Below are 47,118 nucleotides of genomic sequence, written 5' to 3' on the forward strand. Positions count from 1 at the left end.
GGCCGGGAACTCGACGGGCCGGTCACCGGAGGCGATGCCGAGGACCAGGCGGTTGCCCGACAGCCGGTCGATCGATGCCACGCCCTTCGCGGTATGCAGGGGGTGGCGGAGGGTGAGGACCAGGGCGCCGGTGGCCAGCGCGATGTCGTGGGTCTGCGCCGCGATCCAGCCCAGATAGACCCACGGATCGTACACCTGGCCCACGTCGCCGAAGCTGGGATCGCGCAGCGGCACGTCGCGGCACCAGAGCGCAGCATATCCCAGCTCTTCGGCGCGGCGCGCCAGGCGCTCCTGGCCGAGCATGGTCGGCCGGTCGCCGGCGAACGCCTCGATCGGGAAGAACACGCCGAGCGTCAGGCGGTTCGGCGCAAACATGCGCTGAAAGCCTTTGCAATCGCCTGGCTTGGCGCTCCGGTTCACTGTCAGCATGTCTGCCATGATCTCGTCCTGTCGATCTCCCACCGGATATATCGAGCGCGGGACATCGCCGGTCGGCGGCCGGCCCCAGCACGCCCGGAACCCGACGTCGCGCGATCGCCGGGCAGGCCGCCGTATGCAGCCGGCCGATGCCGCCCGGCGCCGGGTGAGGTGGTACGCGCTACCTCTTCTGGTACACGAACGGGGGCATCGCCTTGAGCGCCTCCTTCGTCGCCCCAGGCAAGGTCATCTGCTTATTCTGGAGCTTCAACTGCTCCATCGGGATGGCCACGTCGCGCTTGCCGATCCCGAGGAATCCACCCACGCCGATGATCGCAAACGAGGCCGCGGGGAGCTTGCCATCCTTGCTTGGGGAGATGATCAGGTCGTCGATCTTGCCGACCTTTTCGCTCTTGTCGTTGACGACTGTCTTGCCGATCAGATCTTGCTTGGCGCTCCATCCGACGACGACAGCTTCCAGCTCGATCACGGTGACGCCCAACGGCGCCCTGCCCACAACCGGCGCGGCAGGGGCCTGCGCGGTCGACGCCGCCGGCGCCTGGGCCGATGCAACGCCCATGCAGAGCGGTGCCGCAGATATCGCTAAGACTGCAATGATTCGTTTCATGACGCTACCCTCCTGGTTAGCCATCTGGCATCCAACTATAGGAGCGACGGTGGCACGCACGGATCGAAGTCATTGGGAGCTTGATCTACATCTACCCTGAGGTCTCAGAGACTAGTATTTACTTGCGGGTCCGCAGTACGTACCTATACTGAATCCTTCATGCGCGGCGCCGGCGTCACGTCGACTGGCGCATGGACGGTGGCGAACGGCGAAGAGCCTTGCCAGATTCCTAGCTATGGAGCAAGTGGAGGTATGATGAAAACGGATGACGAGATTAAACGAGATGTCGAGGCTGAATTGCGATACGACCCCGACATCGATCCAACGAACATCGCGGTGAGCGTCAAGAGCGGGGTTGTCACCCTGGCAGGGTTTATTCCGAGTTACCTCCAGAAAATCGAGGCGGAAAAGGATGCGAAGCGGGTACAGGGGGTGGTTGGCGTCGCTAACGATCTCGAGGTCCGCCTGCCGAGCGTGGACCAGCGTCCGGATCCGGACATCGCACGCGACGCGGTCGCGGCGCTGAAAGCGCAGCTGCCTTATTCTTACCAGAACTTCAAGGTGATCGTCAGGGACGGCTGGATCACGCTGGAGGGCGAGGCCGAGTGGCACTACCAGAAAGAAAAGGCCGAGATGTCGGCACGTGGCGTGAAAGGTTGCAAAGGGGTGATCAACTCGATCAAGATCACGCCCAAGGTTGCTGCACAAGAAATCAAACGCAAGATCGAGGAAGCGTTCATGCGCAGTGCCGAGGTCGATGCGAAAAATGTCCAGGTCGAGGCCAGCGACGGCGAAGTGGTCCTCAAGGGAACCGTGCACTCTTGGTTTGAGCGCGAGCAGGCCGAACGCGCGGCATGGATGGCGCCGGGCGTCAAGAGGGTCGAGGACCGTATCGTTGTCCAGCCCTGAGACAACGCCGACACAGATCTGGGAGCCATGTACGCCAGACTACAGGAGCACTCCCATGTACCCGGAATGAACCACGCCGGCGGATCGTTGGCTCAGCTCACGCGGCGAGATCCCATCCCCTGGCTGCAGATTCGCATTCCGCATATCCCACCCCGATCCCAGGGGCAAGTCAAGGCATTCGAGGAGAACGCCTTTTATCGTTTGCGACCGGTGCCCGCCAGGGCACTGGCGCAAAGCCGAGGATTGTGTAACGGACTCAATACCTAATTTACAAACTCGACAAACCTCGACAGCGGCTCGCGCTCGGTAACAAGCGAGTTTTCGATCTTCGCGGGATCGGCCCAGCCGAGCGCCATGCCGCAGACCACCATTTCATTCGACGGCAGCTGCAATTGCTCGGCAATGATGCGGTGGTACTGGGTGAAGGCCGCCTGCGGACAGGTGTCGAGACCGCGTGCGCGCGCCGCCACCATGATGTTCTGCAAGAACATGCCGTAGTCGAGCCAGGAGCCCTGCTCCATGATGCGGTCGATGGTGAAGATCAGCCCGACGGGCGCATCGAAGAAGCGGAAATTGCGTGCATGCTGGGCGGCCATGCCGGGCTTGTCCTCGCGCGCCAGGCCAAGCAGGCTGTACAGGTCCCAGCCGACTTTCCTGCGGCGGTCGATGAAGGGCGACACCCATTCGCGCGGGTAGTAGGCGTATTCCTCGGTGTGCTGGCGCGACAATTCCGGAGACGTGTGCGCGGCGAGGATGGCGTCCGACAGGGCCACGCGCGCCTGGCCGGTCAGCACATACACTTTCCATGGCTGGGTATTCGTGCCGGAAGGCGCGCGCGCCGCCACTTCGAGGATGCGCTCGAGGTCGGTCCGCTCGACCTGTTTATCAAGGAAGGCGCGGATCGAACGGCGCGACGTGATGGCGGCATCGACCGCTTCCTGCTGCTGGCTTGAGATCATGAGATTTCCTTTTCCAAGAACGTTTTTACTGCTGCCGCAAGCGCGGCGGGCTGCTCCGAATGGGGAAAGTGGCCGCATCGTTCGAGAACGACACGTGTCGCGTTCCGGGCCAGTCGCGCGATCTGGTCGAGTTGGTCCAACGTCCCATACTGGTCCTCCGCGCCCTGCACAGCCAGCACAGGGCACTGGATCATTGGCACGCATCGTTCGATGTTCCAGTCGCGAAAGCGCTCCGACAGCCACAGTTCGCTCCAGCCGCGGAACACGTCGTCGGGGCAGTCATGTACGGCGGCGAGGTTGCTCCGGAGGGCAGAATTGGCGTAGCGATGCTGCATCCAGCGGATCCGCCCGGACCCCATTTCCTCGGTAAACAAATGGGCAGCGACGACAACGATCGCCCGGACAGCCTGTGGAAATGCCGCTGCGTACTGCAGCGCGATCGACCCGCCGTCGCTGTGCCCGAACAGGATGGGCTGGTCGCGCGCGGCATCGACCCCGAGAGCGTCCAGCAGTGCCGGCAATGCCTCGCGCGCCTCATGACCGAGATAGTCGATGGGCCAAGGTTCACCTGGCGGACGGGGCGTCGAGCTACCGTAACCGTAGCGCGAATAGACCAGGCCCCGACAGCCCGTCGCGCGACACAGTACTGTCGGCCAATCTCCCCACACCGCCGCCGCGCCGAGTCCTTCATGCAGGAACACGATCAGTGGTGCATCAGCACGCTGCGCCGTGATCCATTCGTACTCGAGCTCGATCTGCCTGCCTTGCAGCAGGAGTGCGGTCCGCTTGAGCGCCGTCACGTGCGTTCTGCCCGGTCGCGAATCTTGGGCTGCGCACGACCAACCGCTTGAACACGCGGTCGATCGGCCTCGACCTCGGCAAGGGGCGGCACGGCCCGCATCGTGCGTATCGAGCGTTCGGTCAGTTCGTGGTACTGCATCGTCCCTTTCCGTTTCCATGCTATTTCGTCGTCGCGCAACGGGCGGACTATCCTTGCCGGTAGGCCGACGACAAGGCTGCGTGCGGGCACCTCCATGCCGGCCTTGACGAACGACAAGGCCCCGACGATGCTCGACTCGCCGATCACCGCGTCATCCATGATGACCGCGTGCATGCCCACCATGGCGTCACGCTCGATCCGGCACCCATGCAGCACCGCGCCATGTCCGATGTGACCATCGACGTCGACGACAGTGTCGCTGTCCATAAAGCCGTGCAGCACGCACCCGTCCTGGATGTTGGCGCCCTCGTTGATGATGATGCGGCCGAAATCGCCGCGCAGGCTGGCCAGCGGCCCGATATAGCAGCGCGGACCGATGATCACGTCGCCGATCAGCACGGCGCTCGGATGGACATAGGCACTCGGATGAACGACCGGCGTGACGCCGTCGATGGAATATATCTGGAGCATGCAAGCCTTTCTGTCAGGTGGTCTGGGGCAAAGCGCAGACGGCATCGTCATGGGCGGTGCTCGCCGGCCGGCGCTCATGTGTTTGAAGCACATCCACGCCATTACGCAACGCGGTCATCTCGGCAAGGATGGAAATGGCAATCTCGGGCGGCGTGCGTGCGCCCAGATGGAGACCGACCGGCCCGTGGAGCCGAGCGATTTCCGCGGCGCTGACGTCGAACAGCGCGAGCCGCTCGCGGCGGCGCAGGTTGCTGGAACGCGAACCGATCGCGCCGACGTAGAAGGCGGGCGATTTCAGCGCCTCGAGCAAGGCCATGTCGTCGAGCTTGGGGTCATGCGTCAGCGCCAGAACGGCGCAATGCGAGTCGAGCTGCAGGCGCAATATCAGGTCGTCCGGCATCTCGCGCGACAACTCCACGCCCTCGACATCCCATTCCCCGATGAATTCGTCGCGCGGGTCGCAGACGATCACCTGGTAGTCGAGTGCCCGCGCCATGCCCGCCACATAGCGTGTCAGCTGGCCGGCGCCGATGATCACCAGGCGGTAGCGTGGTCCGTGCACGGTGATCAGGCGGTCGCGCGACAGGGCCAGCGCTCCCACGTGTGCGCCGGCGCGTAGCGTGGCTGCGCCGCTGTCGAGGTCGAGCTCCCGCGTGACCAGGCCCTGGCGGGCTATCGCAGCCAGCAGCGGCGCCAGCTGCGACTGCGGCGTGACGCATTCGACCACGATTTGCAGGGTGCCGCCGCAGGGCAGCCCGAAGCGGTGCGCCTCGTCGGCGGAGAGCCCGTAAGTAAGAACCTGGGGGGTCTGCGCATGGTATTGGCCGGACTGCACCTGGGCGATCAGGTCGTCCTCGATGCAGCCACCTGAAATCGACCCGCGCACGTGACCGTCAGCGCGGATGGTCATCATCGACCCGACCGGGCGCGGTGCCGACCCCCATGTGCGCACGACCGTGGCGAGCAGGGTGTATTCGCCATCGGCGGACCACTTGACCGCGGTCGTCAGCACTTCCAGATCGATACTATCCATCGTTCACTTTTCAAAAATGACGTTTTTAGTCTAGTTATGATTGCTTGAAAAGTAAAGCCAAGTTCGCCTGCGCCAGCGAATATCATGCGCAAAAAATATTGTTACCCCGTACTTGTTTTGCCAAATTGGCTGGTATATAGTCCACTTACGCAAGCGACCAAATGGAGTGAATGTGAACTTCGAATTTCAAACCCCCCGTTCCACCCTGGTGGGCTCCGGTTCCAGCGCGCGGCTGGGCGAGCTGGCCAGGCAGCTGCGCTGCCAAACAATCTTTCTGGTGACTGACAAGGGCGTGGAGCAGGCTGGTTTGCTCACGCCCGCCCTGGCCAGCCTGGCGGCGGCCGGCGTGGCCGTTACCGTGTATTCGGACGTCCAGGCCGATCCACCCGCGGCGATCGTGATGGCGGCGGTCGACGCTGCCGTCTCGGCCAAGGCGGACGGCGTCATTGGCCTGGGCGGCGGAAGTTCACTGGACGTCGCGAAGCTGGTGGCATTGCTGGCTCCCGGACGCGAAACGCTCGAGCAGGTGTACGGAGTCGGCGCAGCCAAGGGGCCGCGCCTGCCGCTGATCCTCGTGCCGACCACGGCCGGCACCGGTTCGGAGGTCACACCGATCTCGATCGTCACAACCGGCGAAGGGCAGAAGAAGGGTGTCGTGACCCCGGTGATCATCCCCGACTGGGCCGTTCTGGACGCCGACCTGACCCTCGGGTTACCGCCGCATGTCACTGCCGCGACCGGTGTCGACGCGATGGTCCATGCGATCGAGGCGTTCACCAGCAAGCGCCTGAAGAATCCCTTGTCCGACGTTTTCGCAAGGGAAGCACTGTCCCTGCTCGTCGCGAATATTCATGAAGCCTGCCGCAACGGAAGCAACCGTGCGGCACGCGAGAACATGCTGCTGGGCGCGATGTTGGCGGGCATGGCGTTCGCCAATTCCCCGGTGGCGGCAGTACACGCGCTGGCCTACCCGATCGGGGCGCGCTTCCATGTGCCGCATGGCTTGTCGAATTCGCTGGTCTTGCCAGCGGTGCTGCGGTTCAACGCCGAGGCGGCGCCTGAACTCTACGCGCAGCTGGCGGACATCGTCGTACCAGGCGCGCGCGGGACAGCATCCGAAAAGACCGCCGCGCTCGTACGCCAACTGGCGGCGCTGCCGGCTGAACTGGGCCTGCCCACCCGCCTGGCCGATGTCGGCATCGTCAAGGCCGATCTGCCCTCGCTGGCGGCGGATGCGATGTTGCAGACGCGCCTGCTCGTGAATAACCCGCGCGAGCTGCTGCTGGCCGATGCGCACGCGATCTACGAGGAGGTCCTGTGAGCACCCGCGAACCTGCCGCCACCCGGGCCGACTTCTTCCACTTCCATGCGATCGAGACGCGCTGGATGGACAACGACGCATATGGCCACGTCAATAACGTCACCTACTACTCGTACTTCGATACTGCGGTGAACCACTATCTGATCGCGCAAGGCGCGCTGGATATCGCGCGGGCCGACGTGATCGGGCTGGTAGTGGAAACCCAGTGCCGCTATTTCAGCCCGGTGGCGTTTCCGGGAACGATCGAGGTTGGCCTGCGGGTCGGCAAGATCGGCACCAGCAGCGTGCGTTACGAACTCGCGATCTTCCGCAAGAGCGACGACGTCGCTGCGGCGCAAGGCCATTTCGTACACGTCTATGTCGACCGCGCGAGCAACCGGCCGGTGGCCTTACCCGATGTATATCGCCGCGCGTTGCAACCCCTGCACGCGGCTGAAAACAGCAACTGATTGGAGCAAGACTATGGAAATGAACGATCGGATCCGGCTCGAGGCTTCACGCGAAGCAGTATGGGCAGCGCTTAACGACCCCGAGGTGTTGAAGGCCAGCATCCCTGGTTGCGAGTCGCTCGAGAAAGTGTCCGACACCGAATTTGTATCGGACGTGGTGGTGAAGGTCGGGCCGATCAGGGCCAGGTTCGCGGGCAAGGTCACGCTGTCGGACATCGTGCCGCTGGTGAGCTATCGTCTGACTGGCGAGGGGCAGGGCGGGGTCGCGGGGTTTGCCAAGGCCGACATCATCGTGCGGCTCGAATCGGAAGGTCCGGCCACGACAGTGCTGCATTACGCCGTGAACGCGAATATCGGTGGCAAGCTGGCCCAGCTCGGGTCGCGCATGATCGACTCCACGGCGAGGAAGCTGGCCGACCAGTTCTTCGCCAGCTTTAACGAGGCAGTGCTCAGCCAGGACAGCGCGCCAGCCGCCGCGCCTGCGGTCGCGACGGCTACGCCGATGGTGGCCGATGCTGCTGTGTCCGTGTCCGAGGCCGGGCCAGCCAGTTCCGGCGCCCGTGCGTCCGGGGACGCCATCGTTGTGACCATGGTGGATGTCGCAGAAGATGCGCAGTTCGACGCGCTGCCGGAAGTCCCCCAGCTCAACCCGGGCATCATTGCGCGCTGGCTGGGTCTGGCTCCTGCCCAGACCACGCCAGCGCCCGCGCCGGCGCCGGCGGCGACCGGTCGCTACAAGGCAGCGCTGGTCACGCTGAACCGCCCGGCCCAGAAGAATGCGATGTCGCTCGCGATGTGGCGCGATCTGGGCCGGATTTTCACCGAGCTTGGCCGCGACCCGGAAGTGCGCGCCATTCTCCTGACCGGCGCCGGCGGGACGTTCAGCGCAGGCGCGGACATTGCCGAGTTCGCCAAGGTGCGGGCAACGGTCGAGCAGGGCGTCGAGTACGAGAAGGAGGTCGACCGCTGCTGCGACGCGATCGCCGCAGTACCCAAGCCCACCCTGGCTGTCATCAACGGCTTTTGCATGGGTGGCGCCTGCAATCTGGCCATGTCATGCGATTTCCGTGTCGCCCACAGCGATGCGCAGTTCGGTATCCCGGCGGCGCGCCTGTCGATCGTCTATGGCGTGCGCGGAACCCGTCGTCTCTTGAACCTGGTCGGCGCCGCCAACGCCAAGCGCGTCCTGTTCGGGGCCAGGAAGTTCGGGGCACGCGAGGCGTTGCGCATGGGCTTTGCCCAGCGCGTCAGCCCGGATCCCATGCGCGCGGCGCGCTCCATGGCGGGCGTCATGGCCGAGAACGCACCGTTGACGATCGCCGGCACCAAGGTGCTGCTTGACGGGCTGACCATGGACATGGGCACGCTTTCCGATGAGCTCGTGGACGCGGTGATCGACCGCGCGGTGGCGAGCGAGGACTACCGCGACGCGCGCCAGGCCTTCGTCGAGAAGCGCCAACCTGTATTCGCTGGGAAGTAGCATGAAACCACCAAAGTTCGATTACATCCGTCCGACGACGGTAGACGAGGCGATCGCCGCCCTCGTGGCCGCAGAAGGCGACGGCAAAATCATCGCCGGGGGCCAGAGCCTGGTGCCGATGCTGAATTTCCGGCTTCTCAACCCGACGATCCTGATCGACATCAACCGGATCGAGGAGCTCAATTATCTCGAAGAACAACCCGATGGCGGCTTGCGCATCGGTTCGCTGACCCGCCATCACGTGCTGGAAACGTCGCCAGTCGTCAAGCGGCTGTTCCCGGTGTTGAACGCGGCCATGGCGCATGTGGCGCACCTTGCCATCCGTAACCGCGGCACCATCGGCGGTTCGATCACGCATGCCGATCCTGCCGCGGAATTGCCGCTGATGATGGTCCTGCTCGAGACCGAGATCGGGATCGTGTCGCCACGCGGCCGCCGGGCCGTCGCGGCCGAGGACTTCTTCCTCGGTTCCCTGACCTCGGCCGTGGAAGAAGGCGAAATCGTCACCGACATCAACGTGCCGGCATTACCGCCGGGCGCCGGCTGGGCGTTCGAGGAAGTTGCGCGGCGCTCGGGCGACTTCGCACTGGCCGCGGTCGGCGTGATCCTGGCCGTGGAAGATGGAAAGATCACCCAGGCGCGGGTGGGCGTGATGGGCGTCGGCGACACGCCCATGCGCATGTTCGACGCGGAGACCGTGCTGTATGACGAAGCCTGCGACGAAGCCATCCTCGGCCAGGTAGTGGCGGCCGTACGTTCGGCCGTCGAGCCGCCGAGCGATTTGCACGCGTCGTCCGACTACCGGCGCCACCTGGTCGGCAACCTGGTGCGACGCGCCGTCACCACCGCATGGCGCCGGGCGCTGGGCGAACAGATTGGAGAGAAACATGAGTGAGACCCACGACATCACCGTTACCGTCAACGGCGTCAACTACCGGCGCCAGGTAGAACCGCGCACCTTGCTGTCGGACTTCCTGCGCCACACGCTGGGGCTGACCGGTACCCATGTCGGCTGTGAACACGGCATCTGCGGCGCCTGCACCATCATGGTCGAGGGAGACAGCGTGCGCGCCTGCCTGATGCTCGCGGTGCAGGCGGACGGGCTGCAGATCCGTACCGTTGAAGGGCTCGGCAGCGTCGAGAACCTCAACCCGCTGCAGCAGGCCTTCCAGGACTGCCATGCGCTGCAATGCGGCTTTTGCACGCCCGGCATGCTGATGACATCGACCGACATGCTGCAGAAATACCCCCTCGCCACCGATGGCAAGATCCGCGAATGCCTGTCGGGCAACCTGTGCCGTTGTACCGGGTATACCAACATCGTCAAGGCGGTCCGGGTCGTGCGCGACCTGAACAGCGAGGTGTCCAAATGAAGATGCACGTACTGTCAGGTGGCCGCCTGCGCATGAAGAAAAGTGTCTACATTCCCGATGCCGACCGCGCCGAGACGATCACGCTGCCGGTCTCCTGCTTCCTGCTGCGTCACCCCCAGGGCAATGTGCTTTTCGACACCGGCTGCCATCCGTCCACCGAGACCGATCCCGAAGCGCGCTGGGGCAGCATGGCCAAGGCCATGGTTCCGGTGTCGGCGCAAGGCGAGAACGTCGTCAGCCAGCTGCAGGCGATTGGCTACGCCCCGGGCGATATCGACCTGGTCGTCAATTCGCACTTCCACTCCGACCACTGCGGCTGCAATGAGTTCTTCAGGAATGCCAGCGTCATCTGCCATGCCGACGAGCTGGCGGCGGCGAATGCAGAGGGCGCCGAAAAGATCGGCTATCTGCCGGTGGACTGGAAGCACCCGCTGCCGGTCGAAACGATCGATGCCCAGCGCGACCTGTTCAACGATGGCCGCATCGTGCTGGTTCCGGTGCCCGGCCATACCGCCGGCATGACGGCCGCCCTGGTTTCGCTCGACAAGGCGGGGCAGTTCCTGCTGGCGTCGGACGCGGTGCCGCTGCGCGCCAATCTCGAGCGCGAAATGAACCCCCGGAACACGTGGAATGCCGACCTGTCGTCGAAGTCCATGGCCGAAATCCGCCGCATCGAAGCGCAGGGGGCAACGGTGCTGTACGGGCACGACGACGAGCAGTGGCAAACGCTCAAGAAGGGCGCCGCCTTCTACGACTGAAGCTGGCCGCTGTCTAACACATCGAACGCAGGACCAATGACATCATGGAAACAACAAGCCAAGAAAAACTCGTCGGCACGCGCGTCAAGCGGACAGAGGACCCGCGCCTGCTGACCGGTCGCGGCTGTTACGTCGACGACAAGCAAGTCGCTGGAGTACTGCACGTGGCTTTCCGCCGCAGCGACCAGTCGCATGCGCGCATTGTGTCGATCGACGTCGCCGCCGCGCTCGACCTTCCCGGCGTGGTTGCCGTTTATACAGCCGAGCAGATGGAAGGGATGGTGAAACCGATCTTCGCCACTTCCAGAATGCCGGATTATCATCCGACCGCGATCTATCCGCTGGCGCGCGGCAAGGTGCGCTTTGTAGGAGAGGCCGTGGTGGCCATCGTCGCCGAGAGCCGATACCTGGCCGAAGACGCGACCGAACTCATAAATATCGAGTACGAACAGCTGCCGGTTGTGATCGACCCGGAAGCTGCGGCCGAAGAGGGTGCACCGCTGTTACACGAGGATGCCGGCACCAATGTACTGGTCAGGCGCGAGTTTCGCCGTGGCGACATCGACGCCGTCATGGCGGAGGCGCCGGTCAAAGTCGGCGGGCGCTTCCGCTTTCACCGCAAGACTGCGCTCGCGATGGAAAACCGCGCCTACCTGGCGGAATACGACCAGGGCAGGCGCTCGCTCACGCTGTATTCGAGCACCGGCAGCCCCGGAATCGTGCGTGACGCGCTGGTCGACATTCTCGACATCCCGGGAAACAGGATCCGCGTGGTCGCGCCCGACGTCGGCGGCAGCTTTGGCGGCAAAGGTTCACTGTACCCGGAGGAGATCCTGGTGTGCGCTGTCGCGCGCCAGCTGGGCCGGCCGATCAAATGGACCGGGGACCGCCTCGAGGACCTGTCCAGTACCAGCCAGGCGTTCGACGAGACCGTTGACGCCGAGCTGGCGCTCGATGCGGATGGCGTCATCCAGGGACTGCGCTGCAGCGTGACCGGCGATGTCGGAGCCTACTCGATTTATCCGTGGACCGCGGGCCTGGAGCCGGTGCAGGTGATCAGCTTCATGCCGGGCCCCTACCGGGTCCCGGTGTACCACGGCAAGGTGCGCGCAGTGGCGACCTCGAAACCGCCGACCGGCCCCTATCGCGGGGTGGGCCGCCCGACCTCGACATTTGTCATGGAACGCCTGGTCGACATGGCCGCACACCGTCTCGGCATCGATGCAGGAGAGATTCGCCTGCGCAATCTGATCCGTCCCGAAGATTTCCCCTACAAGAGCGCCCCCGGTATTGTCTGGGACCGGTCCGGCTTCATCGAATGCCTGCGCGCCGGTCGCGATGCGTTCGGCTACGACGAACTGCGCCGCAAGCAGGCCGCCGCGCGCGCCGCCGGACGCTGGGTCGGAATCGGTATCGCGTCCTATGCCGAATTGTCCGGCATTGGCTCGCGCATCTCGGCCTCGCCGGGGATGCCGATCAATACCGGCACCGAGATCGCCACGATCAAGATCGATCCGAGCGGTTCCGTGACCGCCTGCTTCGGCATCGCTTCCCACGGCCAGGGCCTGGAGACCACGCTGGCCCAGGTGGTGGCGGACGAACTGGGCGCGCGCTTCGAAGACATCACGGTGGTCCAGGGCGACACCTCGGTGGTGTCGCACAGCACCGGCACCTACGCCAGCCGCAGCGCGGTGCTGGCGGGCGGCGCCGGTACGCTCGCCGCGCAGGGACTGCGCGCCAAGCTGTGCCGACTCGGTGCCTTCCTGCTCGAGAGCCATGCGGATCAGATCGACATCCGAAACAGCGTGGTGACGGCGCGCGACAGCGGCAAGAGCATCAAGATTTCGGATATCTCGCATGCGGTGTACGCGCAGATGGGGCGGATCCCGAAGGACGTCATCGAGGTGCTCGAGGAAACGCAATCCTACGATCCGGTGTGGGGTACCACGAGTTCCGGCACCCACTTCGCGATGGTCGACATCGATCCCGAGACCTTCACGGTCCGCGTCACCGACTACCTCGTTGCCGAGGACTGCGGCCGTATCATCAATCCGATGATTGTCGACGGCCAGGTCCACGGCGCAGTCGCGCAGGGCATCGGCGCTGCGCTCTACGAGGAAATGGTCTATGACGCGCGTGGCCAGCTGCTCACGGCGAGCCTGGTCGACTACGTCGCACCGGCGGCCCCGGAGGTACCTGACATCCACGTGCTCCACCTCGAGTCGGCTCTCGCGGCAACCATTGGCGGTTTCCGCGGGATGGGCGAGGGGGGGACCATCGGCGCGCCCGCTGCGATCGCCAACGCGGTGTCCGACGCGTTGACCCCGATGGGCATCGAGATACGCGAATTGCCGGTCACGCCAGAGCGCTTGTTCCGCCTTATCCAACAACAATCATCAGCCAACCAGGAGAACTAAATGCATGCATCGCTGAAAGGGAAAGTCGCACTTGTCACCGGAGCCGGTCGCGACGTCGGCCGCGAGATCTCGCTGGCGCTTGCCGCCGACGGGGCCATTGTAGCCGTCAACTACAACAGTTCCGAGAGCGAAGCGCAGGACGTGGTCGCCGCGATCAAGGCGGCCGGCGGCGACGCGCGCGCCTACCGTGCGAACGTCGGCAACTACGAGGACGTGCGCGCGATGATCGACGCGGTCGTCAGCGACTTCGGCAGGATCGACATTCTTGTCAACAACGCCGGTGTGGTGATTCCTGAACGCTTCGTCGAAAGCAAGCCTGAAAACTGGCAACGCCAGATCGACGTCGACCTGTACGGCACGATCCACACCAGCCATGCCGTGGCGCCGTACATGATCAAGCAGCAAGGTGGGCGCATCATCACGCTGGCAGGCGACTCTTCGCGAATCGGCGAAAGCAACCTGGCCATCGCCGCGGCTGCGCGCGCCGGTGGCATCGCGCTGATGAAATCCCTGGCCAGGGAACTCGGACGGGCGAACATCACCTGCAATTGCCTGTCGCTGGGCTTGATCGAAACGGCGCACTCCGATCCGGAATTTCTCGCAGCACACCGCGATAAAATCGTGCGACAGTATCCTCTGCGCCGTATCGGCAAACCCGCGGACGTCGCGCCCACCGTGGCGTTTCTCGCTTCCGATGGCGCGGCGTGGATTACCGGCCAGGTGCTGAGCGTGAATGGTGGCTTCTGCATGGTCTGACTCGCTGGCCGATAAAAATAATGGAGACAAGCGATGATACGTAACGAACTGATCGAATCCGTCGGCACCCTGGTTCAGCGGCACGCGCAGGCCAGGCCGGACAAGGTCGCTTACCGGGATGCCGGTTCTTCCGTCACCTACGGCCAGCTGGCCGAATCGACGGCAAACCTCGCAGGGCACCTGGAGGCACTGGGCGTGGCCGTGGGCGACAGCGTCGCGCTGTGCCTGCCCAGCTCGGTAGCCTGGGTCGAATGCTGCTTCGCGACCGTCAGGGCAGGCGCCGTCTGCGTGCCAATCAGTCATGATGCCACCGAGCCGGAAATCGCCTACCGGCTCGACGACGCGGCTTGCCGGGTGATCATTACGACCGCCGACCGCGTCGCCGCCATGCAGTCGCTGGCGGCCTCGGTACCGATCATCGTGGCAAACGCGGCGGAGCAGTACGGCGCACTGAGTTTCGAGCGCTTGCGTTCGACGCCCGCAGGCCAGGCGCCACGCGATCCTGCCACGATCGACGAACCTTCGTTCATTGTTTACACGTCCGGTACGACCGGCCGCGCCAAGGGGGTGCTGCTGTCCCAGCGCAGCATGCTGTGGGTGACGGCGGCGTGCTGGGCACCGATCGCGGGACTGAACGAAAACGATACGCTGCTCTCGCCGCTGCCGCTGTTCCACTCGTACGCACTGAACCTGTCGGTGCTGAGCGTGCTCGCAGTCGGCGCCAGCGAAACCATCCTCCAGCGATTTTCGAGTTCGGATGTGCTGGCACTCCTGAAGACCGGCGAATTCACGGTGTTCCCCGGCGTGCCGACGATGTTCCACTACCTGCTCGAAGCCGCCCGCATGGACCCCGAGTGCCGGTTCCCCAAGCTGCGCCTGTGCCTGTCGGCCGGCGCGATCATGCCCGCCGCGATCAATGCCGAATTCGAGCAGCGCTTCGGGGTGATGCTACTGGACGGCTACGGTATCACCGAAACCTCTACCATGGTGACGCTGAACTGGACGACCGGCGCGCGTGTCATGGGATCGTGCGGGCTGCCGCTGCCTGGACTGTCAACCCGCATCGTCGATCCGATCAGCGGCGATGACGTTGTCGCCGGCGCGGAAGGGGAACTGATCGTGCGCGGACCGAACGTGATGTTGGGCTACCACCGCAAGCCCGCCGAGACCGAAAGCGTGCTGCGCAACGGCTGGTACTACACCGGCGACCTGGCGCGCGCCGACAAGCACGGTTTCCTGACCATTACCGGGCGCCTGAAGGAAGTCATCATCCGCGGCGGCCAGAATATCGCGCCTTCGGAGGTGGAGGAGGCCGTCAGTTCGTTCGCCAGCGTGCTCGATTGCGCGGTCGTGGGAGCGCCGCACCCCCACCTCGGTGAGGTGCCTGTCGTATTCGTGACGACCCGCCCCGGGAAAGAGATGGTGGAGGCCGACCTGATCGCACATTGCCGCGCGCAGATCTCGGCTTACAAGCTGCCGGCAGCCGTGTACGTCGTGCATGAAATTCCGCGGACCGGGTCGGGCAAGGTGATGCGCTACCGGCTCCGGGAAAAGCTCGAAATGACAAAGGATCAATGATGAGTAATCTGAACCGGGTCGCCAGCCAGTTGCGCGATCCCACCCTGTTACGCGACCAATGCTTCATCGACGGCGAATGGCTCGGCGCCGACGGCGGCAAGACCATCGAGGTGAGCAATCCCGCGACCGGCGAGACCGTCGGCCAGGTGCCAAGAATGGGACAGGCCGAAACGCGGCGCGCGATCGACGCCGCCGCCAGGGCCCAGGTCGCATGGCGCGCGACCACCGCCAGGGAACGCGCTGCCATCCTGCGCAAATGGTTCGAGCTGCTGCTCGCAAACCAGGAGGATCTGGCCGTCCTCATGACCGTCGAGCAAGGCAAGCCGCTCGCAGAAAGCCGCGGCGAGATTGCCTACGCAGCGTCCTACATCGAATGGTTCGCCGAGGAGGCCAAACGCGTGTACGGCGACACGATTCCGGCGACAACGCCGGGAAAGCGGCTCGTGGTCATCAAGCAGCCGGTCGGCGTATGCGCGGCGATCACGCCATGGAATTTCCCTGCCGCGATGATCACCCGGAAGGCCGCGCCGGCGCTCGCCGCCGGGTGCACGATGGTGATCAAGCCGGCGAGCCAGACGCCATTGTCGGCACTGGCGCTGTGCGTGCTGGCCGAACGGGCCGGCGTCCCGCCCGGCGTCCTGTCCTGCGTCACCGGATCGGCCGCGGAGATCGGCGCCGAGCTTACCTCCAATCCGGTGGTACGCAAGCTGACATTCACCGGGTCTACCGAAATCGGCAAGATACTCATGGCGCAATGCGCCGGCACGGTCAAGAAAACCTCGATGGAGCTGGGCGGCAACGCGCCCTTCATCGTGTTCGATGACGCCGACATCGATGCGGCAGTCCAGGGCGCGATGGTGGCAAAGTACCGCAACGCTGGCCAGACATGCGTGTGCGCGAACCGCATCCTGGTGCAGGACGGCGTCTACGAGCTGTTCGTGGAACGCTTTGCAGCGGCAGTACGCGCCTTGAAGGTCGGTAACGGACTGGAGCCGGGCATATCGATCGGCCCGCTGATCGACGCTGACGCGGTACGCAAGGCCGAAGAGCACGTGGCCGACGCGGTCTCGAAAGGCGCATCGGTCGTCACCGGAGGCGAGCGCCGCTCGGACGGTGGCAACTACTTTACGCCGACGATCCTGGCCGGCGCCACGCGGGACATGAAGATCTTCCGCGAAGAGACGTTCAGCCCGGTCGCGCCCGTGTTCCGCTTTAGTACGGAACAGGAAGCGGTCGAGATGGCGAACGACACCGAATTCGGCCTCGCCGCATACTTCTACGGTCGCGACATCGGGCGGGTCTGGCGCGTCGCCGAAGCGTTGGAGTATGGCATGGTCGGCATCAATGAAGGGTTGATCTCGACTGAGGTGGCGCCATTCGGTGGTATCAAGGAAAGCGGCAATGGTCGCGAGGGTTCGCACTACGGAATCGACGACTACCTTGAGATCAAGTACCTCTGCATGGGCGGCATTTGATGCCGCCGGGAGCGTGGTAACACCTCCCCAGGGCTAGCCGGGTCTGTCGTTTCAAGCGACGGACCCGTTCCGGCAATGTATGCTATCCTGCCGGCCCTTCATTGCGCTTTCGACTACGTTTGCCCGTATTGTCGGAGGGCAAAAATTTATGTCCACCCAGTTAAAAATTATTGACCAGCTTCCAGCGCCATCCGTAGCAAGCGCACCGGCGCAAGACCGGTTTTGTTCAGTCGCGCGCACGGTGGAAATCCTGTCCGACGCATGGAGTTTCCTTGTGCTACGTGAAGCCTTTTTCGGCACCCGCCGTTTCGAGGGCTTCCAGAGTGTGCTGCGCCTGCCTCGCAATACCCTGGTGCTGCGCTTGAACCGGCTGACCGAACTCGGGCTTCTGCAAAAAGCCAGCTACTCGGCCGGCTCCACGCGCTTTGAATACCGCTTTGCAGACAAGGGCCTCGACCTCTTTCCGGTCATGTTGGCGATGCTCAAGTTTGGAGACACCTGGCTCCGCGGGGACAATGAGCCGCCGCTGCAACTGGTGCATACCGCCTGTGGCAAACCGTTTTCGCCTGTCGTCACCTGTTCCGCATGCGGGGAGCCGATCGATGCCCACGACGTGAAGTACCGGAATGGACCAGGGGCCGGCTCGAGTCCCCGTCCAACCGACCGCAAGCGTTCGCGCCGCCCGTCCGATCCGCAAGTACTGGAGCGCGTGCGCCCGTGTTCGGTTGCGCGTACCTTGCAAATCATCGGTGACCGCTGGACTTTCCTGGTGATCAGAGAAATGTTCTTCGGCGTAAGACGCTTCGATGAATTCCAGGCCAATCTTGGTATCGCCAGCAATATCCTGACCGATCGACTACAGCGGCTTAACGATCACGGCATCGTTGTCAAATGCGCATATCAACTTCGTCCGGAGCGGTTTGAATACCGATTCTCTGACAAGGGGCGTGACTTGTACGGCTCAATGCTGGTGATGATGCACTGGGGAGATCGCTGGCTGGCGGACGGGCGTCCGCCACTGCTGGTGCGGCACCGTAAATGCCAGCACGACTTCCATGCCCAGATTGCATGCAGCGAGTGCCATGAGCCGATCCAGGCACGGCAGGTGGACTACGAGATGCGCTACACGCTCGAGCCGGCCGACTGAGATCGCGGCGCGTCGGTCACATGCCCGTGGCCGGCACTCCGGGCAGCGCTGGCTGGTGTCGTGCAGCGGCACCGCCTGCAGCAGGCCGCCCCGCCATGCGATCTTGTATTCCAGCTGGCGCCGGAACTCGCACCGGCCCTGGTCGAGGATCGCCCGGCACAGCTGGCGCGCCTGTTCGCTACCGGGCATCAGCTGGTAGCGCCAGGCCTGGAGTCGCTGCATGCGTCCACGAGCAGGGCGCCGCCGGCGCTGGATGCGGCGTGCGCCATTGGCGCCCCACCCTCTGCAAAAGGACGCCTTCGGCGTCCGCGCTATCCTTGTCCGGCTTGAAGGACAGGGATTGCCGCGCACCCTGGCCAGACCGAAACGGTTCCGCTGCCCATTTTTTGAAGCGAGGGTGCGTGCCCGGCGGGCAAAGAAGTCAATGCCTCGCCCCAGCTGGATGATCGCCATTTGCGGGGCATGCTTCGTCACTTCCAGCAGGGGAACTGCGCGCGCTTGATCCGCCGGCAACGAATTGCAAACGGCGCGGCAGCGTCCATGTCTACAGGCCCGGATGGGAAGTCCGGGTGGTGCCGGCGGCGGGGGCGGGCGGATGTCCGGCGTTGGCAGCCTTGCGGGCTCTCCACGACGCGATCAGCGCGTTCGCCTCACCGACTACCCCGCGGCGGAAGCTCATCACGCACAAGATGAAGATGAATCCGATGACCGTTGTCACCGATCCACCCAGCCCGTTGAACCATTCCCAGCCAGTCAGCGATGCCAGTGCGCTGCCAATGTCACCGAGCTTGCTTTCAAGCGTGATGATCAGGATGGCGCCGACAATGGGTCCGATCAGGGTACCAAGGCCTCCCACCAGCGTCATCAATATCACCAGTCCCGACATCGACCAGTGCACGTCGGTCAGTGTGGCAAAGCCGAGCATGCTCGTTTTCACCGAACCGGCCAGCCCGGCCAGTGCCGCCGACAACACGAATGCCAGCAGCTTGTAGCGATTCACGTCATACCCCAGCGAAATCGCGCGCGCCTCGTTTTCCTTGATCGCCTTGAGCACCGTACCGAACGGCGAGTGAACGATTCGTACGATCAATGCGAACGCGGCCACGCAAATGGCCAGGACAACGAAGTACATGACCTTGTCGTCGCTCAGGTCAATCATGCCCAGCAGGTTTCCGCGCGGGATACTCTGCAGGCCGTCCTCGCCCCCGGTAAACGGCGCCTGCAGGAAAACGAAGTACAGCATTTGAGCCAGCGCCAGGGTAATCATCGTGAAGTAGATGCCCTGACGCCGGATCGCCAGCGCTCCCATGAGGAGGCCGCAGGCGGCCGCAGCCCCCACGCCGACCAGGATGCCCAGTTCGAATGACAAGCCCCATGACTGGAGCGCGTATCCGGTGACATAGGCAGCGCCGCCGAAGAATGCGGCGTGCCCGAAAGAGAGCAGGCCGGTGAACCCGATGAGCAGGTTGAACGCGCATGCGAACAGCGCGAAACACATCAGCTTCATCAGGAAAACGGGGTAAAAGAACTGCGGCAGTGCCAATGCCGCGGCGAGTGCGATTGCGTAGCCGAGCTTCTTGTTCATGTTTGTTCCTCTATTTCTCTTTGCCGAACAGGCCCGCAGGGCGCACCAGCAACACAATGACCATGATGATGAACACCACGGTAGCCGATAGTTCTGGATACACGACCCGGGTGAAACCTTCGATGACACCGAGGCCGAGGCCGGTAAGGATCGAACCCAGAATCGAGCCCATGCCGCCGATGACGACGACGGCAAACACCACGATGATCAGGTTCGATCCCATGAGCGGGGAGACCTGCGTCACCGGCGCCGCAAGCACGCCGGCCAGCGCCGCGAGCGCGACACCGAAGCCGTAGGTCAGGGTGACCATCACCGGGACGTTGATGCCGAAGGCCTCGACGAGTTTGGGGTTTTCGGTGCCGGCCCGCAGGTAGGCGCCGAGTTTCGTTTTCTCGATCGTGTACCAGGTCGCCAGGCAGACGGCGAGCGAAGCGAACACGACCCATGCACGGTAGCGGGGCAACATCATGAACCCGAGGTCGAACACGCCTGTGAAGAACTCGGGTACATCGAACGGTTGTCCCGCCACGCCGTAAATCGAGCGCAGCAGCCCTTCGATGACCAGGGTGATGCCGAAGGTCAGCAGCAATCCGTACAGGTGGTCGAGTTTGTAGAGGTGGCGCAGCAGCAGGCGCTCCATCACGATTCCGAAGGCGCCGACCACGATTGGAACGAGCAGGAGCGCCATCCAGTAATTCAGGCCGAGCTGGTTCAGGCCGATCCAGGCGAGGAAAGCGCCCAGCATGTAGAGGGCGCCGTGCGAAAAGTTGATCACGTTGAGCAGGCCGAAAATGACGGCCAGGCCAAGCGAAAGCATGGCGTAGAAGGAGCCATTGACCAGGCCGAGCGAAAGCTGGCTGAGGATGACGGGCAGCGGAATACCAAACAGTTCAGTCATCTCTATTTCCTTATACGCCAAGCAGTTCGTTCAGCAACGGCAGCTTTGCCTGCAGCTGCTGCGATTCGAAGTGTTCCACGATCTTCCCGTGCTCCATCACGTAGAAGCGGTCAGCCAGGGGGGCGGCAAAGCGAAAGTTCTGTTCGACCATCACGATGGTGTAGCCCTTCGCCTTGAGCGCGACGATCATGCGCGCCAGCGCCTGTACGATCACCGGGGCCAGGCCTTCCGATATTTCATCAAGCAGCAGCAGGCGTGCCCCGGTCCGGAGGATGCGGCCGATGGCGAGCATTTGCTGCTCGCCACCGGACAGGCGGGTTCCCTGGCTGGTGCGGCGCTCGGCGAGGTTGGGGAACATTTCATAGATTTCGGAGACCGCCATGCCGGGGCGGCCGGTGTTCAGCAACGGCGGCAGCATCAGGTTCTCCTCGGTCGACAGGGACGAGAAGATGCCGCGTTCCTCGGGACAGTAACCAACGCCCAGGTGCGCTACCTTGTGAGTCGGAACGGAGATCGCTTCGACGCCGTCGATCTTGATGGATCCGGTACGCTTACCGGTCAGACCCATGATCGCGCGCAGCGTGGTGCTACGGCCCGAACCATTCCGTCCCAGCAGCGTCACCACTTCGCCGTGCGCAACCGAGAGGTTCACGTCGTGCAGTACGTGCGATTCTCCATACCAGGCCTGCAGCCCGCTGATGTCGAGTGCCTGACTCATTGAACCGCTCCCCCGTGGGGAGCCGTGGACCCCATGTAAGCTTCCATCACTTGCGGATTGTTGGAGATCTCGTCGTAGTTCCCTTCGGCGAGGAGGGCGCCGCGCTGGAGCACGGAGATCCTGTCGCAGATCCCCGAGACCACGCTCATGTTGTGCTCGACCATCAATACGGTACGACCAGCTGCGACCTTCTTGATCAGCGCCGTTACGCGGTGCACGTCCTCATGGCCCATGCCCTGGGTTGGCTCGTCGAGCAGCATCAGCTCCGGCGCCATCGCCAAGGTCGTTGCGATCTCCAGCGCGCGCTTGCGACCGTAAGGAAGGTCCACTGTCCGCGAATCGGCGAACGACTCCAGATCCACCTCGGCCAGCAACTGCATCGCTTGCCCATTGAGCTTTTCCAGGCTGGCTTCACTGCGCCAGAAATGGTAGGACGTGCCCAGGTTGCGTTGCAGCGCGATGCGGACGTTCTCGAGGACCGACATTTGCGGGAACACCGCCGAAATCTGGAACGAGCGGATCACGCCCTGCCGGGCGATCTGTGCGGGCTTGTGAAAAGTGATGCGCTTGCCGTTGAACAGAATGTCCCCTGAGCTGGGAACGAGGAATTTGGTAAGCAGGTTGAAGCAGGTGGTCTTGCCGGCGCCGTTTGGTCCGATCAAGGCGTGGATGTGCCCACGCTGCACCTTCAGGTTTACGGCATTGACAGCCGTGAATCCCTTGAACTGCTTGCTGAGGTTTTGTGTTTCGAGGATGTGGTCTGTCATCGTGTCTCCATGCTTTATTATGACTTGCATAAACAGATTATCAGCGGGGTTGTGGTGTGTCAATCGATCCATGTACGCGCAGTAATTGCCTATGTAGTCACATAATTCCTTTGACTTTGCGCAACTTCCAAACTACTCTTTTTCCAGCAAGCGAATGACTTGCATAACAAAACTAGCTGGAAAATTCGACAACTTGGAGGAGGATCTATGAAATGGTTCGTTAAGGTATTGCCGCTGAGCGTAGCGATGATGTTCGCGGCAGGCGCCGCCGACGCACAAAACAAGCAACCGTTGCGAATCGGCGTAATGACGGACTTGTCCGGTCAGTTCTCGCATGAGGCAGGGCAGGGCTCGGTCAACGCGACCAAGATGGCGGTGCAGGATTTCGGCGGCAGCGTTCTGGGACGTCCGATCGAGATCCTGGTGAGCGATCACCTGAACAAGGCGGATGTCGCGGCAAGCAAGGCGCGTGAGTGGTTCGACACCAGGGACGTCCGCATGGTCACCAACCTGATCAATTCCGGCGTCGCACTCTCCGTCATCGGCGTTGCCAAGGAAAAGAACCGCATCGCCATCGTCAACGGCTCGGGTTCGTCGCGCATCACCGGCGACGCATGCACCCCGAACAGCATCCATTACGCGTACGATACCTATGCGCTGGCCCACGGCACGGGTAACGCGTTGATCAAGCAGGGGCTCGACAGCTGGTACTTCCTGACCGCGGATTATGCATTCGGCCATTCGCTCGAGGCCGACACGTCAGCGGCCGTGAAGGAAGCGGGCGGCAAGGTGCTCGGCAGCGTTCGCTACCCGATCAATACCTCGGACCATTCATCGTTCATCCTGCAGGCGCAAGCGTCGAAAGCCAAGGTCATCGCCCTGGCAGGATCCGGCACTGGCTTTATCAACGCGGTCAAATCCGCCTCGGAATTCGGCTTGACGCAGTCTCGTACTCAGACTCTCGCGGGCCTGCTGGTCTGGATCACCGATGTGGATGCAATGGGACTGAAAGCGGCGCAGGGCCTGACACTGACCACCGCGTTCTACTGGGACCGGGACGAGGCAACGCGGGCGTGGTCGAAGCGCTTCTTCGCGCTGACCAAGCGCATGCCCACCATGGGTGACGCGGGCGACTATTCGTCGACGCTGCACTACCTGAACGCAGTGAAGGCGGCCGGTACCGACGACACGGCGGCAGTCATGGCGAAGATGAAGGCCATGCCGATCAACGACATGTTTGCCAAGAACGGCAAGATCCGCGCCGACGGACGCATGGTGCATGACATGTACGTCTACCAGGTCAAGAAGCCGTCCGAGTCGAAGTATCCATGGGACTACTACAAGTTCCAGTCCGTGATTCCAGCAGAACAGGCTTACCGCCCGATCAATGAAGGCGGCTGTGCGCTGACGAAGGGCTGATCCGCCGCCCTGCGATGCAGCCTGCTCCACCAGTTCTCCGGCGGCGTCGCATGATGAACCGCCGGGACGGTGTGATGGCCGTATTGCCCCGGCGGGAGACCGGTACGCGTGCCGGGCGCGCCGCACCGGGGCGATCGGGCAGCTGGGCTGGAACAAGCGTCCTTGCCCAGCGACGCGGCCTTGCGCCGAAAAGCGGGCCTCGACATATCCAGTGCAAGCTCACGCGACATCTGAAACAAGGTGGGCGCCGGCACGATCCGGTTTTGCGGCCAGGCGCCTTCGAGCATGCCGTCGTATGCGATTGCGCGCCTGGGCCGTGTCCGCATGAAATTCGCCGAGCGTGGATTTGTCATGGAAGAGAGCAGGTGACCGGGCAGGACAGTTCCGAGCAGCTCGGGCGGAGCCGGCCATGGTCGAGCAGGCAAATGATGCGCTGGCAGGCCCGGCCTTCCATCCAATAATAATTTTTACAACTGGAGACATCCTCATGAAGAAGAACACCATCCATGCAGCCATCGCGGCCCTGGCCTGCGTTGCGGCACAGCCAGCGCTGGCGCAAGGCCAGGTCGCCATCTATGGCGTGCTCGATAGCGGCCTGGTGCATACCAACAACACGAATGCCGCCGGCGACTCGCTGACCAAGGTCCCGGGCCTGACCGGCAGCGTCCCCTCGCGCATCGGCTTTCGCGGCAGCGAAGATCTCGGCGGTGGGCTGCAGGCCCTGTTCGTCCTCGAAGGCGGGGTGAACGTCGACACCGGCACCAGCGGCCAGGGCAATCGCCTGTTCGGACGCCAGGCTTATGTCGGCCTGAAGGGCGGGTTCGGCACCGTGACCCTGGGCCGCCAGACCAACATGACTTTCCATTCCATGCTCAAGACCGACGTCATGGGCCCGAACATCTTCAGCACGTCGAGCATCGACCTGTATATCCCGAATGCGCGCAGCGACAACGCCATCGGCTACATGGGTACCTTCGGCAACGTAACGGCCGGCGCGACCTACAGCTTCGGGCGTGACGCCTCGTCGGCCGGGGGGCCGGCGGCCACCAACTGCGGCGGCGAGGTGCCCGGCAACGCGAAGGCCTGCCGCCAGGTGACTGCGCTGCTGGGCTACGATAACAAGACTTTCGGCGTGACTGCCTCGTACGACCAGATGCACGGAAACACGGGTGCGGCAGCCGGCCTGACGACCAGCGACAGCCGCGACCGCAGGACGACGCTGAACGCCTACGCGATGGCCGGCGCGACGAAAATCGGAGGTGGCGTGATGGTGCGCAGGAAAAGCGCAGCGACCCCGGCCTTCAATCTCGACTCGAACTTGTACTACCTCGGCGTCAGCCATCCGCTGTCGCCGGCGCTGGTGCTCGATGCACAGGTCGCGCGCCACGCCGTCATGAACAGCGCCAATGACTCGAGCCTGGCCGTTGCCCGCCTGACCTATAGCCTGTCGAAGCGCACTGCGCTTTACAGCTCGCTTGGCCACATGCGTAACGCGGGGCTGGCCGCGATCGCGCTCGATGTCGGCGGCACCGTGGGCGTGGGGATGAACCAGTCGGGCGTGTCGGTTGGCGTGCGACACGGGTTCTGAATCGACAGCCGTGTCCGGCCGGCTTTCCGGCCAGGTGCGGCGCACCCCGAGATTGCAGCGGTCGAGCAGGTAGCCGAGGGTGGCGTCGACCGAGTGATCGTGTGGAATCCGCGGCGACTGCAGGCGCCGCCTAAGCTGCGGGAACGCCGGCTCGAGCCGCGCACCTGGCAACTCTCGAAGACCCCGAGCAAGCGCGAGTAAGAATCCGTACAAATGAGGAGTTGGTTGATCGGCTGCGTCAAGAACTAGCGGCCGCTATTGCAACAACCCCAAGTATGGAGACGCGATTGCGTGACCTTCGGCGCCAAGTGGCGGACACGATGTTACGCGCCGATCAACAGAACATTGCACACCTCGCTGAAAGGGAGGGGTTGGCCGAGCGGACTCACTTGGCCGAGCAACGGCTTGCAGAAAGGCGCTGTCCTCATTAGCTGTGGATGAGCATTGAACTGCTGAGCTGACCCGCGGTCCAATCCCGGTCGTCATCGATCGGGAGCGTACGATGAAAGCGCCGCAGTTTGCGCAGCTGTTCGCCCAGCTGGCGCAGTTAAACCCGCCGCAGCGCCAGAAGGTGCTCGCGGCCCTGCATCCGGCAGCCGGGCTGGACCGGGTGACCGCCCTCATCGGCGAGATCCGGTCAACCGGGCGGCGCTGCCCGGACTGCGCCTGCGGGCGCTGCCACCGGCACGGCCAGGCCAACGACCTGCAACGCTATCGCTGCTGCGCATGCGGCCGCACCTTCAACGACCTGACCGGCACGCCGCTGGCGCGGCTCAGGCTCAAGGGCAAGTGGCTCGCCTATCTGGAAGCGGTGCTTGATTCGCGCTCGGTCCGCTCTGCGGCCAAGCGTGTCGGCGTGCACCGCAATACGGCCTTTCGCTGGCGTCATCGCTTTCTTGATCGGGTCAAGGACGACCGCCCGGCGCGTCTTTCAGGCATCGTCGAGGCCGACGAGATGTTCCTGCTCGAATCGCAAAAGGGTTCACGCAAGCTCGATCGCCAGCCGCGCAAGCGCGGCGGCAGAGCCGCCCTGCGCGGAATCTCGCACCACCTCGACTGCATCCTGGTGGCGCGCGACCGCGGCGGCCAGACCATCGACGCCGTGACCGGACGCGGCGCGTTAAAATTAGCCCAGCTGGTCCAGCACCTGCTGCCGAAACTCGATCCCCAGGCGCTGCTAGTGACGGACGCCAACGCCGCCTATGCCGCCTTCGCCCGTGCCCACGGCATCGCGCATCAAGCCGTCAATCTCAGCACTGGCGAACGGGTCCGCAAGGGCGTCGAGGGCGCCATCCATGTGCAGAATGTCAACGCCTACCACCGGCGCTTCAAGGAATGGCTGGCGCGCTTCCATGGCGTGGCGTCGCGCCGGCTACCCAACTACCTGGGCTGGCATTGGGCGCTCGATGGCGGGCGGGTACCATCTGTCGAGCAATTGCTGTGCATCGCATGCGGGGTCATCAACAGCTAGCGGGTACAGCGCCTGCAGAAATGGAAAAGCGCGCTCTGCCGGATGGGAAATTCTGTCGCTATGAAGGGTTATATTCTGTCGGTCGACCGCCTGCCGCAAGGGTGCTCCTAAAGTGTTACAACTGGCTCAAATTGCGCGTCGCGAGTGTCGCAACCTGCGACAACTTCGACGCGGATCGGCACTCGTTCGGCCTGAAATGAATTGGCACGCGTCTTGCGTATAGCACGAGGTCACACCTGCTGTGACCCACGCAAAACACAATACCAATCACGGAGACCGTATGAACACCACTTCCAATGAGCCCCTCGGAATCGAGCAGGGAGACCGGGTCAATGCCCTCGAGCTCGCGCTGATGCGCGGCCAGCTGGACCGCCGCAGTTTCATGAAGCTTGCCGCCGCGATCGGGCTGTCCACCGGTTCCGCCGCCGCGATCGCACAGCAGGCGAGCGCCATCGCCGCCAACCAGGCCGAGCGAGCCCGCAACCTGCTGGCTCAGTACGATTACATCGTCTGCGGTGCGGGTTCGTCCGGCTGCGTGGTGGCCAGCCGCCTGTCCGAAAACCCCGACGTGAAGGTCTTGCTGCTCGAAGCCGGCGGCGATGACCAGGCGCCCAGCATCCTGAACCCGGGAGTCTGGTACACCAACCTCGGTACGGAACGCGAGTGGGGTGACGAGTCGACTCCCCAGCGGCACCTGAACGGCCGCAGCGTGAAGCTTGCCATGGGCAAGGCGCTCGGTGGCGGGAGCAGTATCAACGTCATGTGCTACGTGCGCGGGCACAAGAACGATTTTGACTACTGGGCGGCGGAAGCCGGCGACCCCGAGTGGAACTACGAGCACGTGCTGAAAATGTACAAGGGGGTCGAGAACTGGCAAGGCGCGCCGGACCCGGCTTACCGTGGTACGGGCGGCAATGTCTGGGTGCAGCCGGCTCGCGATCCGAATCCGATCGCACCAGCCATGGTCAGGGCCGCCGCCGGTATCGGGATTCCATCCTATGACGACCACAACGGCGCAATGATGGAAGGCCCCGGGGGCTGCGCCATCGCCAACACCAGCATCCGTGACGGACGGCGCCTGAACATGGCCGCGCACTACCTGCATCCGGCAATGCATCGGCCGAACCTGACGGTGCTGACCCGTGCCGAGGTGCGCAAGATCGCGCTCACCGGGAATCGGGCGACGGGTGTCGAGTTCACCTGGAACGGCAAGCTGCACAAGATCGCCGCAGGAAAGGAAATCGTCCTGTCGGCCGGCGCGCTCAACTCGCCCAAGCTGCTGATGCTGTCGGGGATCGGCGACAAGGCGCAACTGCGGCGCGCCGGGGTACGTCCGCTGCACCACCTGCCGGGCGTCGGCCAGAACTTCACGGACCACATCCTGCTGGGCGGCTGCGTCTGGGAGTACAACGTGCCCGAGGCGCCGCGCAACAACCTGGCCGAATGCACCTTCTTCTGGAAGAGCGACAGCCGGCTCGATACGCCGGACCTGCAGCCCTTCCAGATCGAGATCCCGTTTGTCAGCGACGCCAATGCCAAGCGCTATACCATGCCCGAGGCCGGGTGGTCGATCGCACCCGGCCTGGTGCGGCCGGAAAGCCGCGGCTGGCTGGAACTGCAGTCGGCGAATCCGCGCGACCGCCTGAAGATCCACGCCAACTTCCTCAGCGAGCCGGCCGACGTCAAGGCCCTGGTGCGCAGCGTGGAGCTGTGCCGCGAGATCGGCAACGCGCCCGAAATGCGCGAGTTCGCCAAGCGCGAAGTCATGCCCGGTCCGCTCAAGGGCAAGGAGATGGAGGACTTCGTTCGCAACGCCGCCAACACCTACTGGCACCAGACCAGCACCTGCAAGATGGGGCGCGACGCCATGGCCGTCGTCGACAGCAAGCTGCGCGTGCGCGGTATCGAAGGATTGCGCGTCGCCGACGGCTCCATCATGCCGCGCGTGACGACCGGGAACACCATGGCACCTTGCATGCTGATCGGCTTGCGCATGGCAGAGATTCTCAAACGCGCCTGAACGTCATGAGCACCCAGGGCGGGCGCGTTCCCGGAAGTAGGGCGGGTCACCGCGTCTGAACGGCCGGCGCAGGCCGGACGGTGGCACCGGAAGAGGGCGTCGCGCGCCGGCGCCTGCAGTGTCATCGATCCGGCTCACGGCGCGCCGTGAGCCGGTCTCCCGAAGGGCAGTGCGCGTGTGCGGTGCCCGTCATCCGGCTGGTGGGGGAATGCCACCTAACCATTAGGTCAAATTAGGTAGGGCTGCGCAGCACACCTAAAAAAATGCTACCAAAACGCAGAAACGGTCGATCTGTGTTCAAAGGGTGCTTTTAGGTGTAGAAAGATAGAACACATTTAGGTGTGAGCATTTTTTACCGGACGGCTCATCGCTCGCACTCGACTTCTCCGCCCGCAACTAACTCGACATTAGCATATATATTGTCGAGTTAAGCGTGGGGCAAGTGATTGCGCCAGTTTTTCGACCCTGGCGCGGGTAGAATCCCCACCACATGAAAACACGCCGCAACCGATGAAGATCGCGCATCTCTCTGCAGGAGCAACGTTGACCCGTAATGACGACCACGTGGCCGTGTTCGACCATGCCGGCGCCACCGACATCCTGGTGATCGATGGCGGCACGTCGGTGGCCCAGCGCGACTACCTCGATCCTGTCCATGGCGACGTGAGCTGGTTCGTGCGCGCGTTCACGGCGGCGGTGGAACAGGAACTGGCGCCGGGCCGGAGCCAGCAGGCATGCGTGCACGCCGCGATTGCCGTCGTCTGTTACAGCTTCGATCGGCTGACCAGGGCCGGCCAGGCAACGGGGCAAAGCGCGATGCCGCTTCATGCATGGCCGATCGCAGCCATGACCTGGCTGCGCATCGACGAGCGGGACGGAGTCGGGCGCGCAGCGTTATACAGCCTGGGAGACTGCAAGAGTCTGCTGCGCACGGCCGCCGGAGACTGCGTCGATCTCGATCCGTTCGTGAATCCGCAGGATGCCGTCCTGCAGGCCGAGATAGCGAGACTGCGCGCAGACGGCGTCATCGATGCCGAACAACGGCGCGAGCGCATGCTGCCGATGCTGCGCGCGCGGCGCGAGTTCCAGAATACTCAGTCCGCGCCGACCGTCCTGTGCCTGCGTCCTGTCGGCGCATTCCAGGCACGCACGCGCAGGGTCGAGCTGGAATCGGGTACGCGGCTCTTGATCATGACGGACGGCTTTTATCGGCTGGTCGATCCATATGGCCGGTATACCGATGACGCACTGATGGATGCCTGTCTCAACCGGGGATTGCCGGCAATGCTGGATGAGTTGCGGACGCATGAGGCGGTCGCCGGCGGCACCGGAGCAAGGGCGGTCAAGGCGGCGGACGATGCGTCGGCGGCGATCTGGGCCGGATAGCGGGCGGTTTCCAGCCTGCAGGCATTGCGAAATGGGGTAGGCGCCCCGACTGTCGACCTGCCGGGGCGCGTTGGCGATAGCGTATTTAACATAATATAGATTATGCGAAGTCTGGTGCGGGTCGACGTCGTCGCCTTTCTGACCAGCTCTCGGAAGCAAAAGCGCTCGTACCTAAAACTCCGTACTCGGGGCACCTTAATCTACCGACTCGGCGTCAAAGCCCCGTTTTCCCCGTCGAGTCTATATGTTTAGGTAAATCTTCATGGCCTACTCATCACGTCAATAGCTTTAGGTACAACGGAAGTATTTATGGATACGGAATCGCGTCGGATGTTCAGTGATGACAGACGAGACAACTGGCTGCAGCTCGCGGATCGGCGTGTGGGACTCGGGCCGCTGGCGTCAGGCCTGGCCTATTTGTCTGGCTTGCTTCGTGAGGGTCGCCGCTGACGACGCGCTGCCCGTGCCAAACCCAACTCCTCGCTGGCCGATTCCGATTTCGGCGCTGTTCGCTCAAGCCGTCCGCGAAGCTCAGTCACCCTGGCGCGCTCGGCGGCAAGCTGGCTACCCAGCTCCGCACTCTGGTGCGCGCTTTCCGCAGCCTGGCGGGCGGCTCGGTCGCGTTCGTCGGCCAGTAGTTCGGTCTTTGCTATATAGCAGCGCTCCGAAGTAAATCGTGGAAGTTTTCGGAACTAATTGTTTGAAGTCTGCCGCGTCGCATAGGTGTCCAAGTTTTACTTCGTATCTTGCCGCCTGTGCTTCATCCTAGGCTCATAGCGGTCTAACCTGTGGCTTTCTTGGTTTTACCGGCGAGCTTTACGTAACTCGTCGTGCAGTCCCGATTTTTGCGGTAACCGTTAGGTAATACGCGCATGCGTCGGAAGTATGGCCGGGATACCAGCCGACTGCCATGCCACCCTGCAAGGATCCTCATTTGCGTTCGATTCTCTTGCAGTACGGCGGGACTGCTGCCTTTCGAGCCATCCAGAATCCCATACGTTTGCTTACCGCGAATCGCAACTGTCGTCCTAATCTTCGAACGATTTCAGGTCAGCTATTACCTGAGAAAAAAGTTTCTTTCGCTCCGCAATGTCCTTCGGCAGATACGCGAACGCAACGAGAGACAACGGATGTACACCCAGCACCGCTGCGATGTCGTCGATCTTTGTAATCGTAGGGGCTTTGATCCCGCGTTCCAGGCTGCTGAGATAGGTTCGACTCGAAACTACCGAAAAATCCTCTTGTGTCAGACCTCGACTCTTCCTCGCCTTCTGCAGTCCTGTTCCAAATTGTTTGAGCAACCCCACGAGCACCTCCGCATAAAATGCACGATGTACTCATGGCGAACACTTTAGGACTACAATCTATAGTGTTCATTTCGTACTGCAGAGGCATTCAAGTGATTACTACAGACAAAGCACATGAGGCGCCCATGTTTTCGATGGGGCCAGGGATCGCGACCTGGCGTGCAGCTACGCTAAGCCTAGGTATGCTCTACGTGTTCATCACCTACGCATTTAAAGAAGAGCGTCGCTGGGTCCAACAGACGACGATCCTCTGGGATCCTCGCGACGTACTACAGTTCTGCCGCACTTGCAACGGCAACAAGTTACTTAAAATTGTTGAGATTTCCCTACTTGAGCCTTACCGCAAGGAGAAAGTCAACACTTGGCGCTGGACATCGGTTTTGAATATTCGGCTATACGTCGAAGATGATGTCGAGATACCCGTCTACTTTACTGATGCCGGTGAAGCCGTTGGTCTGACTCGAGAAGAAGCGAAGCAGAAGATGAAATCGCTTTACAGGGCTCGGCCAAAACGAGAAGCAGCCTGAGCTCGTCTAAAGCGGTCAGAAGTACACCTCGAGCGCGCGAATTCCGAGAGCAAACGCTACACCGCCTACTCCAAGCTCGCAGTCAGTCTGCTGTTTCGATCGGTATCGAACTTCGTTCAACGCTAGCAATCTATTTGTCTTGTTTGCTGCCGGGTCGACGCCGCTGGCGAGGGATTACAGGCGTCGAGCGCGGCTCCCGCCTGCTTGGTTTCGATGTGCTGGCGAATCGCTCGAGTTGTTCACGCAACTCAGCAACCTTTGCTCGCTCTGCAGCGAGCTGGCTCTCCAGTTCCCCGCACTGAAATGCGGTTCTCATGGTCTGGCTAGCCGCTCGGTCTCGCTCGTCGGCAAGTAGTTCCGCCTTAGTCATATAGGCGCTGAGCTCTTGGCCTTGTCGGGCAAGCTGAAACTGAGCCCGCTGTGCCTCGGACTGGATTTCTTCAATGCGGGACGCGAACGTCCGGCGCTCGGCGTCGAGTTGCTTCTGCAGTTTCGTCGCCGCAGTTCGCTCTTTGTCCAGGTCAACCAGGGTTCTTTTCGCCAGATCGGTGTAACGCTGCTCAGCTTGAAGGATGCGGTCAGTTAATTTCTCGATCTCCGCCGCGCGCTCTCTTAACATCGAACTTATCTGGTCGCGCAACGTTTCAATGTCAGCTCTAGCCTCATTCAGTCTCAAGTCCGTTTCTTGCTGGGCTGCTGCTGCCGCGCCAAGTTCATCCCGCTGTTTTACGATCGTCCCCTCAGCTGCTGCTATTTGATCGCGGCCGTCCTTGAGCTGGGCAGACAGTTGAGCGATGTCATCTTCCAGACGGTCCTTTTCGGCCAGGGCAGCGTCGCGTTCGACCATTGCGCTCTGCCGCAATACAATGATCGACTCGTCAGCAGCCTTTTGGGCTAGCGCCCAGATCTCACCGATCAGCTGGCCGCCCGACTGCTTTACCTGATCGGGCAAGTCCGCATGCTGAAGGTCGACCCTTGCCCGTTCACGCAAGTCACTCCAAAACCTTTTCAATGCTTCGCTTGGAACAGACATACTCCCTTTCCGAACAAGCTGATAGAGAGCGTTCGTTGTTGGAGTCACGCCGTACCTGAAGAACATAACGGCACAAGCTTCCCTATAGAGATCCGCAGTGCGTGGAAACCGATCACGCAGGCAATCAATGTCAGCCTGCATAGAGGCTGTGCTTTGCCTATTCTCGAGCATATACCCCCCTTTTCGTAGTCCCGTAATACTACGTAAAACGTAACGAAACCGGCGCCCTCCTCTGAAAATATGACATTACTCCTATAATGTCGAATATGCTCAAGCGCTGGCTGGAGAAGCGTCGCGGGCTGCCACTCTCCGTCTAACAGCCGCGGGATCTAAAACTGCAGCCACAACATGGAGATATCGACGAAGCAAAGGCCTTTTGCTCAGCTACCGTAAGAAATTAGTCTTTGCTACACTGGCAGGCAGCAATAGCAGGCTATAGGTCGAGCTGGTCGCTTTTTCATCTTGTAAGGGGGTTCTGGTTTGCGAGTACCCGACATCGAACTGACCGAGCGAGAGACCGATCTCCTGAACCAAATCAGGTTCCGCTACACATCGCATGATGAGCTCCGTGCGTCTCTTATGCCGATGGCAGGCCTGACCGAGTCGTTATTGGAACGCGGTGCGATCCCCGAGGTGCGGCTTTTATACTTCACCGATCCCGAGCGCAATCCAGGAGGGCGCGGGAAATCCCGTCAGCAGGTTTTCGAGAATAACGGCATCTCAGGTACTGAAATCTATGCTCATGGGAATTTCCTGAAGTTTCTCGAATACTTCATTTATGGCCCTGCCCTTCCGCCGAATATCGTCGCGAAATTCACGGAGGCCATGTCGTTCTCCGGGCATTTGACCTATGGGGACATCAACGACCTGGCTCCTGCTGCACGTGCCGCTGTGCGATCAGCTCGGCTTAATCCACACGAGGCCGCGGAAGAGTTCCACAAGTTAGCGCTTGAGTGCGGCGCAATGCCGTCTGGGGCCGAGAGTATCCGGAAGTCGGTCCTCGCTGTGCGCTAAGCCCCTAGGCTCCAGCGACCCGACCTTACGACCGGACGAGTGGTCCTCGCCCGCCTGAGCACATTGTGAGTCCGCCGCAGCCAGACGATCAGCGAAATTGCGCACTACCTGCTCTTGCCGGCCCTGCCAGGCTTCCTTCTGCCACGCGTATTGGTTTCTTTCGCCCGGCTTTTGCGGCCGCGACGTCGCTGAACCTCGCCGTAAGCGATGAACCCGGCCGCGATGATGCCAAAGATAACCCCGACCAGTACCGTCAGATCCCGCATCTCGTCCGTAACAACCAGGTTCATGTGGTACTTCCCCTCAAGCGCAGTGCATTACCGATCACCGATACCGAACTCAGGCTCATGGCCAGCGCGGCGATCATCGGCGATAGTAGCTGCCCGGTGAAGGGATAAAGCAGACCTGCGGCCAGCGGAATTCCCATGGCGTTGTAAACAAAGGCGAAGGCGAGATTCTGCCTCATGTTGCGCACAGTCTCCAACGAAAGAAGTCGCGATCGCGAAATGGCACGCAAGTCGCCCTTGATGAGTGTGACGTGTGCCGAATTGATGGCGACGTCAGTACCGGTACCCATTGCAATCCCAACGTCCGCTTTCGCCAGCGCCGGGGCATCGTTAATGCCATCGCCGGCCATTGCCACTACCTTGCCCTGTTGCTGCAGCCTTTCGACCAGGGCCAGTTTATCCTGTGGCGTGACCTCTCCGTAGACCTCCGAAATCCCGAGCCTCGACGCGACCGCCTTCGCCGTGGTCACGCCATCTCCGGTCGCCATCACCACCGTCATGCCGGCATCGCGCAGCGTCGCCAGCGCTTCCGGCGTCGTCGCCTTGACTGGATCAGACACCGCGATCAGGCCGACAAGCTTTCCCTGAAGTGCCAGGTACATGACGCTTGCACCGACTTGTCGAAGCTCTTCCGCGGCCTTCTGTAGTGGCGTCCAGTCGACCTTTTCGGTGTCCATGAGCGCCGTATTGCCCAACGCAACCCGCTCGCCCTGCACTGTGCCCCGTACACCGATCCCACTGGACGATTCGAAGGTTTCAGGCTTGTGCAGCGGCAGATTCCGCCTGCGTGCTTCCGCGACGATGGCGTGTGCCAGCGGGTGCTCGCTCCCCTGGTCGATACTTGCCGCGATCCGTAGAACATCGACTTCCTGGAACCCGGGGGCAGCGATCGCCCGGTCGAACGCAGGTTTCCCTTCCGTGAGCGTGCCGGTCTTGTCGACGATGAACGTATCGACCTTGCGCATCGCTTCGATCGCCGCGGCATCGCGGAACAGCACGCCCTGGGTGGCGGCGCGGCCTGTCGCGGCCATGATCGACATCGGCGTCGCCAAGCCCAATGCACACGGGCAGGCGATGATCAGGACCGCAACGGAGTTTACGAAGCCGTAGACCCAGCTGGGCTCGGGCCCGAACAGCCCCCAACCGATCAAGGTAAGCAGCGCGACGGCCACGACGACGGTGACGAAATAGCCGGCCACCACGTCGGCCAGGCGCTGCATGGGCGCCCGCGAACGTTGCGCCTGCGCGACCATCTGCACGATCTGGGACAGCATGGTCTGCGATCCCACGCGCTCGGAGCGAATGACGAGACTGCCGCTAGTGTTGATGGTTGCGCCGATGACCTTGTCGCCGGGGCGCTTCGTCACCGGTAGCGGCTCGCCAGTGAGCATGGCTTCGTCCACCGCGCTTTCGCCCTCCAGGACCACCCCGTCGACCGGCACCTTCTCGCCAGGCCTGACCCGCAGCGAATCGCCGATGTGGACGTGCGAAAGCTCGATGTCTTCCTCGGTGCCATCGGCGCGGATCCGCCTGGCCGTTTTCGGCGCAAGGCCGAGCAAGGATTTGATCGCAGCCGATGTCTGCGAGCGTGCACGCAGCTCGAGGATCTGACCGAGCAGGGTCAGCGAAACGATGACGGCGGCGGCCTCGTAGTAGACGCCGATACGGCCGTGCATCGCGAAGTTCGACGGAAACAGGCCCGGGAACACGGTCGCAACCAGGCTGTAACCATACGCCGCGGCGACCCCGATACTGATCAAGGTCCACATATTGGGGCTGCGATTCTTGAACGACTGCGCACCACGGACAAAGAAAGGCCACCCGGCCCACAGGACGACCGGCGTGCTGAGGACGAGCTCGATCCAGCTCTGGTAAGCAAGGCCTCCGCTGAAGATCCGGTGCCCTGCCATCGCCAGGATGGTGACGACGACCGTCAGCGGCAGCGTCCACCGGAAACGACGGCGGAAGTCCTCCAGTTCCGGATTCTCTTCATCCTCCAGCGACGGCAGCATCGGCTCCAGGGACATTCCGCATATCGGACAATTACCCGGGGTGGCTTGCTGGATTTCCGGATGCATCGGGCAGGTGTAGATCGTCCCTGGCGGCGCCTCGGGCATAGCCGCGGGGGCGCCTTTCTCCGTATAGCTGGTGGGATCGGCGCGAAACCTGTCCATGCACTTCACGCTGCAGAAGTGATAGAGGACGCCGTCGTGCTCGACGCGCCGATCCGGCCGGTCGGCAACGTTCATCCCGCATACGGGATCGGTATAGGGCTTATCGGACGCAGCAGTCGGATGATGTTGGGATGCACCGGCCATGCTTGCACCGGAGGCGTCGACGGCATGATGCCCGTGCGCGTGGTGGCATTCGTGGCCCTTCTGCTGGTGACCGACGTGATCATGCACTTCATGTTTCATGGCAGCTCCAGTAAAAACCATTGTCCTCGCGCGGCCCGCCTGTCGCAAGCGGTGCGCGACCTGTGATGTCTATCCGTTTTCCTTGGCGTGATTCAGGGAATACCGTGGGATCTCGACCGTAAGATCCGCCTCCGCGACAATGGCCTGGCACGACAACCGGGACAAGTGCTCCACGCCCCATGCCCGGTCGAGCATGTCTTCCTCATCCTCGCTCGCTTGGACGAGGGACGAGTATCCCTCCCTTACGATGACGTGACACGTCGTGCAGGCACCAACCTTGCCGCATGCATGCTCGATGTCGACGTCATTCTCCAGCAGCGCGTCGCAAATGCTGGTGCCGGGAGCGGCCACGATCGATGCGCCGGAAGGCGCGCACTCAGGATGCGGTAACACAGTAATTCTAGGCATGTGCCAACTCCTTTCCGGCACCTGGACTGCGGTACCGGCAGAACAGACAGCGTGGTGTCACTGGCGTCTCGTCCGAATCGGAAAGGGCACTCCCTGCCTGCTTCGCACGCGCGAAGTCGCGCAGGCCTGTACTTGGCATTGCGGCCACGCGCTTGTCTGAGCTGTGGGCCTCGCGACGGGTGGATTCATACATAAAACGCCTCCGGAAAGTGGACTATTCCACTGTAAACCTTCCAATGATGGAAAGGTCAAGCGGAATTTCCGCTGAACGAAGGCGCAGGTAGCGGCATGCCTTCCAGGGTGAAGCGGCGCCGCGTGCGACGTAGGAAAACACTGCGCGTCCATTTCCGATTCTGGAAGAAGTCCGACGACCCATGCTGTGCGCTGACGCACCCTGTTTGCATATCTCGCCAATGCGGCGTACCTGTCGCCCTGACTTTAGTCAGCCTTAAGAGCTGCTTCAGGCCAAAAAATGTCGTGCTATACTCGCGACACCTATGAACCGCGCACTCAAGACATTTCTGGTTTGGCTCCTGCTGGCCGTGCTTCCGCTGCACGCGCTTGCGGCCAACCGTATGTCGTGCGGCCCGGCTCACCAGCAGTCCAGCCAGATTTCGATTGATCCGGGCATGCAGTCCCACGAGCACATGGCCGATGCGCACGCTCATCACGGTGGCGAGCATGCAAGCCAGTCGGACGACTCCCTGGTCGACGCCGATCCGGCAGACTCCAAGGCAGGTAAAAAGCCGCACTCCACCTGCAGTGCGTGCTCCGCGTTCTGCCTGGGCGCCGTCGCGCCACCCTCCACTCATTTCGCTGTCCCGGCTTTCGACGGCTCCAACGCAGTCGTCGTTGCTCCTGCGGCCTTCGCCGTTGGCTTCATCCAGGACGGCCCTCAACGCCCTCCCCGGCACCAATCCGCTTAATCGTAACAAGAGCTGACCCGCTGTCCTTTGGCGGCGCCGTCGTCGCTCTTGAGCACTCGTGCGTGCCCGTGCACGCCCTGTTACCGATTTTGAGGATTGTCCATGACCTCCAAGCTTTTGGCCGCCGCTATAGGCGCCTTGCTGGTCCTGCCGATGTACGCGCACGCCCAGCAATCCCGTCCGCTGCCAGACCCTGCAGACCCCGCCGTCGCAGTGCCACCGACCGTGTACGAATCGGTCATCACCAGATCTTCGCCGGCGCCGCAGGCCGACCAGGCCACGCCTGACAAATCCTGGCGCGCCGCAAACGATGCCGTTGCCGGAGCGCCGGGACACGCGGGACATGGTGCCCACGGCGGTGAACAGAATCACCACGGCCATAAAGAAGCGCCGGCTCCGTCCGCACCAGCGCCCACGTCGCCAGCGAAGCCGGCCAGTCCTGCGCCTGTGGATCACAGCAAACATCATTAAGCCGAACACATAATGACAACAAAGCTTTCAATTCCCACAATGCGTGCCGTCGCGGCAGCTGCCATGGCCCTCGCGTTGAGCGGTTGCGCGACGTTCTCCAAGGACGGCGGCCTGGACGCAGTCTCATCCTTGACCGCCGAGCGCACCGGCCAGGACGTTCGCCTGCCCAAGACGAATGCCAATGGCGCGGCCATCCAGGACGAGCTGAACCAATTGCTGAAACAGCCGCTCACCGCCGACAGTGCCGTTCGCATTGCCCTGATCAACAACCGGGGCCTGCGCGCCTCGCTCGCCGAGCTGGGTGTCGCCGAGGCGGACCTGGTGCAGGCGGGCCGAATGGCTAATCCAGGTTTCAGTTTTGGCCGCATGTCCGGCGGCGGCGAAACGGAGATCGAACGCAGCGTCATGTTCGATCTCGTCGGTTTGGTGACCATTCCGATCCGCCGCGATATCGAGTCGCGCCGCTTCGAGAGCGCCAAGCTGGTCGCGGCAACCGAAGCGGTCCGGCTCGCGCTTGACACTCGCAAGGCCTACTTCAATGCTGTTGCCGCTGTGCAGTCGGCGCGCTACGCAGAGCAGGTCCGCGAGGCGGCCGGCGCGAGTGCCGAGCTGGCGCAACGCATGACCAAGGTCGGACACCTGAGTGCCCTTGACCAGGCGCGCGAACAGGCATTCTCGAGCGAAGCCTCGACCCAGCTTGCGCGCGCGCGCCACAATGCGACCGCTGCGCGCGAGCAGCTTGCGCGGCTGATGGGTGTGTGGGGAGAGAACACGACGTTCCAGCTTCCCGACAAGCTGCCGGAGCTGCCGGCGGCGCCACGTGAGGCAGGCAATATCGAGTCGCTCGCCATGCAGCAGCGCCTCGATGTGCGCCTGGCAAAGCTTGGGACCGAGTCGACCGCGCGCGCCCTGGGACTGACGAAGGCAACCGGCGTCATCAACGTGCTCGACGCTGGCTACGTCAACAAGAGCACATCCGGCGCGCCACGTGAGAACGGTTACGAGATCGAGCTCGCCCTGCCGATCTTCGACTGGGGAGGCGCACGTGTCGCAAAGGCCGAGGCGCTGTACATGCAATCGGTCCACCGCACCGCCGATACCGCCATCAATGCCCGGTCGCAGGTCCGCGAAGCGTATTCAGCTTACCGGACCACCTATGACGTCGCCAGGCAGCACCGCGATGAGCTGGTACCACTGCGCAAGAAGATCTCCGAAGAGAGTCTGCTTCGCTACAACGGCATGCTCATGAGCGTGTTCGAACTGCTGGCCGACGCACGCGCACAGATAGCGGGCGTGAACGCGGCCATCGATGCCCAGCGTGATTTCTGGATCGCGGAAACGGATCTGCAGGCCGCCATCAGCGGCAGCGGCGGTTCGTCGCTCTCCATGGCTTCCTCCGCCGCGTCCACCGAAGCCGCCGCCGAACATTAAACAAGGATTGAATCAGCAATGAGTTCTCGTCGAGATTTTTTCACTGGCGCAGCCGCCCTGGTCGGCGCCGGACTGGTCAGCCGCGCTGGCGCGGCCACCCTCCCGGAAGCCCCGGTCATGACCAGCGCCGCCACGCAGCCGCCACCGCCGCCGCCCAACGGCAGGCCGTATAACCCCGTCGTTACCCTGAACGGCTGGTCGCTGCCCTGGCGAATGAACAATGGCGTCAAGGAGTTCCACCTGATCGCCGAACCGGTCGTGCGCGAGATCGCGCCCGGCATGAAGGCGAACCTGTGGGGCTACAACGGGCAGAGCCCGGGGCCGACCATCGAAGTGGTCGAAGGTGACCGTGTGCGTATTTTTGTCACCAACAAGCTACCGGAGCACACCAGTATCCACTGGCACGGCCAGCGCCTGCCGAACGGGATGGATGGCGTCACAGGCCTGAATCAGCCGGGCATCCAGCCGGGCAAGACCTTCGTCTACGAGTTTGTCGCCCGGCGCCCTGGCACCTTCATGTACCACCCGCATGCCGACGAAATGGTCCAGATGGCGATGGGCATGATGGGATTCTGGGTCACGCACCCGAAGAATCCGGCCCACCACCGCGTCGACCGCGATTTCGTGTTCCTGCTCAACGCTTACGACATCGAGCCGGGCAGCTACACGCCGCGCGTGAACGAGATGCTCGACTTTAACATCTGGACCTTCAACAGCCGCGCCTTCCCAGGCATCGACACCATGAACGTGCGCCAGGGCGACCGCGTGCGCATCCGCGCCGGTAACCTGACGATGACGAACCACCCAATCCACCTGCATGGCCATGAGTTCGAGGTCACCGGCACCGATGGCGGCTGGACCCGTCCGGAGTCGCGCTGGCCGGAAGTGACGACCGATATCGCCGTGGGCCAGATGCGCGCCATCGAGTTCATCGCGGACGAGCCGGGCGACTGGGCCTTCCACTGCCACAAGTCGCACCACACCATGAACGCGATGGGACACGACGTGCCGAACCTGATCGGCGTCGACCACCGCGGCGTCGCCGAGAAAATCACGAAGCTCGTGCCCGACTACATGGTGATGGGCGAGAAAGGCGGCTCGATGGGCGACATGGAAATGCCGCTCCCGGAGAACACCCTGCCGATGATGACCGGCCAGGGTCCCTTCGGCGGCGTCGAGATGGGCGGCATGTTCACCGTGCTCAAGGTGCGCAAGGACCAGAAGCCGGGCGACTACAAGGACCCGGGCTGGTACAAGCACCCCGCCGGCACCGTCGCCTACGAGTGGAAAGGCGAGCCGCCGGCCGCAGTGCGCAGCCAGAGCGCGGGCGGCCAGGCGATGCCCGCTGCCAAGCCTGGGGACGTCGAAGTCACCGTCCGCAAGCCGACCAGCCACAAGGGTCATCACTGATCGCAACAGGAAAGGACGAACCCATGATCCGACGACTAGCAAGCAAGATCGCGCTCGCCGCTGCATTGTGCGCTCCGGCGCTCGCAATGGCGGCCGCACCGGTTATCGACGTCTTCAAGAGCGCCTCGTGCGGGTGCTGCACCGCTTGGGTGGAGCACCTGAAAACGAACGGCTTCCAGACTAGGGTGGCCAACGTCGACAATCCTTCGGACTACCGCGAACGTGGCGGGATCCCGAATGAACTCGGCTCTTGCCATACCGCGATGGTAGGCGGTTATGCCATCGAAGGCCACGTCCCTGCCAGCGACATCAAGCGCCTCCTTGCCGAGAAGCCCAAGGCAAAAGGGCTGGCAGTTCCCGCGATGCCGCTCGGCTCTCCGGGCATGGAGGGCCCGCGCAAGGATCCGTACAACGTCCTGCTGGTACAGGCCGACGGCAGTACCAAAGTATTCAAGCACTACAACTGAACAGTATTTCCTCACGAACGAAAGGAATGAACATGAACGCACTCTCGAAACTGACTCTCGCAATCACCCTGGCCGCCGCAGCGTCCGTTGCCACCGCCCAGAACGGCGCGCACAGCGCCCATGGTGCTCATGACGCTCATGCTGGCCACGCGGCGCCGGCGACGGCTGAACTCACCGATGGCGAAGTCAAGAAGATCGACAAGGAAGCCGGCAAAATCACGCTGCGCCATGGCGAATTGAAGAACCTCAACATGTCAGCGATGACCATGGTGTTTCGGGTTAAAGACCCGGCCATGCTGGACCAGGTAAAGGCGGGCGACAAGGTCAAGTTCGCAGCCGACCGCGTCAACGGCGCGGTCACGATCGTCCAGCTCCAGGCGGCCCAGTAAGCCCACCGAGCCCATCCATCAACCGGAGGCTCGGTACGCTTGAACCGCGTTTGGCGAGCCTCCCAGGAGACCAGCATGAAAATCAAATCTTTCTTTGCAGCGGCAGTAGCGGTAGCCGGACTGGTGGCGACTTCCGCCGCGTCCGCACACGCCAAACTCGAGTCGTCGTCGCCACAAGCGAATGCGATAGTGAGCCCGGCGCCTTCGCAAGTGCGCCTGCAGTTCAGCGAGCAACTTGAGCTGCCATTCAGCAAGGTCAAACTGGTTGACGAGAAAGGCGCGGTCGTCGAGGCAAGCAAGACAGCCCTCGACGATGCGAATCCCAAGGTGCTGGTCGCCACCGTTCCGGCCCTGCACTCCGGGGCCTGGCGGGTTCAATGGTCCACGGTTACACGGGACGGTCACAAGGTCAAAGGCCAATTCGACTTCCGGGTAAAGTGACATGGAGGCTGACCTCGCACTGGCACAACGCTTCGTCACGGTCGTCCTGAACCTGTCGATGGCCATACTTGTCGGCGCCAGTGCAGCCCATATCTGGCTGCGCAGCGCACGGTCGGCATGGGGCATCGGCATGGTTCCGCGACTGCGCAAGCTCATGCTTCTTACGGTCTCGGCGGCAGCGGTGGCGTATGTCGCGGTCCTGTGGCTCGAAGCGGCATCTATGGCGGAGGTTCCGATAAGCGAGGCTTTTCCCGCAGTGCGGTCCGTCATCACCGCGACGCATTACGGACTCGCCTGGATGATCGGCGCAGCGGCGCTGCTCGTCGTTGTCTTCACCCTCCGGGCACACCATGGCGAACGGCCGGGTGCCGCAGCCGCGCTGGTGCGTGCGGTTGCCCTGGGCGTACTGCTCTATTCGCGCAGCATGGTGAGCCACGCCGGCGCCGCTGGCGACTTCACCTGGGCTGTGCTCGTCGACTGGGTCCACCTCGTGTTGATCAGCATCTGGATCGGCGAAGTCATCGTGGCCGGCCTGGTCACGCTGCGCACCCAGCCTGAATGGGAGTCGAAGAACCGCGGCGAATGCGCACGCTTCGTGAAGTCGCTGTCGACATCGGCTACCGTCGCCCTCGTCGGCATCTTCATCACGGGTGTGCTGAGCGCCTGGCGCGGACTGGGAAGCTTCGAGAACGCATTCGGCAATCCCTATGGGACGACCCTGCTCATCAAGATCGGACTGGTGCTGTCCGCAGCGGCACTGGGTGGCCTGAACCGGTTCGTCGTGATGCCCCAGTTGCTGGCACAACTGCGCAAGCCAAAGCCGGAAGGCGGCGCCGATGGGAGGTTTGCTCTCATCCTTCAGGTCGAGGCATGCATCCTGGTGGCCGTACTCGTCGCAGCAGCCGTCCTGAGTTCCACCTCACCGCCGACGGCGTCGTGAGGACTTCATCTTCCAAGGAATAATAATGAAAAAGAAAACCATTCCAGCGCTCGTCCTGAGCGCTGCACTCTTCGCGGTCTCCGCAGCGAGTCTGGCGGCGTCACCGAAAGAGGCGCTCGCAGCCTTCCATGATGCCCTCACGAGCGGCGACAAGGCGAAAGCACTCAGCCTGCTGTCCCCGGAAATTGCGATCTATGAATCGGGCTACGTCGAGCGTTCGCGCGATGAATATGCGAGCCATCATCTGGGCGGCGACATGGAATTCGCAAAGAACTCGACGCGGAAGGTACTGAAGCAGACCGAACGCATCGATGGCAATACTGCCGTCGTGTGGGAGGAAACTGAAACCACGGGCACTTCTAAAGGCAAACCAGTGCACGTATTCGGAACAGGCACGGCGGTCCTCGAAAAGAAGGGCGATATCTGGTCCATCGTGCACGTGCATTGGTCCTCTAGGAAGGCTAAGTAATCGCAAGCCTTGCGCCTGATACTTCGAAACGAGGAGCATTGCTCCTCGCTTGTACAGCGAAATCTGACGGCGAATCCAGCAAAACACAGTGAACTCAGCATCAGATGTCCCCTGTTGTGATACGCGCGCAGCGATGTACGCAACGCACAACAAGATGGCGCTTACCTGAAAATCAGCCTCTACCGCGCTCTATCTCCTCGTTTGCCTCGAATCACTTCCGCTTTTAAAAATTGGACCTGAACAAAGACATTCCGTGTCTCGACGGTGTCTTACACATATTTTTTTGGCAAAAAATTCAGATCTCGCAGCGTTTCATTTTCCCTCAAGCTCTAGAATAAGAGCTTTCATCTCCGCTATTTCCCTCCTCTGCGATTCGACGATTTGATCAGCGAGTTTCTGCACGCGTGGATCGGAAATATTCGCTCGCTCACTGGTCAAGATCGCAATCGAATGGTGAGGAATCATTGCCTTCATCCAAGACACGTCATCGACTGTGCTCTGACTGCGTGCCAGCCATAACGCCACCGCAAACAATACGATGCTGCCGACAAAGATACCTACATTGAGCCTATTATTTGAGTACATGCCGAGCATAAATCCGAGCATAACTACCGCCATTGCCGCGCCCATCACTAAGGCCATATACAGCCGAGTTTCGCTGAAAAATATATGCGCCGACTCATAGACGTTCAAATACATCAAGCCAAACATTACCACCGTAGATGCTGCAATCATCGTACCGAACCGCAAATAACTATTCATGGCTACTCCTGTCATGTTGAGTGAAAAAATCTTCAGGCTCGAAGATTCATCAGTGCGAGTGCTTTTTATGGAATAAACTGCTAGTGCGAATGAGCGGGGGAATCTCCATTCGCATGTGTCGAACTCGGGTTACTGTTGTGCTCCGCGCGACCACTAAGATCTTCGTACTGCTCGATTGAATATTCAGGGAGCTTCTTGAGAAAAGCAACGATATCCCATAGCTCTTTATCGCTGTGTGTCGCTCCCCACGCAGGCATCCCTGTCATCTTGATACCGTTCTTTATAATCCAAAACAAACTCTCGTCTGACTGATGGCTATTTTCTTTGGTAAATAAAGGTGGTTGCGGATTTAACCCAAGGTGTATTGGCGTTGGCTCGACACCAGGCCCGAGATGACATATCTGGCACATTGCTGCGTACGACCTCGCGCCGTTCTCGATTCGTCGCATGTCAGCGAGATCGGCAGGGACCCTTATACTGTCGTCACGACGATCAATTGACTGGTTGCGCGTAGTTTCAAGCGCCCAACGGACTGGCGCCGTATGCATATCATTTGCCGCAATATTATATAAGCCAGAGTATATAAACGCGAATCCAGCGGCAATTACTATCACGGCCGCCAGAAGCAATGTTTTCAATGCCACCATCAGTCACCTCAAAGAACGGAAACTTAAGTTGTGTTTTTACCTTCCCCGATACTACGCTAATAGCAATTTTAAGCAGTGACATCTAAAGCATTAAAAGATGCCTAAGATGTCACTGACAGCTCATGCAAGGCGTTTCGCCTTACAGCGGGAAGACGTAATTAGAGCCAACCGTACTTACCCCAGCGATAAAGGCAGGCTCTTCATTAAACATGAAGTCGGACTGGCGTAGATCCGCCATATAGACACCCTGCAGCAAGACCGAACCGTCCGCCGCGCCATCCCCATTCGTGTCCCACGAGATCAAGGCACCAGCCGTCGCATCCTGGACAGATACCTGGTCTGGCATGATGTCGATGAATGCGATGTGATCGAAAGCCCCTTGGGCAGCACCACGCGCTTCGAAGTCAAGTACGACATCGTTACCGCTGTCAGGCATGACCATGAATGCGTCTGCGCCAGTACCGCCGCGTATGGTATCGTTACCCATGCCGCCTTCAATCATGTCGTGACCAGCGCCCGCATCGATGACGTCGTTACCGTCCCCTCCCATGACCTCGTCTTCCGCATCGCCACCGTCAAGTTGGTCATTACCCATCCCGCCGTCGAGCCTATCAGACCCTGCGCCACCTTCCAGGCTATCGTCGCCTGCGTCGCCTTGGAGGATATCGTCACCACCATTGCCGAAGAGCTGGTCGTTGCCATCGCGACCAAAAAAGTGATCCCATGTCTCGGCCCCATCGAAGGTGTCTGCGACCTCCGTACCTACTTTCACCCTGTAGGTTTCATCACCGGTAAAGCCGAACTGCACCGGTGTATCACGCCTTAACATTGCATCAGCGATGCGATCAAACGCTGGATTGCTTCTGTCCGAACCGTTAATCACAGGTCCTTCTTCGCTCATAGTCGGCCGCTCAGGCGTAGGAGCGTCAGCCGGGCGTGAGGAGGGTGGAAGCTCAGGAGACTCGGCAAACATGAAATCGTCTTGCGATAAATCCGCCTTTGTCACTCCATTCATGAGCACCGAACCGCCGTCCCAGCTGATCTTGACACCGTCGGGAGTGTCGGCAAACGAAAGGTCCGCCCAGCTCAGGCCGTTGATCGCGAGGTGATCGAACATTCCTGGCCCAGCAGTGAAGTCGCGAATGACGTCATTGCCGCTGTCGGGCGAGATCATGAAAGCGTCCGCGCCCAAGCCCCCGATCAGGATGTCGTCGCCGGCGCCGCCGTTGAGGTCGCCATGGCCCTCGCCCTCGTCAAGCAAGTCGTTACCCGCTCCTCCCATCAGACCGTCTGCTTCAGCACCTCCATACAACCGGTCATTACCCATCCCTCCCATCATCCGGTCGCCACCATCGCCGCCGACGAGCAGATCGGCGCCTGCGTCCCCGAAGAGATTGTCTTCACCAGCACCGCCATCGAGCGCATCATCGCCGCCCAGGCCCCACAGATAATCACGCGTTTCGCTGCCCGACAATGTATTGACTGCGCCAGTGCCGACACGGATTGCATAGTCATAAGGGGCGCTACCAGCGTCGAAATCAAAAGAGATGCCATCACGTTTTGCGTGCTGTGCTCCAACCCGCTCCAATGCCCGGGCGCCCGCATCCTGTGCATCCTTTGCCCTGTTCATGTTATTTGCCATAATCTGCTCTCCTTGAATGCAATACTTGTTCCAAAAAGGGGCTACAGTCGGTTTTCATCCCATCGATGACTGGGTAATCCCCCCGCAAAAAGAGCGCGATCAGAAGTAGAATTTTCTACTTAAGATACAGAAAGCTCTACATGAAGACCTCCCGTTTTACCGACAGC

The 47,118-nt window shown here is 62.0% G+C and carries 45 protein-coding genes and 1 pseudogene (1 of these 46 cut by a window edge); 27 read left to right on the forward strand and 19 right to left on the reverse strand.

Annotated elements, in window-relative coordinates; translation table 11 throughout:
• Both ACZ9AQ_RS06390 and ACZ9AQ_RS06395 read right to left on the reverse strand, forming a co-directional pair.
• Positions 1-438, reverse strand: the beginning of a protein-coding gene (locus ACZ9AQ_RS06390) for an LLM class oxidoreductase (protein WP_429201852.1). It extends 555 nt beyond the left edge of the window; 438 of the gene's 993 nt are visible here — the first part of the coding sequence; it begins with the start codon at positions 436-438; its stop codon lies off the left edge, out of view.
• 160 nt (positions 439-598) lie between these two features.
• Entirely contained in the window at positions 599-1,045 is a 447-nt protein-coding gene (locus ACZ9AQ_RS06395) for a PRC-barrel domain-containing protein (protein ID WP_429201851.1), read from the reverse strand.
• 255 nt (positions 1,046-1,300) lie between these two features.
• On the opposite strand from ACZ9AQ_RS06395, the gene ACZ9AQ_RS06400 reads away from it, so the two are divergent.
• A complete protein-coding gene (locus ACZ9AQ_RS06400) occupies positions 1,301-1,954 on the forward strand; it encodes a BON domain-containing protein (RefSeq protein ID WP_429201849.1) in 654 nt (217 codons plus the stop codon).
• A 263-nt stretch (positions 1,955-2,217) separates the two neighbouring features.
• On the opposite strand, the gene ACZ9AQ_RS06405 is transcribed toward ACZ9AQ_RS06400, so the two are convergent.
• From ACZ9AQ_RS06405 to ACZ9AQ_RS06420, 4 genes are read right to left on the reverse strand one after another with little or no spacing between them, the layout of a single operon-like run.
• Positions 2,218-2,913 carry a nitroreductase gene (locus ACZ9AQ_RS06405; RefSeq protein ID WP_429201847.1) on the reverse strand — a complete coding sequence of 232 codons (696 nt, stop codon included), beginning with the start codon at positions 2,911-2,913 and terminating at the stop codon, positions 2,218-2,220.
• Complete coding sequence (locus tag ACZ9AQ_RS06410; RefSeq protein WP_429201845.1) at positions 2,910-3,713, reverse strand: alpha/beta fold hydrolase; 804 nt, start codon at positions 3,711-3,713, stop codon at positions 2,910-2,912. The genes ACZ9AQ_RS06405 and ACZ9AQ_RS06410 overlap by 4 nt, the downstream gene beginning before the upstream one ends.
• Entirely contained in the window at positions 3,710-4,324 is a 615-nt protein-coding gene (locus tag ACZ9AQ_RS06415; protein ID WP_429201844.1) for a phenylacetic acid degradation protein PaaY, read from the reverse strand. Before ACZ9AQ_RS06415 ends, ACZ9AQ_RS06410 begins: the two co-directional genes overlap by 4 nt.
• A gap of 13 nt (positions 4,325-4,337) precedes the next feature.
• Positions 4,338-5,357, reverse strand: a complete 1,020-nt coding sequence (locus ACZ9AQ_RS06420; protein WP_429201842.1) for an XdhC family protein — start codon at positions 5,355-5,357, stop codon at positions 4,338-4,340.
• A gap of 172 nt (positions 5,358-5,529) precedes the next feature.
• On the opposite strand from ACZ9AQ_RS06420, the gene ACZ9AQ_RS06425 reads away from it, so the two are divergent.
• The 11 genes from ACZ9AQ_RS06425 to ACZ9AQ_RS06475 all read left to right on the forward strand — a co-directional run bounded on the left by ACZ9AQ_RS06425 (position 5,530) and on the right by ACZ9AQ_RS06475 (position 18,111).
• Positions 5,530-6,678, forward strand: a complete 1,149-nt coding sequence (locus ACZ9AQ_RS06425) for an iron-containing alcohol dehydrogenase (RefSeq protein ID WP_429201840.1) — start codon at positions 5,530-5,532, stop codon at positions 6,676-6,678.
• On the forward strand, positions 6,675-7,127 hold the full coding sequence (locus ACZ9AQ_RS06430) for an acyl-CoA thioesterase (RefSeq protein WP_429201838.1): 453 nt from the start codon (positions 6,675-6,677) through the stop codon (positions 7,125-7,127). Before ACZ9AQ_RS06425 ends, ACZ9AQ_RS06430 begins: the two co-directional genes overlap by 4 nt.
• 13 nt (positions 7,128-7,140) lie before the next feature.
• The gene (locus ACZ9AQ_RS06435; protein WP_429201837.1) at positions 7,141-8,607 is read left to right on the forward strand and encodes an enoyl-CoA hydratase-related protein; all 1,467 of its coding nucleotides are present in this window, start codon (positions 7,141-7,143) and stop codon (positions 8,605-8,607) included.
• 1 nt (position 8,608) lies between these two features.
• On the forward strand, positions 8,609-9,502 hold the full coding sequence (locus ACZ9AQ_RS06440; protein ID WP_429201835.1) for an FAD binding domain-containing protein: 894 nt from the start codon (positions 8,609-8,611) through the stop codon (positions 9,500-9,502).
• Positions 9,495-9,980 carry a (2Fe-2S)-binding protein gene (locus ACZ9AQ_RS06445; RefSeq protein ID WP_429201834.1) on the forward strand — a complete coding sequence of 162 codons (486 nt, stop codon included), beginning with the start codon at positions 9,495-9,497 and terminating at the stop codon, positions 9,978-9,980. The genes ACZ9AQ_RS06440 and ACZ9AQ_RS06445 overlap by 8 nt, the downstream gene beginning before the upstream one ends.
• Positions 9,977-10,738 carry an N-acyl homoserine lactonase family protein gene (locus ACZ9AQ_RS06450; protein ID WP_429201832.1) on the forward strand — a complete coding sequence of 254 codons (762 nt, stop codon included), beginning with the start codon at positions 9,977-9,979 and terminating at the stop codon, positions 10,736-10,738. The genes ACZ9AQ_RS06445 and ACZ9AQ_RS06450 overlap by 4 nt, the downstream gene beginning before the upstream one ends.
• A 44-nt stretch (positions 10,739-10,782) precedes the next feature.
• Complete coding sequence (locus ACZ9AQ_RS06455; protein ID WP_429201830.1) at positions 10,783-13,155, forward strand: xanthine dehydrogenase family protein molybdopterin-binding subunit; 2,373 nt, start codon at positions 10,783-10,785, stop codon at positions 13,153-13,155.
• A complete protein-coding gene (locus tag ACZ9AQ_RS06460) occupies positions 13,156-13,911 on the forward strand; it encodes an SDR family NAD(P)-dependent oxidoreductase (RefSeq protein ID WP_429201828.1) in 756 nt (251 codons plus the stop codon).
• Positions 13,912-13,944: 33 nt separating this feature from the next.
• Positions 13,945-15,489 carry a class I adenylate-forming enzyme family protein gene (locus ACZ9AQ_RS06465; RefSeq protein ID WP_429201826.1) on the forward strand — a complete coding sequence of 515 codons (1,545 nt, stop codon included), beginning with the start codon at positions 13,945-13,947 and terminating at the stop codon, positions 15,487-15,489.
• Positions 15,489-16,964 carry an NADP-dependent succinate-semialdehyde dehydrogenase gene (gene gabD / locus ACZ9AQ_RS06470; RefSeq protein WP_429201824.1) on the forward strand — a complete coding sequence of 492 codons (1,476 nt, stop codon included), beginning with the start codon at positions 15,489-15,491 and terminating at the stop codon, positions 16,962-16,964. The genes ACZ9AQ_RS06465 and gabD overlap by 1 nt, the downstream gene beginning before the upstream one ends.
• Positions 16,965-17,112: 148 nt before the next feature.
• The gene (locus tag ACZ9AQ_RS06475; protein WP_429201822.1) at positions 17,113-18,111 is read left to right on the forward strand and encodes a winged helix-turn-helix transcriptional regulator; all 999 of its coding nucleotides are present in this window, start codon (positions 17,113-17,115) and stop codon (positions 18,109-18,111) included.
• Positions 18,112-18,147: 36 nt separating this feature from the next.
• On the opposite strand, the pseudogene ACZ9AQ_RS06480 reads toward ACZ9AQ_RS06475, so the two are convergent.
• The 5 genes and pseudogenes from ACZ9AQ_RS06480 to ACZ9AQ_RS06500 all read right to left on the reverse strand — a co-directional run.
• Positions 18,148-18,564, reverse strand: a pseudogene (locus ACZ9AQ_RS06480) (zinc ribbon domain-containing protein); the annotation flags it as partial.
• Between the two features lie 91 nt (positions 18,565-18,655).
• The gene (locus ACZ9AQ_RS06485) at positions 18,656-19,696 is read right to left on the reverse strand and encodes a branched-chain amino acid ABC transporter permease (RefSeq protein WP_429201820.1); all 1,041 of its coding nucleotides are present in this window, start codon (positions 19,694-19,696) and stop codon (positions 18,656-18,658) included.
• A gap of 10 nt (positions 19,697-19,706) precedes the next feature.
• The gene (locus tag ACZ9AQ_RS06490; protein ID WP_429201818.1) at positions 19,707-20,594 is read right to left on the reverse strand and encodes a branched-chain amino acid ABC transporter permease; all 888 of its coding nucleotides are present in this window, start codon (positions 20,592-20,594) and stop codon (positions 19,707-19,709) included.
• Between the two features lie 10 nt (positions 20,595-20,604).
• Positions 20,605-21,312 carry an ABC transporter ATP-binding protein gene (locus ACZ9AQ_RS06495; protein ID WP_429201817.1) on the reverse strand — a complete coding sequence of 236 codons (708 nt, stop codon included), beginning with the start codon at positions 21,310-21,312 and terminating at the stop codon, positions 20,605-20,607.
• Positions 21,309-22,079, reverse strand: coding sequence for an ABC transporter ATP-binding protein (locus ACZ9AQ_RS06500; protein WP_429201816.1), 771 nt, complete (start codon positions 22,077-22,079; stop codon positions 21,309-21,311). The genes ACZ9AQ_RS06495 and ACZ9AQ_RS06500 overlap by 4 nt, the downstream gene beginning before the upstream one ends.
• A gap of 207 nt (positions 22,080-22,286) precedes the next feature.
• Between ACZ9AQ_RS06500 and ACZ9AQ_RS06505 the strand changes: the two genes are divergently transcribed.
• The 5 genes from ACZ9AQ_RS06505 to ACZ9AQ_RS06525 all read left to right on the forward strand — a co-directional run bounded on the left by ACZ9AQ_RS06505 (position 22,287) and on the right by ACZ9AQ_RS06525 (position 29,963).
• Positions 22,287-23,498 (forward strand): ABC transporter substrate-binding protein, encoded by a 1,212-nt coding sequence (locus ACZ9AQ_RS06505; RefSeq protein ID WP_429201814.1) that lies wholly within the window; start codon positions 22,287-22,289, stop codon positions 23,496-23,498.
• Between the two features lie 487 nt (positions 23,499-23,985).
• Entirely contained in the window at positions 23,986-25,086 is a 1,101-nt protein-coding gene (locus tag ACZ9AQ_RS06510) for a porin (protein WP_429201813.1), read from the forward strand.
• Between the two features lie 502 nt (positions 25,087-25,588).
• On the forward strand, positions 25,589-26,557 hold the full coding sequence (locus tag ACZ9AQ_RS06515; protein WP_429201811.1) for an IS1595 family transposase: 969 nt from the start codon (positions 25,589-25,591) through the stop codon (positions 26,555-26,557).
• 280 nt (positions 26,558-26,837) lie between these two features.
• The gene (locus tag ACZ9AQ_RS06520) at positions 26,838-28,577 is read left to right on the forward strand and encodes a GMC family oxidoreductase (protein ID WP_429201809.1); all 1,740 of its coding nucleotides are present in this window, start codon (positions 26,838-26,840) and stop codon (positions 28,575-28,577) included.
• A gap of 543 nt (positions 28,578-29,120) precedes the next feature.
• Positions 29,121-29,963: a hypothetical protein gene (locus ACZ9AQ_RS06525; RefSeq protein ID WP_429201807.1), complete on the forward strand. Its 843-nt coding sequence runs from the start codon at positions 29,121-29,123 to the stop codon at positions 29,961-29,963.
• A 1,028-nt stretch (positions 29,964-30,991) separates the two neighbouring features.
• Here the strand turns inward: ACZ9AQ_RS06525 and ACZ9AQ_RS06530 are convergent.
• Complete coding sequence (locus ACZ9AQ_RS06530; RefSeq protein WP_184236219.1) at positions 30,992-31,270, reverse strand: helix-turn-helix domain-containing protein; 279 nt, start codon at positions 31,268-31,270, stop codon at positions 30,992-30,994.
• A gap of 125 nt (positions 31,271-31,395) precedes the next feature.
• Between ACZ9AQ_RS06530 and ACZ9AQ_RS06535 the strand changes: the two genes are divergently transcribed.
• Positions 31,396-31,797, forward strand: coding sequence for a hypothetical protein (locus ACZ9AQ_RS06535; RefSeq protein ID WP_184236222.1), 402 nt, complete (start codon positions 31,396-31,398; stop codon positions 31,795-31,797).
• A 130-nt stretch (positions 31,798-31,927) separates the two neighbouring features.
• On the opposite strand, the gene ACZ9AQ_RS06540 is transcribed toward ACZ9AQ_RS06535, so the two are convergent.
• Complete coding sequence (locus ACZ9AQ_RS06540) at positions 31,928-33,001, reverse strand: DNA-binding protein (protein WP_109343463.1); 1,074 nt, start codon at positions 32,999-33,001, stop codon at positions 31,928-31,930.
• Positions 33,002-33,310: 309 nt separating this feature from the next.
• Between ACZ9AQ_RS06540 and ACZ9AQ_RS06545 the strand changes: the two genes are divergently transcribed.
• Positions 33,311-33,844, forward strand: a complete 534-nt coding sequence (locus ACZ9AQ_RS06545; protein ID WP_157225732.1) for a hypothetical protein — start codon at positions 33,311-33,313, stop codon at positions 33,842-33,844.
• Positions 33,845-33,948: 104 nt separating this feature from the next.
• Here ACZ9AQ_RS06545 and ACZ9AQ_RS06550 read toward each other — a convergent pair whose 3' ends face one another.
• The 3 genes from ACZ9AQ_RS06550 to fdx form a co-directional block, all read right to left on the reverse strand.
• The gene (locus tag ACZ9AQ_RS06550; RefSeq protein WP_109343464.1) at positions 33,949-34,134 is read right to left on the reverse strand and encodes a hypothetical protein; all 186 of its coding nucleotides are present in this window, start codon (positions 34,132-34,134) and stop codon (positions 33,949-33,951) included.
• The gene (locus tag ACZ9AQ_RS06555; RefSeq protein ID WP_370659806.1) at positions 34,131-36,548 is read right to left on the reverse strand and encodes a heavy metal translocating P-type ATPase; all 2,418 of its coding nucleotides are present in this window, start codon (positions 36,546-36,548) and stop codon (positions 34,131-34,133) included. The genes ACZ9AQ_RS06550 and ACZ9AQ_RS06555 overlap by 4 nt, the downstream gene beginning before the upstream one ends.
• Before the next feature lie 69 nt (positions 36,549-36,617).
• Positions 36,618-36,956, reverse strand: coding sequence for an ISC system 2Fe-2S type ferredoxin (fdx, locus tag ACZ9AQ_RS06560; RefSeq protein ID WP_109343465.1), 339 nt, complete (start codon positions 36,954-36,956; stop codon positions 36,618-36,620).
• A gap of 497 nt (positions 36,957-37,453) precedes the next feature.
• On the opposite strand from fdx, the gene ACZ9AQ_RS06565 reads away from it, so the two are divergent.
• From ACZ9AQ_RS06565 to ACZ9AQ_RS06600, 8 genes are all read left to right on the forward strand, one after another.
• Positions 37,454-37,882, forward strand: a complete 429-nt coding sequence (locus tag ACZ9AQ_RS06565) for a hypothetical protein (RefSeq protein ID WP_040778120.1) — start codon at positions 37,454-37,456, stop codon at positions 37,880-37,882.
• Between the two features lie 534 nt (positions 37,883-38,416).
• The gene (locus ACZ9AQ_RS06570) at positions 38,417-39,784 is read left to right on the forward strand and encodes a TolC family protein (RefSeq protein WP_005670877.1); all 1,368 of its coding nucleotides are present in this window, start codon (positions 38,417-38,419) and stop codon (positions 39,782-39,784) included.
• 18 nt (positions 39,785-39,802) lie between these two features.
• On the forward strand, positions 39,803-41,194 hold the full coding sequence (locus tag ACZ9AQ_RS06575) for a multicopper oxidase family protein (RefSeq protein WP_109343467.1): 1,392 nt from the start codon (positions 39,803-39,805) through the stop codon (positions 41,192-41,194).
• Between the two features lie 23 nt (positions 41,195-41,217).
• Positions 41,218-41,661: a DUF411 domain-containing protein gene (locus tag ACZ9AQ_RS06580; protein WP_005670881.1), complete on the forward strand. Its 444-nt coding sequence runs from the start codon at positions 41,218-41,220 to the stop codon at positions 41,659-41,661.
• Between the two features lie 32 nt (positions 41,662-41,693).
• The gene (locus ACZ9AQ_RS06585) at positions 41,694-42,050 is read left to right on the forward strand and encodes a copper-binding protein (RefSeq protein ID WP_005670883.1); all 357 of its coding nucleotides are present in this window, start codon (positions 41,694-41,696) and stop codon (positions 42,048-42,050) included.
• A 75-nt stretch (positions 42,051-42,125) separates the two neighbouring features.
• Positions 42,126-42,491, forward strand: a complete 366-nt coding sequence (copC, locus tag ACZ9AQ_RS06590; RefSeq protein ID WP_005670885.1) for a copper homeostasis periplasmic binding protein CopC — start codon at positions 42,126-42,128, stop codon at positions 42,489-42,491.
• A 1-nt stretch (position 42,492) separates the two neighbouring features.
• Positions 42,493-43,431 (forward strand): copper resistance D family protein, encoded by a 939-nt coding sequence (locus ACZ9AQ_RS06595; RefSeq protein ID WP_109343468.1) that lies wholly within the window; start codon positions 42,493-42,495, stop codon positions 43,429-43,431.
• A 25-nt stretch (positions 43,432-43,456) separates the two neighbouring features.
• The gene (locus ACZ9AQ_RS06600; RefSeq protein WP_005670889.1) at positions 43,457-43,900 is read left to right on the forward strand and encodes a YybH family protein; all 444 of its coding nucleotides are present in this window, start codon (positions 43,457-43,459) and stop codon (positions 43,898-43,900) included.
• 312 nt (positions 43,901-44,212) lie between these two features.
• On the opposite strand, the gene ACZ9AQ_RS06605 is transcribed toward ACZ9AQ_RS06600, so the two are convergent.
• The 3 genes from ACZ9AQ_RS06605 to ACZ9AQ_RS06615 all read right to left on the reverse strand — a co-directional run bounded on the left by ACZ9AQ_RS06605 (position 44,213) and on the right by ACZ9AQ_RS06615 (position 46,951).
• Positions 44,213-44,662 carry a DUF305 domain-containing protein gene (locus ACZ9AQ_RS06605; RefSeq protein WP_005670891.1) on the reverse strand — a complete coding sequence of 150 codons (450 nt, stop codon included), beginning with the start codon at positions 44,660-44,662 and terminating at the stop codon, positions 44,213-44,215.
• An 80-nt stretch (positions 44,663-44,742) separates the two neighbouring features.
• Positions 44,743-45,309 carry a c-type cytochrome gene (locus ACZ9AQ_RS06610; protein ID WP_081590007.1) on the reverse strand — a complete coding sequence of 189 codons (567 nt, stop codon included), beginning with the start codon at positions 45,307-45,309 and terminating at the stop codon, positions 44,743-44,745.
• Between the two features lie 139 nt (positions 45,310-45,448).
• Positions 45,449-46,951 carry a calcium-binding protein gene (locus ACZ9AQ_RS06615; protein ID WP_005670894.1) on the reverse strand — a complete coding sequence of 501 codons (1,503 nt, stop codon included), beginning with the start codon at positions 46,949-46,951 and terminating at the stop codon, positions 45,449-45,451.
• Between the last annotated feature and the right edge of the window lie 167 nt (positions 46,952-47,118).

The sequence above is a fragment of the Massilia sp. UYP34 genome, assembly GCF_056279385.1.

What these genes read in the sequence shown, in the direction of transcription:
- ACZ9AQ_RS06535 (WP_184236222.1), top strand. Translation starts at nt 31,396, where the DNA reads ATGTTTTCGATGGGGCCAGGGATCGCGACCTGGCGTGCAGCTACGCTA.
- ACZ9AQ_RS06460 (WP_429201828.1), top strand. Translation starts at nt 13,156, where the DNA reads ATGCATGCATCGCTGAAAGGGAAAGTCGCACTTGTCACCGGAGCCGGT.
- ACZ9AQ_RS06555 (WP_370659806.1), bottom strand. Translation starts at nt 36,548, where the DNA reads ATGAAACATGAAGTGCATGATCACGTCGGTCACCAGCAGAAGGGCCAC.
- ACZ9AQ_RS06420 (WP_429201842.1), bottom strand. Translation starts at nt 5,357, where the DNA reads ATGGATAGTATCGATCTGGAAGTGCTGACGACCGCGGTCAAGTGGTCC.
- ACZ9AQ_RS06615 (WP_005670894.1), bottom strand. Translation starts at nt 46,951, where the DNA reads ATGGCAAATAACATGAACAGGGCAAAGGATGCACAGGATGCGGGCGCC.
- ACZ9AQ_RS06570 (WP_005670877.1), top strand. Translation starts at nt 38,417, where the DNA reads ATGGCCCTCGCGTTGAGCGGTTGCGCGACGTTCTCCAAGGACGGCGGC.
- ACZ9AQ_RS06485 (WP_429201820.1), bottom strand. Translation starts at nt 19,696, where the DNA reads ATGAACAAGAAGCTCGGCTACGCAATCGCACTCGCCGCGGCATTGGCA.
- ACZ9AQ_RS06455 (WP_429201830.1), top strand. Translation starts at nt 10,783, where the DNA reads ATGGAAACAACAAGCCAAGAAAAACTCGTCGGCACGCGCGTCAAGCGG.
- ACZ9AQ_RS06490 (WP_429201818.1), bottom strand. Translation starts at nt 20,594, where the DNA reads ATGACTGAACTGTTTGGTATTCCGCTGCCCGTCATCCTCAGCCAGCTT.
- ACZ9AQ_RS06435 (WP_429201837.1), top strand. Translation starts at nt 7,141, where the DNA reads ATGGAAATGAACGATCGGATCCGGCTCGAGGCTTCACGCGAAGCAGTA.
- ACZ9AQ_RS06495 (WP_429201817.1), bottom strand. Translation starts at nt 21,312, where the DNA reads ATGAGTCAGGCACTCGACATCAGCGGGCTGCAGGCCTGGTATGGAGAA.
- ACZ9AQ_RS06465 (WP_429201826.1), top strand. Translation starts at nt 13,945, where the DNA reads ATGATACGTAACGAACTGATCGAATCCGTCGGCACCCTGGTTCAGCGG.
- ACZ9AQ_RS06600 (WP_005670889.1), top strand. Translation starts at nt 43,457, where the DNA reads ATGAAAAAGAAAACCATTCCAGCGCTCGTCCTGAGCGCTGCACTCTTC.
- ACZ9AQ_RS06510 (WP_429201813.1), top strand. Translation starts at nt 23,986, where the DNA reads ATGAAGAAGAACACCATCCATGCAGCCATCGCGGCCCTGGCCTGCGTT.
- ACZ9AQ_RS06450 (WP_429201832.1), top strand. Translation starts at nt 9,977, where the DNA reads ATGAAGATGCACGTACTGTCAGGTGGCCGCCTGCGCATGAAGAAAAGT.
- ACZ9AQ_RS06520 (WP_429201809.1), top strand. Translation starts at nt 26,838, where the DNA reads ATGAACACCACTTCCAATGAGCCCCTCGGAATCGAGCAGGGAGACCGG.
- ACZ9AQ_RS06515 (WP_429201811.1), top strand. Translation starts at nt 25,589, where the DNA reads ATGAAAGCGCCGCAGTTTGCGCAGCTGTTCGCCCAGCTGGCGCAGTTA.
- ACZ9AQ_RS06445 (WP_429201834.1), top strand. Translation starts at nt 9,495, where the DNA reads ATGAGTGAGACCCACGACATCACCGTTACCGTCAACGGCGTCAACTAC.
- ACZ9AQ_RS06605 (WP_005670891.1), bottom strand. Translation starts at nt 44,662, where the DNA reads ATGAATAGTTATTTGCGGTTCGGTACGATGATTGCAGCATCTACGGTG.
- ACZ9AQ_RS06475 (WP_429201822.1), top strand. Translation starts at nt 17,113, where the DNA reads ATGTCCACCCAGTTAAAAATTATTGACCAGCTTCCAGCGCCATCCGTA.
- ACZ9AQ_RS06575 (WP_109343467.1), top strand. Translation starts at nt 39,803, where the DNA reads ATGAGTTCTCGTCGAGATTTTTTCACTGGCGCAGCCGCCCTGGTCGGC.
- ACZ9AQ_RS06580 (WP_005670881.1), top strand. Translation starts at nt 41,218, where the DNA reads ATGATCCGACGACTAGCAAGCAAGATCGCGCTCGCCGCTGCATTGTGC.
- ACZ9AQ_RS06400 (WP_429201849.1), top strand. Translation starts at nt 1,301, where the DNA reads ATGAAAACGGATGACGAGATTAAACGAGATGTCGAGGCTGAATTGCGA.
- gabD (WP_429201824.1), top strand. Translation starts at nt 15,489, where the DNA reads ATGAGTAATCTGAACCGGGTCGCCAGCCAGTTGCGCGATCCCACCCTG.
- ACZ9AQ_RS06540 (WP_109343463.1), bottom strand. Translation starts at nt 33,001, where the DNA reads ATGCTCGAGAATAGGCAAAGCACAGCCTCTATGCAGGCTGACATTGAT.
- ACZ9AQ_RS06405 (WP_429201847.1), bottom strand. Translation starts at nt 2,913, where the DNA reads ATGATCTCAAGCCAGCAGCAGGAAGCGGTCGATGCCGCCATCACGTCG.
- ACZ9AQ_RS06595 (WP_109343468.1), top strand. Translation starts at nt 42,493, where the DNA reads ATGGAGGCTGACCTCGCACTGGCACAACGCTTCGTCACGGTCGTCCTG.
- ACZ9AQ_RS06565 (WP_040778120.1), top strand. Translation starts at nt 37,454, where the DNA reads ATGAACCGCGCACTCAAGACATTTCTGGTTTGGCTCCTGCTGGCCGTG.
- ACZ9AQ_RS06395 (WP_429201851.1), bottom strand. Translation starts at nt 1,045, where the DNA reads ATGAAACGAATCATTGCAGTCTTAGCGATATCTGCGGCACCGCTCTGC.
- ACZ9AQ_RS06550 (WP_109343464.1), bottom strand. Translation starts at nt 34,134, where the DNA reads ATGAACCTGGTTGTTACGGACGAGATGCGGGATCTGACGGTACTGGTC.
- ACZ9AQ_RS06610 (WP_081590007.1), bottom strand. Translation starts at nt 45,309, where the DNA reads ATGGTGGCATTGAAAACATTGCTTCTGGCGGCCGTGATAGTAATTGCC.
- fdx (WP_109343465.1), bottom strand. Translation starts at nt 36,956, where the DNA reads ATGCCTAGAATTACTGTGTTACCGCATCCTGAGTGCGCGCCTTCCGGC.
- ACZ9AQ_RS06500 (WP_429201816.1), bottom strand. Translation starts at nt 22,079, where the DNA reads ATGACAGACCACATCCTCGAAACACAAAACCTCAGCAAGCAGTTCAAG.
- ACZ9AQ_RS06440 (WP_429201835.1), top strand. Translation starts at nt 8,609, where the DNA reads ATGAAACCACCAAAGTTCGATTACATCCGTCCGACGACGGTAGACGAG.
- copC (WP_005670885.1), top strand. Translation starts at nt 42,126, where the DNA reads ATGAAAATCAAATCTTTCTTTGCAGCGGCAGTAGCGGTAGCCGGACTG.
- ACZ9AQ_RS06585 (WP_005670883.1), top strand. Translation starts at nt 41,694, where the DNA reads ATGAACGCACTCTCGAAACTGACTCTCGCAATCACCCTGGCCGCCGCA.
- ACZ9AQ_RS06415 (WP_429201844.1), bottom strand. Translation starts at nt 4,324, where the DNA reads ATGCTCCAGATATATTCCATCGACGGCGTCACGCCGGTCGTTCATCCG.
- ACZ9AQ_RS06505 (WP_429201814.1), top strand. Translation starts at nt 22,287, where the DNA reads ATGAAATGGTTCGTTAAGGTATTGCCGCTGAGCGTAGCGATGATGTTC.